Annotated in this window: 57 protein-coding genes and 1 pseudogene (1 of these 58 only partly in view); 35 read left to right on the forward strand and 23 right to left on the reverse strand. The window is 32.5% G+C overall.

The window, feature by feature from the left end; translation table 11 throughout:
- The 6 genes in view from AC2D6V_RS01120 to AC2D6V_RS01145 are tightly spaced (at most 54 nt apart) and all read left to right on the forward strand, a layout consistent with a single transcriptional unit that may run on beyond the window.
- A protein-coding gene (locus tag AC2D6V_RS01120; protein ID WP_484646198.1) for an aldehyde dehydrogenase crosses the window boundary here: on the forward strand, positions 1–1,143 show its 3' portion. The gene continues 297 nt to the left of window position 1, outside the view; 1,143 of the gene's 1,440 nt are visible here — the last part of the coding sequence; its start codon lies beyond the left edge, outside the window; it ends in the stop codon at positions 1,141–1,143.
- 54 nt (positions 1,144–1,197) lie between these two features.
- Entirely contained in the window at positions 1,198–1,638 is a 441-nt protein-coding gene (locus AC2D6V_RS01125; protein WP_484646199.1) for a GNAT family N-acetyltransferase, read from the forward strand.
- Between the two features lies 1 nt (position 1,639).
- Positions 1,640–2,422, forward strand: coding sequence for an SDR family oxidoreductase (locus AC2D6V_RS01130; protein WP_484646200.1), 783 nt, complete (start codon positions 1,640–1,642; stop codon positions 2,420–2,422).
- 35 nt (positions 2,423–2,457) lie between these two features.
- A complete protein-coding gene (locus AC2D6V_RS01135) occupies positions 2,458–2,991 on the forward strand; it encodes a 3-hydroxyanthranilate 3,4-dioxygenase (protein WP_484646201.1) in 534 nt (177 codons plus the stop codon).
- A gap of 37 nt (positions 2,992–3,028) precedes the next feature.
- Positions 3,029–4,111 (forward strand): amidohydrolase family protein, encoded by a 1,083-nt coding sequence (locus AC2D6V_RS01140; protein ID WP_484646202.1) that lies wholly within the window; start codon positions 3,029–3,031, stop codon positions 4,109–4,111.
- Positions 4,111–4,755 (forward strand): O-methyltransferase, encoded by a 645-nt coding sequence (locus AC2D6V_RS01145; protein WP_484646203.1) that lies wholly within the window; start codon positions 4,111–4,113, stop codon positions 4,753–4,755. The genes AC2D6V_RS01140 and AC2D6V_RS01145 overlap by 1 nt, the downstream gene beginning before the upstream one ends.
- 7 nt (positions 4,756–4,762) lie before the next feature.
- Here AC2D6V_RS01145 and AC2D6V_RS01150 read toward each other — a convergent pair whose 3' ends face one another.
- The 6 genes from AC2D6V_RS01150 to AC2D6V_RS01175 form a co-directional block, all read right to left on the reverse strand.
- On the reverse strand, positions 4,763–7,033 hold the full coding sequence (locus tag AC2D6V_RS01150; RefSeq protein WP_484646204.1) for a tetratricopeptide repeat-containing hybrid sensor histidine kinase/response regulator: 2,271 nt from the start codon (positions 7,031–7,033) through the stop codon (positions 4,763–4,765).
- Between the two features lie 127 nt (positions 7,034–7,160).
- On the reverse strand, positions 7,161–7,448 hold the full coding sequence (locus AC2D6V_RS01155) for a Sec-independent protein translocase subunit TatA/TatB (protein ID WP_484646205.1): 288 nt from the start codon (positions 7,446–7,448) through the stop codon (positions 7,161–7,163).
- A 79-nt stretch (positions 7,449–7,527) separates the two neighbouring features.
- Entirely contained in the window at positions 7,528–9,831 is a 2,304-nt protein-coding gene (locus AC2D6V_RS01160; RefSeq protein WP_484646206.1) for a M1 family metallopeptidase, read from the reverse strand.
- Between the two features lie 109 nt (positions 9,832–9,940).
- Positions 9,941–10,441: a DUF6702 family protein gene (locus AC2D6V_RS01165; RefSeq protein WP_484646207.1), complete on the reverse strand. Its 501-nt coding sequence runs from the start codon at positions 10,439–10,441 to the stop codon at positions 9,941–9,943.
- Between the two features lie 61 nt (positions 10,442–10,502).
- Entirely contained in the window at positions 10,503–11,195 is a 693-nt protein-coding gene (locus AC2D6V_RS01170; RefSeq protein WP_484646208.1) for a peptidase associated/transthyretin-like domain-containing protein, read from the reverse strand.
- A gap of 188 nt (positions 11,196–11,383) precedes the next feature.
- Positions 11,384–12,208 carry a carboxypeptidase-like regulatory domain-containing protein gene (locus AC2D6V_RS01175; protein WP_484646209.1) on the reverse strand — a complete coding sequence of 275 codons (825 nt, stop codon included), beginning with the start codon at positions 12,206–12,208 and terminating at the stop codon, positions 11,384–11,386.
- A gap of 85 nt (positions 12,209–12,293) precedes the next feature.
- On the opposite strand from AC2D6V_RS01175, the gene pepE reads away from it, so the two are divergent.
- Positions 12,294–13,001, forward strand: a complete 708-nt coding sequence (gene pepE / locus AC2D6V_RS01180; protein WP_484646210.1) for a dipeptidase PepE — start codon at positions 12,294–12,296, stop codon at positions 12,999–13,001.
- 12 nt (positions 13,002–13,013) lie between these two features.
- Here the strand turns inward: pepE and AC2D6V_RS01185 are convergent, their stop codons facing one another.
- On the reverse strand, positions 13,014–13,439 hold the full coding sequence (locus AC2D6V_RS01185) for a GNAT family N-acetyltransferase (protein ID WP_484646211.1): 426 nt from the start codon (positions 13,437–13,439) through the stop codon (positions 13,014–13,016).
- Between the two features lie 126 nt (positions 13,440–13,565).
- Between AC2D6V_RS01185 and AC2D6V_RS01190 the strand changes: the two genes are divergently transcribed.
- Entirely contained in the window at positions 13,566–14,333 is a 768-nt protein-coding gene (locus AC2D6V_RS01190; RefSeq protein ID WP_484646212.1) for a M48 family metalloprotease, read from the forward strand.
- Between the two features lie 65 nt (positions 14,334–14,398).
- Here the strand turns inward: AC2D6V_RS01190 and AC2D6V_RS01195 are convergent, their stop codons facing one another.
- Entirely contained in the window at positions 14,399–14,788 is a 390-nt protein-coding gene (locus tag AC2D6V_RS01195) for an ankyrin repeat domain-containing protein (RefSeq protein ID WP_484646213.1), read from the reverse strand.
- Between the two features lie 246 nt (positions 14,789–15,034).
- On the opposite strand from AC2D6V_RS01195, the gene gpmI reads away from it, so the two are divergent.
- Both gpmI and AC2D6V_RS01205 read left to right on the forward strand, forming a co-directional pair.
- Positions 15,035–16,552 carry a 2,3-bisphosphoglycerate-independent phosphoglycerate mutase gene (gene gpmI / locus AC2D6V_RS01200; protein ID WP_484646214.1) on the forward strand — a complete coding sequence of 506 codons (1,518 nt, stop codon included), beginning with the start codon at positions 15,035–15,037 and terminating at the stop codon, positions 16,550–16,552.
- A gap of 37 nt (positions 16,553–16,589) precedes the next feature.
- Positions 16,590–16,994 (forward strand): BT0820 family HAD-type phosphatase, encoded by a 405-nt coding sequence (locus AC2D6V_RS01205; RefSeq protein ID WP_484646215.1) that lies wholly within the window; start codon positions 16,590–16,592, stop codon positions 16,992–16,994.
- 6 nt (positions 16,995–17,000) lie between these two features.
- Here the strand turns inward: AC2D6V_RS01205 and AC2D6V_RS01210 are convergent, their stop codons facing one another.
- Positions 17,001–18,266, reverse strand: a complete 1,266-nt coding sequence (locus tag AC2D6V_RS01210) for an acetyl-CoA hydrolase/transferase family protein (protein WP_484646216.1) — start codon at positions 18,264–18,266, stop codon at positions 17,001–17,003.
- Between the two features lie 120 nt (positions 18,267–18,386).
- Here AC2D6V_RS01210 and map point away from each other — a divergent pair, with 120 nt between their 5' ends.
- Genes map through AC2D6V_RS01225 form a run of 3 tightly spaced genes read left to right on the forward strand, consistent with a single transcriptional unit; the run spans position 18,387 to position 20,296 of the window.
- Complete coding sequence (gene map / locus AC2D6V_RS01215) at positions 18,387–19,205, forward strand: type I methionyl aminopeptidase (protein ID WP_484646217.1); 819 nt, start codon at positions 18,387–18,389, stop codon at positions 19,203–19,205.
- Positions 19,206–19,207: 2 nt separating this feature from the next.
- A complete protein-coding gene (locus AC2D6V_RS01220) occupies positions 19,208–19,525 on the forward strand; it encodes a cupin domain-containing protein (RefSeq protein WP_484646218.1) in 318 nt (105 codons plus the stop codon).
- Between the two features lie 6 nt (positions 19,526–19,531).
- The gene (locus tag AC2D6V_RS01225; protein WP_484646219.1) at positions 19,532–20,296 is read left to right on the forward strand and encodes a class I SAM-dependent methyltransferase; all 765 of its coding nucleotides are present in this window, start codon (positions 19,532–19,534) and stop codon (positions 20,294–20,296) included.
- On the opposite strand, the gene AC2D6V_RS01230 is transcribed toward AC2D6V_RS01225, so the two are convergent.
- Both AC2D6V_RS01230 and AC2D6V_RS01235 read right to left on the reverse strand, forming a co-directional pair.
- Positions 20,297–21,295: an FAD:protein FMN transferase gene (locus AC2D6V_RS01230; RefSeq protein WP_484646220.1), complete on the reverse strand. Its 999-nt coding sequence runs from the start codon at positions 21,293–21,295 to the stop codon at positions 20,297–20,299.
- Positions 21,296–21,673: a Na(+)-translocating NADH-quinone reductase subunit F gene (locus AC2D6V_RS01235; RefSeq protein WP_484646221.1), complete on the reverse strand. Its 378-nt coding sequence runs from the start codon at positions 21,671–21,673 to the stop codon at positions 21,296–21,298. It abuts the gene before it with no gap.
- Between the two features lie 78 nt (positions 21,674–21,751).
- Here AC2D6V_RS01235 and AC2D6V_RS01240 point away from each other — a divergent pair.
- The 10 genes and pseudogenes from AC2D6V_RS01240 (at position 21,752) to AC2D6V_RS01285 (ending at position 29,979) form a co-directional block, all read left to right on the forward strand.
- Positions 21,752–23,192 (forward strand): annotated as a pseudogene (locus AC2D6V_RS01240) (SLC13 family permease).
- An 84-nt stretch (positions 23,193–23,276) separates the two neighbouring features.
- Entirely contained in the window at positions 23,277–24,050 is a 774-nt protein-coding gene (locus AC2D6V_RS01245) for a DUF6090 family protein (RefSeq protein WP_484646222.1), read from the forward strand.
- Positions 24,034–24,783 (forward strand): DUF6090 family protein, encoded by a 750-nt coding sequence (locus tag AC2D6V_RS01250; RefSeq protein WP_484646223.1) that lies wholly within the window; start codon positions 24,034–24,036, stop codon positions 24,781–24,783. The genes AC2D6V_RS01245 and AC2D6V_RS01250 overlap by 17 nt, the downstream gene beginning before the upstream one ends.
- Before the next feature lie 5 nt (positions 24,784–24,788).
- The gene (locus AC2D6V_RS01255) at positions 24,789–25,562 is read left to right on the forward strand and encodes a DUF6090 family protein (RefSeq protein ID WP_484646224.1); all 774 of its coding nucleotides are present in this window, start codon (positions 24,789–24,791) and stop codon (positions 25,560–25,562) included.
- Positions 25,555–26,310 (forward strand): DUF6090 family protein, encoded by a 756-nt coding sequence (locus tag AC2D6V_RS01260; RefSeq protein WP_484646225.1) that lies wholly within the window; start codon positions 25,555–25,557, stop codon positions 26,308–26,310. The genes AC2D6V_RS01255 and AC2D6V_RS01260 overlap by 8 nt, the downstream gene beginning before the upstream one ends.
- A 17-nt stretch (positions 26,311–26,327) precedes the next feature.
- Positions 26,328–27,089, forward strand: coding sequence for a DUF6090 family protein (locus AC2D6V_RS01265; protein WP_484646226.1), 762 nt, complete (start codon positions 26,328–26,330; stop codon positions 27,087–27,089).
- Between the two features lie 121 nt (positions 27,090–27,210).
- Positions 27,211–27,978 carry a DUF6090 family protein gene (locus tag AC2D6V_RS01270; RefSeq protein ID WP_484646227.1) on the forward strand — a complete coding sequence of 256 codons (768 nt, stop codon included), beginning with the start codon at positions 27,211–27,213 and terminating at the stop codon, positions 27,976–27,978.
- A gap of 4 nt (positions 27,979–27,982) precedes the next feature.
- The gene (locus AC2D6V_RS01275) at positions 27,983–28,714 is read left to right on the forward strand and encodes a hypothetical protein (RefSeq protein ID WP_484646228.1); all 732 of its coding nucleotides are present in this window, start codon (positions 27,983–27,985) and stop codon (positions 28,712–28,714) included.
- A 4-nt stretch (positions 28,715–28,718) separates the two neighbouring features.
- Complete coding sequence (locus AC2D6V_RS01280) at positions 28,719–29,480, forward strand: DUF6090 family protein (RefSeq protein WP_484646229.1); 762 nt, start codon at positions 28,719–28,721, stop codon at positions 29,478–29,480.
- A 49-nt stretch (positions 29,481–29,529) separates the two neighbouring features.
- Positions 29,530–29,979 (forward strand): Na(+)-translocating NADH-quinone reductase subunit F, encoded by a 450-nt coding sequence (locus AC2D6V_RS01285; RefSeq protein WP_484646230.1) that lies wholly within the window; start codon positions 29,530–29,532, stop codon positions 29,977–29,979.
- Positions 29,980–30,093: 114 nt separating this feature from the next.
- Here AC2D6V_RS01285 and nqrF read toward each other — a convergent pair whose 3' ends face one another.
- The 6 genes from nqrF to AC2D6V_RS01315 are packed head-to-tail and all read right to left on the reverse strand — an operon-like array spanning position 30,094 to position 36,118.
- Positions 30,094–31,401, reverse strand: a complete 1,308-nt coding sequence (gene nqrF, locus AC2D6V_RS01290) for an NADH:ubiquinone reductase (Na(+)-transporting) subunit F (protein ID WP_484647498.1) — start codon at positions 31,399–31,401, stop codon at positions 30,094–30,096.
- A gap of 1 nt (position 31,402) precedes the next feature.
- Complete coding sequence (gene nqrE, locus AC2D6V_RS01295) at positions 31,403–32,125, reverse strand: NADH:ubiquinone reductase (Na(+)-transporting) subunit E (protein ID WP_484646231.1); 723 nt, start codon at positions 32,123–32,125, stop codon at positions 31,403–31,405.
- Between the two features lie 6 nt (positions 32,126–32,131).
- Positions 32,132–32,782, reverse strand: coding sequence for an NADH:ubiquinone reductase (Na(+)-transporting) subunit D (locus tag AC2D6V_RS01300; protein WP_484646232.1), 651 nt, complete (start codon positions 32,780–32,782; stop codon positions 32,132–32,134).
- Positions 32,783–32,784: 2 nt separating this feature from the next.
- On the reverse strand, positions 32,785–33,534 hold the full coding sequence (locus tag AC2D6V_RS01305; RefSeq protein WP_484646233.1) for a Na(+)-translocating NADH-quinone reductase subunit C: 750 nt from the start codon (positions 33,532–33,534) through the stop codon (positions 32,785–32,787).
- A 2-nt stretch (positions 33,535–33,536) separates the two neighbouring features.
- Complete coding sequence (locus tag AC2D6V_RS01310) at positions 33,537–34,763, reverse strand: NADH:ubiquinone reductase (Na(+)-transporting) subunit B (protein WP_484646234.1); 1,227 nt, start codon at positions 34,761–34,763, stop codon at positions 33,537–33,539.
- Complete coding sequence (locus AC2D6V_RS01315) at positions 34,763–36,118, reverse strand: Na(+)-translocating NADH-quinone reductase subunit A (RefSeq protein ID WP_484646235.1); 1,356 nt, start codon at positions 36,116–36,118, stop codon at positions 34,763–34,765. Before AC2D6V_RS01315 ends, AC2D6V_RS01310 begins: the two co-directional genes overlap by 1 nt.
- Before the next feature lie 156 nt (positions 36,119–36,274).
- Here AC2D6V_RS01315 and AC2D6V_RS01320 point away from each other — a divergent pair, with 156 nt between their 5' ends.
- A complete protein-coding gene (locus AC2D6V_RS01320; protein ID WP_484646236.1) occupies positions 36,275–37,525 on the forward strand; it encodes a type IX secretion system plug protein in 1,251 nt (416 codons plus the stop codon).
- A gap of 108 nt (positions 37,526–37,633) precedes the next feature.
- Positions 37,634–38,020 carry a Co2+/Mg2+ efflux protein ApaG gene (gene apaG / locus AC2D6V_RS01325; RefSeq protein WP_484646237.1) on the forward strand — a complete coding sequence of 129 codons (387 nt, stop codon included), beginning with the start codon at positions 37,634–37,636 and terminating at the stop codon, positions 38,018–38,020.
- Positions 38,021–38,027: 7 nt separating this feature from the next.
- On the opposite strand, the gene AC2D6V_RS01330 is transcribed toward apaG, so the two are convergent.
- Both AC2D6V_RS01330 and AC2D6V_RS01335 read right to left on the reverse strand, forming a co-directional pair.
- On the reverse strand, positions 38,028–39,017 hold the full coding sequence (locus AC2D6V_RS01330; protein ID WP_484646238.1) for a DUF6695 family protein: 990 nt from the start codon (positions 39,015–39,017) through the stop codon (positions 38,028–38,030).
- Positions 39,010–39,732, reverse strand: coding sequence for an NRDE family protein (locus tag AC2D6V_RS01335; protein ID WP_484646239.1), 723 nt, complete (start codon positions 39,730–39,732; stop codon positions 39,010–39,012). The genes AC2D6V_RS01330 and AC2D6V_RS01335 overlap by 8 nt, the downstream gene beginning before the upstream one ends.
- 150 nt (positions 39,733–39,882) lie before the next feature.
- Between AC2D6V_RS01335 and pruA the strand changes: the two genes are divergently transcribed.
- From pruA to AC2D6V_RS01365, 6 genes are all read left to right on the forward strand, one after another.
- Positions 39,883–41,511 carry an L-glutamate gamma-semialdehyde dehydrogenase gene (gene pruA, locus AC2D6V_RS01340; RefSeq protein WP_484646240.1) on the forward strand — a complete coding sequence of 543 codons (1,629 nt, stop codon included), beginning with the start codon at positions 39,883–39,885 and terminating at the stop codon, positions 41,509–41,511.
- 166 nt (positions 41,512–41,677) lie between these two features.
- Entirely contained in the window at positions 41,678–42,892 is a 1,215-nt protein-coding gene (locus tag AC2D6V_RS01345) for an acyltransferase family protein (protein WP_484646241.1), read from the forward strand.
- Positions 42,893–43,001: 109 nt separating this feature from the next.
- On the forward strand, positions 43,002–44,705 hold the full coding sequence (locus AC2D6V_RS01350; protein ID WP_484646242.1) for a T9SS type A sorting domain-containing protein: 1,704 nt from the start codon (positions 43,002–43,004) through the stop codon (positions 44,703–44,705).
- A 150-nt stretch (positions 44,706–44,855) separates the two neighbouring features.
- Positions 44,856–47,282, forward strand: coding sequence for a CehA/McbA family metallohydrolase (locus AC2D6V_RS01355; protein ID WP_484646243.1), 2,427 nt, complete (start codon positions 44,856–44,858; stop codon positions 47,280–47,282).
- 15 nt (positions 47,283–47,297) lie between these two features.
- Complete coding sequence (locus AC2D6V_RS01360; protein WP_484646244.1) at positions 47,298–47,642, forward strand: VOC family protein; 345 nt, start codon at positions 47,298–47,300, stop codon at positions 47,640–47,642.
- 69 nt (positions 47,643–47,711) lie between these two features.
- The gene (locus AC2D6V_RS01365) at positions 47,712–48,671 is read left to right on the forward strand and encodes a tetratricopeptide repeat protein (RefSeq protein WP_484646245.1); all 960 of its coding nucleotides are present in this window, start codon (positions 47,712–47,714) and stop codon (positions 48,669–48,671) included.
- Positions 48,672–48,683: 12 nt separating this feature from the next.
- On the opposite strand, the gene rsmG is transcribed toward AC2D6V_RS01365, so the two are convergent.
- Positions 48,684–49,313 carry a 16S rRNA (guanine(527)-N(7))-methyltransferase RsmG gene (rsmG, locus tag AC2D6V_RS01370; protein WP_484646246.1) on the reverse strand — a complete coding sequence of 210 codons (630 nt, stop codon included), beginning with the start codon at positions 49,311–49,313 and terminating at the stop codon, positions 48,684–48,686.
- Between the two features lie 232 nt (positions 49,314–49,545).
- Between rsmG and AC2D6V_RS01375 the strand changes: the two genes are divergently transcribed.
- Both AC2D6V_RS01375 and AC2D6V_RS01380 read left to right on the forward strand, forming a co-directional pair.
- Complete coding sequence (locus AC2D6V_RS01375) at positions 49,546–50,640, forward strand: fatty acid desaturase family protein (RefSeq protein WP_484646247.1); 1,095 nt, start codon at positions 49,546–49,548, stop codon at positions 50,638–50,640.
- 31 nt (positions 50,641–50,671) lie between these two features.
- A complete protein-coding gene (locus tag AC2D6V_RS01380) occupies positions 50,672–51,856 on the forward strand; it encodes a pyridoxal phosphate-dependent aminotransferase (protein ID WP_484646248.1) in 1,185 nt (394 codons plus the stop codon).
- A 474-nt stretch (positions 51,857–52,330) separates the two neighbouring features.
- Here the strand turns inward: AC2D6V_RS01380 and AC2D6V_RS01385 are convergent, their stop codons facing one another.
- Positions 52,331–53,824 carry a TrkH family potassium uptake protein gene (locus AC2D6V_RS01385; protein WP_484646249.1) on the reverse strand — a complete coding sequence of 498 codons (1,494 nt, stop codon included), beginning with the start codon at positions 53,822–53,824 and terminating at the stop codon, positions 52,331–52,333.
- A 3-nt stretch (positions 53,825–53,827) separates the two neighbouring features.
- Positions 53,828–55,177, reverse strand: a complete 1,350-nt coding sequence (gene trkA, locus AC2D6V_RS01390) for a Trk system potassium transporter TrkA (RefSeq protein WP_484646250.1) — start codon at positions 55,175–55,177, stop codon at positions 53,828–53,830.
- Positions 55,178–55,415: 238 nt separating this feature from the next.
- Here trkA and ubiE point away from each other — a divergent pair, with 238 nt between their 5' ends.
- On the forward strand, positions 55,416–56,144 hold the full coding sequence (gene ubiE, locus AC2D6V_RS01395) for a bifunctional demethylmenaquinone methyltransferase/2-methoxy-6-polyprenyl-1,4-benzoquinol methylase UbiE (protein WP_484647499.1): 729 nt from the start codon (positions 55,416–55,418) through the stop codon (positions 56,142–56,144).
- A gap of 1 nt (position 56,145) precedes the next feature.
- The gene (porT, locus tag AC2D6V_RS01400; RefSeq protein WP_484646251.1) at positions 56,146–56,874 is read left to right on the forward strand and encodes a type IX secretion/gliding motility protein PorT/SprT; all 729 of its coding nucleotides are present in this window, start codon (positions 56,146–56,148) and stop codon (positions 56,872–56,874) included.
- A gap of 66 nt (positions 56,875–56,940) precedes the next feature.
- Here the strand turns inward: porT and AC2D6V_RS01405 are convergent, their stop codons facing one another.
- Positions 56,941–57,657: a TrmH family RNA methyltransferase gene (locus AC2D6V_RS01405; RefSeq protein WP_484646252.1), complete on the reverse strand. Its 717-nt coding sequence runs from the start codon at positions 57,655–57,657 to the stop codon at positions 56,941–56,943.
- Positions 57,658–57,671: the final 14 nt, after the last annotated feature.

Below are 57,671 nucleotides of genomic sequence, written 5' to 3' on the forward strand. Positions count from 1 at the left end.
ATAGATATTCCAAGAGCTGCAAGTAATTTTAGATTCTTCGGAAATGCCATTACACAATTTGCTAGCGAAAGCCATGAAAGTGTTGGACAAAACGCCATAAATTACACCTTACGACAACCTATTGGTGTTGTTGGCTGTATTTCACCATGGAATCTCCCTCTTTATTTATTCACATGGAAAATAGCTCCAGCGATAGCCACCGGTAATTGTGTTATTGCCAAACCCAGTGAAGTTACACCTATGACAGCTTATTTACTTGGAGAAATTTGTAACGAGGCTGGATTACCTAAAGGTGTTTTAAATATCGTTCATGGCTTAGGGACAACAACAGGACAAGCCATCATAGAGCATCCAGATATTAAAGCTATTAGTTTTACAGGAGGCACAGCAACCGGCGCGCATATAGCCAAAGTAGCTGCGCCCATGTTTAAAAAATTGTCTTTAGAATTAGGCGGAAAGAACCCTAATATCATTTTTGCAGATTGTGATTATGACGATATGTTGGAAACCACAGTACGTTCATCATTCGATAATCAAGGTCAGATATGTTTATGTGGAAGCCGGATTTTTGTAGAAGCTTCTATTTATGAAAAGTTTAAAAAAGATTTTGTTGAAAAAGTCAAACAGTTAAAAGTTGGACATCCATCAAAAGACACAACCAATATAGGTGCTTTAGTTTCAAAAACACATTTAGAGAAGGTTTTAAATTATATTAATATTGGTCAAAATGAAGGTGGAAAAATACTCTGCGGCGGAAACAAAGTTATAGTAAAAAATTACGAAAAAGGATATTATCTAGAACCTACAATTATTGAGGTTGAAACAGATGAATGCCGAGTGAACCAAGAAGAAATATTTGGACCCGTAGTAACCATTATGCCCTTCGAAACTGAAAATGACGTTCTAGAAATGGCTAATAAGGTGAAATATGGTTTGTCAACAACGCTATGGACAAATGATTTAAAACGTACCATGCGAATGAGCAACAAATTACAATCGGGTATTGTTTGGGTCAATACATGGATGTTACGAGATTTACGCACACCTTTTGGTGGTGTAAAAGCTTCAGGTGTTGGTCGAGAAGGCGGTTTCGAAGCTTTACGGTTTTTTACAGAAGCTAAAAATGTATGTATAAAATATTGACAATTTATTGTCATGCTGAATATGATTCAGTACGTATTTAATAGGTAACGAATAATGATAGAAGTAAAAAAAGGTATATACTTTTCATCAGATTTTAATGATATGAATTTAGAGCTTATTTATAGGTTTATTAAAAATTCATATTGGGGAACATCTAGAACTTTTGAAGAACAAAAAATAGCTTCAGAAAATACAATTAATTTTGGTTTGTTTCATAGCGGTAATCAAATTGCTTATACAAGAGTCATGACAGATAAAGTCTTTTTTGCTTATCTTTTGGATGTTTTTGTCGTTGAAGATTATCAAGGTAAAGGATATTCAAAGTTATTATTAGACCAAATATTAAGCTATCAAGAATTAAAACATATAGACAAATGGATGTTGGCTACTAAAGATGCCCATTCACTTTATACAAAATTTGGGTTCACAGAAGTAAAAAGCCCAGAAAAACTAATGGAAAAATTAAGCCCTCGCGCCAAATTAATATACGAATAACATGGATTTAAAATTAAATAACAAAAACGCACTCGTTTGCGGAAGTACTCAGGGCATTGGAAAGGCAACTGCTATTGCCTTAGCTGCCGAAGGTGTAAACGTAACACTTGTAGCTAGAAATAGAGAAAAACTAAAAGCTGTTCTTGCTGAGTTACCGGACCATAGAAACCACAGCTATATTGTTGCCGACTTTTCTAATCCACGAGAACTCCAAGAACAGGTTATTAAATTTATTGAAAAGGAACATGGTTTTCATATTGTAATCAACAATACTGGTGGACCAAGAAGCGGCGCTATATTAAGTGCAAGTCTAGAAGAATTTGATAACGCTTTTACAATGCATTTAAAATGTAACCACGTTTTAGCTCAAGCAACAATTCCCTTCATGAAAGAAACTGGCTTTGGTAGGATTGTCAATGTAATATCTACATCTGTTAAAGAACCTATCCCTGGTCTAGGTGTAAGCAACACTACAAGAGGGGCCGTGGGAAATTGGAGTAAAACATTAGCTGAAGAAGTAGCAGCTTACGGTATTACTGTTAACAATGTATTACCAGGTTTTACCGAAACGGAACGTCTAGCGGAAATTATAAAAATTAAAGCAAATGGTTCTGACACATCTATAGAAGATATGGCAGAAATCATGAAGAATTACACACCAGTCAAACGATTTGCTAAACCAGAAGAAACTGCTAACGTCATTACTTTTTTAGCAAGTGAAGCAGCAAGTTATGTAAACGGAATTAACGTTCCTGTAGATGGTGGACGTACAAAAAGTTTGTAACTTTAAACAGAATATAATTTTCAAAACATATAGCCATGAGTAATTTAACATCTCCCATAAATTTTAAAGCTTGGATTGAAGAAAACAGACATCTACTAAAACCCCCTGTTGGCAATAAAGTTGTATGGAAAGATGGCGACTTTATTGTAATGGTTGTTGGTGGACCGAATAGCAGAAAGGATTACCATTATAATGAAACGCCCGAGTTTTTCTATCAAGTTGAAGGCGATATCATATTAAAAATAATTGACAAAGGCACACCAAAAGATATTCATATTAAAGAAGGAGATATTTATTTGTTACCTCCTAAAGTACCACATTCGCCTCAACGAGGTGCAAATACCGTAGGTCTCGTTATAGAGTATCCTAGAGAGAAAGGAGTGCAAGATGCATTACTTTGGTTTTGTGAAAATTGTACCACCAAATTATATGAGGAAGATTTTACGCTAGACAATATTGAAACCGATATGCCTAAAATATTCGATAAATATTATAGTGATAGCGATAAACGTAGCTGCCCCAATTGTGGAGAAGTAATGCAGCCACCAAAAAAAGTACAAATAGATTAATATAACTTAAAGATTCCTGACCTCTCAGGATTTCAACATGAAACGCAAACTTAGAATTAATGGTCATTCACATTTATTGCCTTACCCAGAAGAAATTCCGGAGTTTATGCGCGAAAAAGGCATATTTTGGGTAGATAAAGACCGGAAATTCATGCTTCAAAAAGGATGGAAGCGCCCTGTTACAGATTCCAGTTTTTTCTTAGATGAAAAGCTTGAATGGATGGAACGTAATAAAATAGATCATGCGGTTGTATTAAATTTATCGCAACTTTATGGTAATGGTCTGCGCGTTGAAGAGATGAAGAAAGCGTTACGTTTTCAAAACGATTTCAATGCCGGTATTCAGCGAGATTACCCAAGTAAATTTACTTGTGGATTTGTAGTACACCCAGGTTTTATAAGAAGTGCTTGTTGGGAAATTGAACGTTGTGTGGAAACACATGGTTTGCAATTACTTTGCCTCCCAACACATTATATGGACACTATTGGCACTTGGCGCTGTATTTTTGATGAAGAAAATGAACCTATTTTCGAATTAGCCAATAAATATAATCTGGCAGTTGAAGTCCACCCATATGATGGTGAGAAATTTATAAAATTAGAAAATACATCGTGGCGTTTTCATTTAATATGGATGCTAGCACAATGCGGCGATGCTTATCATTTTTTAACTCTGAACGGGTATCAAGAAAAATTTCCAAATATGCGTACTTGTTTTGCGCATGGTGGACAATTAGCCCAGATTAATTTAGGAAGACGTATTCAAGGATTTGATGGCAGACCCGATTTATTTGAGGGCAAGCATCACCCTAGAAAAGCAGTTGGTCATAAAAATATTTTCTTTGACACCTTAGTACATGATACAGGCGGTTTGGAGTTATTGATACGTAACCACGGAGCTAAACAAGTGCTTATGGGACTCGACGACCCATACCCTTTAGGTGAAATGGAGAGTGAACCACAATCATCATATCCTGGAAAATTACTAGATTTGGCAATTGAAAGAAACATTATTAACGAAAAAGAATATGACGATATTTGGGAAAATAATGTCATTCAATGGTTATGTGGTGACAGTGAAACAGCAAAAGAAAAATTATTAAATAGAATTCTAAGCTAGTGCATTTTATCCCAGAAGAATTAGACGATTATGTTGTAATACATTCTGAAGACGAACCAGAGTTATTACAAGAACTTAACAGAGAAACCTATCAAAAAATATTGCAACCTCGCATGCTAAGTGGGCATTATCAAGGACGTGTTTTGAGCATGATTTCTAAACTAATTAATCCTAAAAACATTCTAGAAATTGGTACTTATACCGGTTATTCTGCTTTATGTTTAGCCGAAGGCATGCAACCTTCAGGGGAATTACATACTATAGATATCAATGAAGAGTTGGTTGATTTTCAGCGTAAATATTTTGATAAATCTGGGTATGGAAATCAAATTATTCAACACCTAGGTGATGCTTTAGAGCTTATTCCCAATCTTGAAAAAACTTTTGATTTAGTTTTTATAGATGCTGATAAAGAAAATTACGCGAACTACTTTAATGTTATAATTAAGAGGTTAAACAAAGGAGGTGTTATTTTATCTGACAATGTTTTATGGAGTGGCAAAGTACTCGATACTACCTTTAAAAAAGAAGACACTTCTACACCTGCCTTAATAAAATACAATGCACTTTTAAAACATGATACTCGTGTAGAAACAGTTGTTCTGCCAATTAGAGATGGTTTAACAATTAGTAGAAAACTCTAATTATTGCTTAAGAAGCGATAACGAGTTTTACTTCACAGGACTTCGAATTTTGAATATGCGTGGCTATCATTTGAAAAAACTCATAATTATCAAATGGTTTAGTTATAATATCATCAAAACCTATAGCTGCATAATCCTGTCTAACCTCTTCTATATCGGCAGCTGTTAAAGCAATAATTGGAATTTCTTTATTGAATTCTCGAATGGCTGTTGTAGCATCATCACCATTCATTATTGGCATATTTATATCCATTAATATAAGATCGTAGTGATTCGATTTCATCTTTTCCACTGCATCTACACCATTATTAACTATCTCGCAAGCATAATTTTGTTTGGCTAATAAATTCTTAGTCACAATCTGGTTAATTTTATTGTCTTCTGCAATTAAAACCTTATACTCATTATCCGAATTTATATTTACGCTTTTTGGTTTATTTATATCTACAATTGACTTACTTTCATGGTCTATATCAAAATCAACATTAAAACTAAATTTAGTCCCCTTCCCGACTTCACTTTCAAGTTCTATTTTACTTTCAAATAATTGGATAATATTTTTTGTAATAGAAAGCCCCAAACCAGTTCCTTGATAGTTTGTATTACTTTCATTTCCTAATTGGGAGAAATTATCAAATATGGTTTTGAATTTTTCTTCTGGAATTCCTTTACCGTTATCTTCTACCTCAAAACGTAAGCTAGCTTTTTGCTCGCTTAAGTTTAATAATTTGATTCTCAAATCAATCATACCGCTGTCAGTAAATTTTATACTATTTCCAATTAAATTTATTAAAACTTGAGACAGCCTTACTTTATCAACTTTAATATATTCAGGTACTTCTTCATCTATAGAAACTTTAATCTTATTGTTTGATTCTTGTAATCTGTAATCAAAAGAATCTACTATACGCTGCGCTAAAGATTTAAGATTAACTGAGACATTTTTAAGCTCAATTTTCTGAGCTTCCATTTTATTTACTTGTAAAATATCGTTAACTAAGTTTAAAAGATAATCTCCTGAATATTTAAGTGATTTTAAATATTTTGTATCTCGCTCGCTGAAGTTCTTTTTTTCATTTAACAAAAGAGATGTGATACCTACCACACCATATAGCGGTGTTCTTAATTCGTGTGAGACGTTAGAAATAAATTTTGATTTTAGCTCTGAAGATTTCAAGGCCTTTATGGTAGCTATCTCTAGCTCCATATTACGAACTTTTAACGCATTACCTAGCTTTCTTTTTGATATATAGCTTATAAACAATGTAACAAGTGAAATAAATAGCAAACACAACGTAACTGTTATAATAATGTTTATTCGCTTCATTTTATTCGTCATCTCCAATTGCTGCAACCTTTTGTAGTCTGCAAAATCGGCGCTAAACTTATAGTCTTCTATTAGAAATTTCGACTTAGCAATGATGTCTTGTTTTACTTTCGCTTCATTTATGTACTTATCCCTATAATTATTATGCATCAGTATATTATTATAGGCTAAATCATTTTTTCCAGCTTTATAATTAATATCAGATAATTCTTTATAAGAATTACTTAAAAGAAATAAGGCTTTATCTTGATTATTATTTTCTAACAAAGTAATAGCATTTTGGAATTTTAGTTCGGCATTATCATATAATTCTTGCCTAGTAAAATACAAACCATATATATAATTGAAATAACCTATTGAATAAGAATCTAAAACATTATTTGTGAAATCGTTTTTAGCACGTAATAGAGGAATTAAAGCTTTTTCAAATTTATTATTCTCTAAATACACCTCTGCAAGATTGATTCTTATATTAAATAATATTTTTTGAATTTCTGTTTTTTCATAATCATTACGAACATGATTATTTTTAATAGAAGTATGTTTTAGTGCTTCTTCTAAGTAATGAATCGATTCATCAATAAGCCCTTTACTTTTATAAAGCATCCCCAAACTTAGATAAGACTTTGCAATGAGGTTGTTGTCACTAATTGTTTTTGAAGCCCTTAGCATTGCTTTAAAACAAGATTCTGCTGACTCTCGGTTTTGCATCATCCCATAAATATTTCCTAAATTAAAATTAGCCACGGCACTACCATACGAATCTTCTATGGAATCTGATAATACATTAGATCTACTGAATTCATCAAAAGATTCAGCAATCCTATTATTATTGAAGTGTTTTAAAGCGGAAGCATTTAAATTATCAATTTCATTGATAATTTCTCTATCTCTTTGACCATAAGCCATTGATAATAAGGATAGAAAACAGATTAGTAGGTGTGTTTTCATTTAAGGGCAACATTTGATTTGGGATGATTAAATTATTTCTTTTTACAATAGGAAATAAAAAATAATCGTCAAAAAGCAGTCTATTTCGGACAAATAGATGAATGACTTTGTAAATCGTTGAAGTAACTTAGAATTTCCGTTTAACGGACCCTGTAAAATCCTCGATATCTTCTTTTACTTTGTTAAGCTCTTTTTTAACATCGGAAGTTACACTGGTATCGATACCATTTTTTTCGGCAGTTTTGGTAATCTCATGCTTTATATCATTAGTAGCATCCTTAAGTGTGCGCATGCCTTTTCCTAAGCCTCGGGCTATTTCTGGTAACTTATCGGCTCCAAAAACCATGATAGCAATAAATAGTATAAAAGCTATTTCGCCACCACTAATAAATAAAAATGTTGCTTGTTGTATCACAGAACAAATATAGTAAGATGTTTTCTTAGAATAAAAAAAGCCGATTGCAAAAATCGGCTTTAATACATTATAAAAAAAATTAGCCCTTTACCTTATTCTTAAATTGATCAAAATCACTTTGGCTAATTTCTTTTGGCCAAGAGTTATTTGATGTATCAACATCTGCAGTTTCTAAATTAGGGTCGATAGTAATGCTAACAATTTCTTTTTCCGATGCTATGGCTTTACTAACTTCATTATCATTAAATCTCCAAATTTGCGCTGGATATGTTTCCGTTTTTGAAGTTCCGTCTTCATATGTATACTCAACAATAATTGGCATTACCAAACCACCTGGTTTTTCAAAAGTAATATTATAGAAAAATTTAGGTTGCTTAATATTTTTACGTTCTTCTGGCGTAAAGTTATCCATAACGTATTCATTAACTGGTTTAGCATTTTCTAAAAGCGTTCCGGTTTTCATTTCTTCCTTATAATCTTCACTGCCTTCTTCAACCATATAAACTAAAGGTGGTAATTGACTTACATCTCTTCCTCTTTCTATAGCTAAATCTTTTATAAACTTATTAGGCTCGGAAGTAACATAATATTTTTTCACTTCTTTTAGGCCTATATCTACCCAATCGGTTGTGTAGAACCAACCTCTCCAAAACCAATCTAAATCAAAAGCTGAGGCGTCTTCCATAGTTCTAAAAAAATCTTCAGGAGTTGGGTGTTTAAACATCCAGCGCCTTGAATACTCTTTAAAAGCATAATCGAACAAATCATGGCCCATAACAGTCTCCCTTAAAATATTTAAAGCGGTTGCCGGTTTTCCATAGGCATTATTACCAAACTGATAGGTATTTAAACCTTTAGTCATTATTGGGGCAATATAATCTTGGTTACCACTCATGTAAGGCACAATCATGCGAGCAGGTCCCCTATCAGATGGAAAGTGTTTATCTTGAGGTGATAAAGCTGCTGGATATTTTTTGCCAAAATCTTGTTCTGCGACATACTGTACGAACGTGTTTAAACCTTCGTCCATCCAAGTCCATTGGCGCTCATCACTATTTACAATCATTGGAAAAAAGTTATGTCCCACTTCGTGAATAATAACACCCATCATACCATACTTAACTCGATCGCTATAAGTACCATCTTCCTTTGGACGACCATAATTCCAACATATCATTGGATATTCCATCCCTTGGCTTTTAGCATGTACAGAAATAGCTTTGTGGTATGGGTAATCAAATGTCATTCTTGAATAAGAAACTAAAGTACTTGCTACTGCCTTTGTAGACCAATCTTCCCAAAGCGGATTACCTTCCTTAGGATACATTGATACAGCCATAATATTCTTACCGCCAATTTTAACCGCCATCATATCCCAAATAAACTTTCTAGATGTAGCAAAACCAAAATCTCGAACATTTTCAGCTTTAAGTTTCCATGTTTTAGTTTCATTAGAAAATCCTTTTTCTGCAGCTTCTGCTTCTTCTTGAGTAACAATTAAAACCGGGTTTTCAAAGGATTTCTTAGCTTGTTCAAAACGTTGCATCATTGTTTTAGAAAACACTTCTTTTCGATTAGTAAGCACGCCTGTACCATCTAAAATATGATCGGCCGGAACAGTTATATTTACTTCATAATTACCAAATGGTAAAGCAAATTCGTCACGTCCCCAAAATTGTGAATTTTGCCACCCTTCAACATCGCTATAAACTGCCATTCTAGGAAAAAATTGGGCAATTACATAAGCCCTGTTTCCGTCTTTAGGAAAAAACTCATAACCAGAACGCCCATCTTCAACAACATGATCATTAATGTTATACCACCATTTAACAGAAAATGAAAATTTTTCACCAGATTTTAATGCCTTCGGTAACTCGACACGCATCATAGTTCGATTAATCATGTGCTGTAAAGGCTTCCCATTAGTATCTTTTACTTCTTGAATATTAAAACCTCTTTCTAATGGTTGCTTTAAATATTCAGTAGCAAATTGACTTGGCTGAAATACAGGAGCAACACCACTTCCTTCTATTAAAGGAGACTTGGAATCCTTTGCTCTCTTATTTTGTTCCAACTGAACCCATAAGTATTTTAATATATCGGGGGAATTATTTGTATATGTAATCGTTTCATAACCAGAAAGCCTTGCATTTTTATCGTCTAAAACAATATCCATTTTATAATCTGCTTGTTGCTGATAGTAAGCAACACCAGGAGCACCAGAGGCGGCTCTATACATATTTGGTGTGGAGAACTCGTCGTAAAGTTGTTTAAATTTGTTGGCGTTTTTATGTCCAACTTTAGGCTCTGAATTTTCTTCTTGAGAATGAACACTAAATCCAATAAATAATACAGAAAATAAGTAAAAGGCAATTTTTTTCATTTCAATTTTATATTTTATACAATGTATGATACTTTATATTCGAAAATATTGATTTATTCTCGTTAAAAGCGCTCGAAAATAAGCATTTAAACAGATTAATAAGTTTATTTTAATTAAAATTTAACATGGCTGTTTTATCCTGTGAAATGAGAATAAAACTTTTCTGTTTTGAATTAATGTCTGTTTTAATTATGTTTTTTTGCTCTTCAAATACATCGAACAGAACTTGGTTGGATATTTCAAAGGAATTTATTTCATCAACATCTTCAATTTCTAAATAGCATCTTACAATATCTATATCGTACTCTTTACCAATAAATATCAAGTCTGCATCTTTATTGTTGATTTTAATTTTGATTTTTTCGCTTAGGTATCTTTCTATATACAAATCGACAGTAGTTGGTTCATTTTTATCTGCAAGCGTTATAGATTCATCATAGCGTTCTCTTAGTAATTTTTCAAAGTCATCAATAAAAATTCTCGTAATTAATTGCACGGATTGTTTATCCTCTATGTACTCAATTTGCGTTACACTCATATAATACTTATGGAAAACAGTAAATGCAAAAAGCGGTATGATAAGTAGGAATAAAAATGGCTTTAAATTCATTAGATGATATTTTTTGCTAAAGTAATTATTTAGATTATTCAAAAAGCATTCCAAAAAAATATTAATCTTGTCTCTCTATTTTATTTGCTTGATACTGCCTGTATTTCATTCTTAAAAATATGAGTACTTGAAAATCTGTTTGATTTTCACAATGCTTTATGAAATTCACATCATCTGAGCAGAAATAAAAAAAATCTGCAACTTCATTTTCTTCCAAAGGGTTTGATGCTAAAAAACCCTTTCCTAATCTCGCCTTTATACTTTGCATCAAAACATCCTTCGATTCTATTTCTACTCTATTTTTTAGCATTTTTGTTCTTCCTGAAAGTCCATTTAGAATTGGATTTAAAGGAATACCTCCACTCAAAAACCCCAATAACATTTTTGGTTTAAACTCTCCAGCTTCACTTAGTCGTCTTTCACTTTGCGTCGCAATTTTTCCTTCATACCCTGGAATACCAACATCGTAGAAGTTTATTGGTGCATTACCTTCCACATTTTTAACATCAGATATTAAATCGCCTGTAAGCACTTTGCCTACTAAGACCTCATCAAGCTCATTAATCTGCTCTTCTAGGTTAACTAAGATACTTCTAGTTGTAATTATAAATTTATTGATTGTAACTAAACGCGTTTTGTGTTGAATTGATGAAAATTTTAATGTATCGTTAAGACTAACTGCAATACTAAACTCGCCTTCGTTATTGGTAGTAGCAAAGATCTGCTTTGTTTTATTTATAACGAATGTTTTCAATATTAGATTCACTAACAACACGCCCCTTTATTTCAATGGATTGCGAGAAAACCTCTTGAAAACAAAGTAATAAAAATAAAGTTATAAAATATTTGAGTTTTTGCACGATTTACCTAATGCTCCAAAGAACGCACATGGAATCTTAAATAAAATGTAATTCTAAATTAAAATTTTGTTAAAGTGCCTATTTATTTTTTAGCTAAAAACTCTTGACTTCTAAGGTGTAAAACTTCTAAAAAATCCATTTCCTTACCATAGTTAAGCAAGGTAAAATCAAAATTTTCAGACTCTACAAACCTAATAAATTCTTCTACTCGATGTTCTGGAATATTGAAATTATATATTAAAAATTCAGATCCAAAGTAATATTTAATAGATTCAATAGGAACTTCTGGCACCTTAACATCTTTTTTGTTCTTAACTCCTGATCTGAATAAAGGCAGTAATAGTTGGTCTACTACATTTACTATATTTAATCCATTAACCATCGGTAAATGCTGCCTATCCATAGAAATATTTTCAATTTTAGTTTTATTGTCATTTTGGAATTCAAACTCATCTTTATTTTCTATTCCAAAATACAAGACGTCTAACTTAGGCTTAAATGGTTTTTTATCACCAATATCGGTATCGAGATGCCCTGTTAAACTTCTTGATAGGACAATAACCTCGTCAAGTTGATTAATTTCTTCAATTAAAAAAATTTTCATCGATTTAGAGTTAATAATATCTCCATTCACTTTGAAGTTTATATTTTGATATTGTAATGCACTTACTTCTATTAAATCATTCAACCCAACTAGCAAGTTAAATTCTCCATTTTCATCTGTAATAACTCCATTATTTGATGAAGTGTTAAAAATGGTTATCCCAGAAATGTCATTGCTTTCAACAATTACTTTACCGTTTACATTTATGCGATCGAAGTTTTGAGAAATTACAGTTAAACTAATAAGAAAACAGGACAGAAATAAAAGTTTATGAACCATATCATTTTTTATTAAAAATACCATTTTAATTTCATTTTTAAAATTCAATTCATATAAAATTTTATTAAGTATTATAATTAGTTAGCTTTACAATCCAAATAAAAATTTAATGAAAAATATTATCATTGCAAGCACATCTACACTTCATAGTGGTGATTACTTAGAATATATTTTAGAAGATTTAGCACGTTTTTTTGAAAAGACTCAAAAAATTCTTTTTATACCCTATGCGAGACCTAGTGGAATATCTCATGATGATTACACAAAGAAAGTAAGTTTAGCTTTTTCTAAAATTGGTAAAGAAGTAAGAGGTATGCATTCATTTAAAAACCCAATCAAGGCTATAGAAAAGGCTGAAGCTATTTTCACTGGCGGAGGCAACACTTTTTTATTAATCAATCAGTTATACAAAAACGATTTGATTGCACCTCTAAAAAAGGTAGTTGAAAGTGGTATACCTTATTTAGGTACTAGTGCTGGAAGCAATATATGTGGACTTACAGTGAAAACAACAAATGATATGCCCATAATTTATCCACCAAGTTTTAAAGCACTTTGTTTGGTGCCGTTTAATATTAATCCACACTATTTGGACCCCGATTTAAATAGCGAGCATATGGGAGAAACCAGAGAAACCAGAATCAAAGAATTTCATAATTTTAATACTGAACCAGTTGTTGGACTGCGAGAAGGTAGTTGGTTACAGGTTACAGGAGATTCAATTATCCTTAAAGGCGATTTAACTGCTAGAGTTTTTGAATATGATAAAACTCCCTATGAAGTTAATCCAGAAACACAATTAAATCATTTAAAATAGAAACAAGTAAGGTTATAGCTTCTTTAAAAAATGAAAGCCCAAAATATTAAACCCTTCGTTATAATAAAATTTATGCGAACTGGAATTACCTACATAAGTATTTAGCTCTACAGCCTCGCATCCTTTTTCTTTAACATGCTTGTATATCCAATTAAAGAATTGCTTTCCAATCCCTTTACCTCTATAGTCATCATCTATATAAACATGATCTGGCTCAACACTTTTACCAGAATAATGCCTTGTGCAATACCAAAGACCCGTAACACCAATTATTTTATCTCCATCATAAACTGCGGCACATTCATAATTTTGAGTGGTCATTTCAATAAATCGAATTTTCAGAACTTCAGCCGATATTTTATAATCGTTCAGTTTTTCTACCAACGGAACCACTAGATGTATTTTTTCCTTTTCAATAATTTTAAACTCGTAAGACATGGTTAAATAATTTTGATTTTGTCTATTAGGTTGTGACCTTTAAAAATTAAAGGTGTCAACAATATATGCATAAGCTAATACATAAATTATATTTTTTTGTAATTTTAGTTATTAAATTTTTCAATTATGAGAGGAAGAAACCTTAAAGTAAGATTATTAATTGGAGCAGCAATTGCGCTCTTTTTTGTATTCAAAAGATGTAGTCAGCAAGAAGTGAACCCATATACAGGTAGAACACAGACCATTTCGATGACACCTGATAAAGAAATTGCAATTGGATTACAGAGTGCTCCTCAAATGGCTGAGCAACATGGTGGTTTGCATCCAAATAATCAATACCAAGCATTAGTTGATAACGTTGGAAATAAATTAGTAAACAATAGTATTGCTAGAGAGACTCCTTATAAATACGAATTCCACTTATTAGCGGACCCAAATACTATAAATGCTTTCGCTCTACCAGGAGGTCAAATATTTATAACACACGCCTTATTTTCAAAATTGGAAAACGAAGATCAATTGGCAGGAGTTTTGGGTCACGAAGTAGGACACGTTTTAGGCCGCCATAGTGCTGAACGTATTGCAGAAAGTGAATACTGGCAAGGCCTGACTACAGCTGGCTCTGTCGGTGCTGACATGGGAGGACTAGTTAGTGGTATTGGTCAAAACACCCTTCTCACTAACGGGAGAGATGACGAACTAGAAAGTGATGATTTAGGTGTAAGGTTTATGATAAAAGCTGGTTATAATCCAGAAGAAATGATTGGGGTCATGGAAATTTTAAAAGCTGCGGCTGGCCCCAATAGAGTTCCTGAATTTCAAAGTACCCATCCAGACCCAGAAAATAGAATAGAAAAAATTAGAGAATCTATAGAAAAATATAGTGCCCAATAAAAAAAGCCCTTGAATAAGGGCTTTTTTAGAGTGACTAACTCAAAATAATTATAGTTTAATTATTTTTATTTTTTGGTTATGGCTTGTTTTAAAACAGCATGTGCATCAGTTGCTTTGTGTATTTCTGCATATTTTAAAGCAGTCATTCCTTTATCAGACTTTAATTTTAATTTAGCTCCTTTAGATATTAAAAGCTTTAAAATATCAGTTCTGTTAAATTTTGCAGCGTACATAACTGGTGTCATACCGTTAGATTTTTCATTAACATCAGCACCTAAAGTAATAAGTTTTTTAACTGTTTCTATGTCTCCTTTTGCTATAGAAACACAAAATGGACTTACTTTAAAAACTGCAGCAGTCTCAAATTGAATTGCTGGAGCGTCAATTGAATTGGCGTTAACTGTTACAATTGAGAAACATAACGCGATAGCGGAAATAATGATTGTTTTTTTCATGATGAAAGATTTTAATTTAATTAATGATTCGTTTTTTGATATACTAAAGAGACGATATTTTTTGCAATCTGTTACATAAAAAATAATAAATAACACATTTTTAACTTTTTTCTTATGTTTCTTTAATAGAATCTTAAAATTTTAACATACTCCTAAAATTGAGTCAATTAAGCTATATTTAGAATTGATTTATCCAAGTATCTTAGTTTACTTTTTTATCTTTGAACATCGAAAAATTCAACTTTAATGAATAAAAAAGTCATCCTTATGATACTAGATGGTTGGGGGAAATCACCAGACCCAAAAGTATCAGCTATCGACAATGCGAATACTCCTTTTATAGATTCTTTATATACAAAATACCCAAGTGCATCACTTAGAACAGATGGTCTGCATGTAGGTTTACCCGAAGGCCAAATGGGTAATAGTGAAGTTGGCCATATGAATCTTGGAGCTGGACGTATTGTCTATCAAGATCTTGTTAAAGTAAATTTAGCTGTTGAAAATAAAACTCTCAATAATGAAAAAGTTTTAGTCGACGCTTTCAAATATGCTCAAGAAAATAACAAAGATGTTCATTTTTTAGGGCTATTAAGTGATGGAGGGGTGCATTCTCATATTAATCACCTTTTCGGGTTAATTGATGCAGCTAACGAATTCGGTTTAACAAATACATTTGTGCATGCATTTACAGATGGTCGGGATGTTGGCCCAAAAACAGGAAGCGGTTTTGTTTCTAAATTAGAAGAACATCTTAAAAAAGGCAATACTAAACTGGCCTCTATTACTGGACGCTATTATGCAATGGATAGAGATAAAAGATGGGAACGTGTTAAATTAGCCTATGATGCTATTGTTAATAGTAAAGGTGATTTATCAAACAATGCTACTGCTTCTATTGAGGAAAGTTACAGTGCTGATATTACAGATGAATTCATTAAACCAATAATCATGGTTGATAATAATAACAAACCCATCACCAATGTGAAAGAAGATGATGTTATTATTTTCTTCAATTTTAGAACAGATCGTGGTCGTGAAATTACTGAAGCTTTATCGCAAAAAGATTTTCATGAGCAAAACATGCATAAATTAAATTTACATTATGTAACACTGACCAATTATGATGATAGTTACAATAATGTTAATGTGATATTCAATAAAGATAACCTAACTGAAACTTTAGGTGAGGTTTTAGAAAAAAATAACAAAAAACAAATTCGCATTGCAGAAACAGAGAAATATCCTCACGTGACGTTCTTTTTCTCTGGAGGACAAGAAGAACCTTTTAATGGAGAAACGCGCATTATGAGAAATTCTCCAAAGGTTGCTACCTACGACTTAAAACCAGAAATGAGCGCATACGAACTAAGAGATGCTTTGGTTCCAGAATTACAAAAAGGAGAAGTCGATTTTATCTGTTTAAATTTTGCAAATGGTGATATGGTGGGGCATACAGGTGTTATGGAAGCTGCCATTAAAGCCTGTGAAGCTGTTGATGTTTGTGTAAAGGATGTTATTTCAACTGCTTTAGATAATAATTACACTACTTTGCTTATCGCAGATCATGGAAACTGTGAGACTATGATGAATCCAGATGGTTCGCCACATACGGCGCATACCACCAATCCAGTTCCTGTCATTTTAATTGACAAAGAATTAAAATCTATCGAAGATGGCATCTTAGGTGATATGGCACCAACTATTTTAAAACTTATGGGGATAGAACAACCAGAATCTATGACAAGACACTCATTAGTTTAAAAAATTGTAGCTTTACATCAATTGATGTTTTTTAGGTATGAATTTTAGCGAAACCTTAATAATAGCTGTAGATTTTGATGGCACTATCGTAGATGACGCCTATCCAAAAATTGGTAAGCCGAAACTTTTTGCTTTAGAGACATTAAAAAAACTTCAAGAAGAAGGACATAGACTTATCCTTTGGACTTATAGATCTGGTGAACGGTTGAATGAAGCGGTTAACTACTGCAAAGATCAAGGCATTTCATTTTATGCAGTTAATAAAAGTTTTCCCGAAGAGCAATTCAATAATGAAAATAGCAGAAAAATACATGCCGATTTATTTATAGATGATCGTAATATAGGAGGGTTTCTAGGTTGGGGAAAAATTTATCAAATAATTACAAATACAACTCCAAATGTTCCTGAAAAAAAGAAAGGCTTTTTTAGTTTTTTTAAATGAGCATTTTTAGATTAGCTTAAAATATGCTTTATCTATTCTTTCTCTATGTTCAGGATGTGCTATATTAACAAGTGCCTTAACACGTTCTTTTATTGTTTTTCCATATAAATTCGCGATACCATATTCTGTAATAACATATTGTACATGCGCTCTTGTTGTAACAACGCCCGCTCCAGGTTTTAAACTTGGTACAATTCTACTTATCCCATTTTTAGTTATTGATGGTAATGCTATAATTGCTTTTCCACCTTTACTCAATGATGCTCCTCGAATAAAATCTATTTGACCACCTACGCCAGAATACATTTTAGGTCCAATAGAATCAGCACATACTTGTCCTGTAACATCTATTTCAATGGCAGAATTTATCGCTACCATTTTTTTATTTTGCTTTATAATTGAAACATCATTTACATAATCAGACTCGCGCATTTCAATAAATGGGTTATCATCAACATAATCATACAATCTTTTAGATCCTACCAAAAATGTAGTTAACGCACGCCCTGGACTAATTGTTTTATAATTACCATTTATTACATCGTTTAAGATTAAATCGATTACGCCATCAGAAAACATTTCGGTATGAAGTCCAAGGTTTTTATGATTATTTAGTCGCGATAATACCGCATTTGGAATATTACCAACACCCATTTGCAAAGTACTTCCATCATCAATTAAACTTGCAACATAATCTCCAATTTTACTTTCAACTAGAGATGGCAGCCCTAGTGAAATACTCGGTATTTCATCATTACATTCTACAAATAAATCAATCTCGGTATAATGAATAATACCATCTCCATGAACTCGTGGCATTTTGGGATTAACTTGTGCGATTACAATTTTCGCACTATCAATGGCTGCTAAACTCGCTTCCACCGATACTCCAAGAGAACAATAACCATGCTTGTCAGGCACAGAAACATGTATTAATGCAACATCTATAGGTAAAATATTCCGTTTAAAAAGTAATGGCAATTCACTTAAAAAAACTGGTGTGTAAGATCCGTTACCTGCTGTTAAAGTGTGTCTTACGTTCTTACCAATGAAAAAAGAATTAACATGAAAACTTCCTTTATACTTCACATTAGCATGGGGAGCCTCTCCTTCTATGTGCAAATGACAAACTTCTACATCTCTTAATTCCTCATGACGTTCCGTCATAGCTTTTAATAATCGCTGAGGAACCGCTGCTGCCGCTTGAACATAAACTCTATCCTTCGATTTAATACTTTTTACTGCTTCTTCTGCACTTACTGTTTTGTACATTTTACTATTTTTAATATCACAAAATTAGTATTTATAACCTTCAGAAAAACTGTCCAAAGTCATGTTTGGATAGAAATAAATAAATTATAATTTAAGTATCTTTGCGCATATTTTTAAACAATGATTGTAGTAAAAACAAGGGAAGAAATTGAATTAATGCGCGAAAGTGCTTTAATAGTTTCTAAAACATTAGGAGTCCTAGCAAAAGAAATAAAACCAGGTGTAACGACGCTTCAATTGGATAAAATCGCGGAAGAATATATTAGAGATCATGGAGCTATACCTGGATTCTTAGGTCTTTACGATTTTCCAAATACACTTTGCATGAGTCCTAACACGCAAGTTGTACATGGGTTCCCTACAAATGAACCTTTAAAAGAAGGCGATATTATTTCCATTGATTGTGGTGCTTTAAAAAATGATTTTTACGGCGATCACGCCTATACGTTTGCTGTAGGTGAAATTGATACTGAAACAGAAAAATTACTTCAAGTAACCAAAGAATCTTTATATGTTGGCATTAGAGAATTTAAAGCTAACAACCGTGTTGGAGATGTGGGATATGCCATCCAAAAGTATTGTGAGAACCATGGTTATGGCGTGGTAAGAGAACTTGTTGGTCATGGACTGGGAAGAAAAATGCATGAAGATCCTGAAATGCCAAATTATGGTAAACGTGGTCGCGGGAAAAAATTTATTGAAGGTATGGTAGTCGCTATAGAACCTATGATAAACATGGGAACTCATCGCATAAAACATCATAGAGATGGCTGGACAATTACAACTTTAGACAATAAACCATCTGCACATTTTGAACACGATGTAGCTTTAATAAATGGCAAACCTGAGTTGCTTTCTACTTTTGCATACATTTACGAAGCTTTAGGAATTGTAAGCAATGAAGAAGACGAATTTCGTCAAAAAGCATTAGTACTATAAATATGACTTTATCATTTTCAAAAATATCAAGTAAAGAACTTGTTAAAGGTGTTACAGGAAGATATGCACACACTAAAACCTTTACAGTTGGATATGTAACGATCGAGAAAGGTGCTATAATGCCCTTTCATTCACATATACATGAACAAACTACGCAAGTTGTTTCTGGGCAATTAGAAATGACTATAGATGGGAAAACTGAAATTTTAGAACCTGGAACGATCGCAGTAATTCCTTCAAATGCTTTGCATAGTGCTCGTGCTATAACAAACTGTGAAGTTATTGACACATTTTGCCCTATTCGAGAAGATTATAAATAATCTCTGTTGAAAAATATTTTCAAACTCATACTTAACATTATTCCAAGACCTTTGCTAATTAGGCTAAGTTATCTTGTTCGTCCTATTCTAGCTTTATTCCTAAAAGGTGATGTTTATACAGATCCAATAGATGGTAAAAGTTTTAAAAGCTTTTTACCTTATGGCTATGGCGAGCAACGAAACAATGCTTTATCTCCATCTACCTTAAGCTTAGAACGTCATAGACTTTTGTGGCTATATTTAAAAAATGAAACAGATTTCTTCACCGCAAAATTAAAAGTATTACATTTTGCGCCGGAACAAGCATTTTATAAGCATTTCAGGAAAATGGAAAATCTTGAATACACTACTACCGATTTAAATTCACCTCTAGCAGATGTTAAAGCAGATATTTGCAATCTTCCTTTTAAAGACAATGAATTTGATATTATTCTTTGCAATCATGTATTAGAGCATATTCCAAATGATATAAAAGCTATGGAAGAATTATATAGAGTTTTAAAAGTTAGTGGTATGGGAATATTTCAAATACCACAAGATTTGGGCCGGGAAGTTACTTTTGAAGATGACTCCATTACCGATAAAAAAGAGCGTGCCAAAATTTTTGGTCAATACGATCATGTGCGGATTTATGGCCGTGATTATTTTGAAAAATTAAGAAGTGTTGGTTTTAATGTAAATGAAGTGGATTACACAAAGAAGCTTTCTGAAGCACAAATAACCAAATATTGCTTAGCAAAAGGAGAGATTATTCCTGTAGTATCTAAATAATTACCCTTCTGGAAAACCATTTAATGCAAGGGTCTGTAACTCATTTGTTTCATTTTCAAAAATCAAATAAACCTTAAGCTCTGGATGTGTTTCAAGAAATGATTTAACCTTTTCAATTCCCATCGCTTTAAAGGCAGTAGCATAAGCATCTGCTGTCATACAACTTTCAGCAATTACAGATATGCTCAATAAATTCGTTTTACTTGGATATCCCGTTTTGGTGTCAATTATATGGGAATATCGGCTACCATTTTCATCAATCTTAAATTTTCTATAAGTTCCCGAAGTCGCCATTGCTTCGTTTTTTAAATTAATGGCCTTTAAAATTACCTGCTTTCTATCAAAATTTGGCTCTTCTACCCCAACTTTCCAGAGGCTTCTTTTTTCTAAGTTAATTCCTTTTACCCTTATTTCACCCCCTATTTCAACTAAGTAATTTTCAACGTTTTGAGATTCTAAAAACTCACCAATAACATCAACTCCATAACCTTTTGCGATAGCATTAAAATCTAAAAAAGTTCCTTTAGATTTAGAAATCTCATTATTTTTCTGGGACACTTTATTAAACCCAACAAAGGTCATTAGGCTATCTATTTTTAGACTATCCAGATTCGCAATAACACCTTCTGGACCAAAATCCCAAGCATTAACGACTGCGCCAATTGTAGGGTCGAATGCACCTTTTGTTTCTTCAAAAATTTTCTTGGAAGCATTAAAAACTTTTATGAAGTGCGCATCAACTTCATTAACTTCATTTCTATTTAATTTTGAAATATTTGAGTTAACTTGATACGTGGACATCGATTTATTGATGACGTAAAACAAGCTGTCAAATTGCTTTTGAAAATCAATATTCGAGTTATAAATAACTTTATAAGACGTGCCAAAAACTGCTCCGCTATTGATAGTGTTCTCTATAGAAAGTATTTCAGGCTTCTTCCTTTCATTTTTACATGAAAAAAAAATCAAACAAAAAAAGACTATTAGTATCTTATTCATTTAATTCAAATTAGTTTCTAAAACTTGAATTCCGTTATATTCCAATAGATATTCTTCATTCAAGTATATAGGTAATTTTTCTCCATTGGGATTTCCTATACCAACACCAGCATACAAAACTTTAGCATCTTTATCTCTAGCATGCTTTTTAAAAGATTCCATCCAAACTACATCATAATTATTAGGATTATCTGGTAAAACAACCGCTCTTACAATTACAAAAAAGTATTGTTTATTCTTATCCATACAAACAAACTGAGGGTGTTTTTTAAGTTTACTATTTACCGCAATGAACTCAAAACCTCGTTCTTCTAATTCTTGACCAACATGATTCATAGCTAAATTATGTAATTCTTGATCTGTAAGTGGTTTACTCATACCACAAAATTACTACTAATATCCATTTGATTAAAATTTTGATTACATTTAAAACAGATTTAAATTCACAATCAACCTATGGTGAAAAACCCAATTTCAAAAAGATTAGGCCTCTTTTTAGGTCCGTTATTTTTCATCTTCGTTCAGTTATTACCATTTGATATTCTTTCTAATAATGCAGACACCGTTATTGCAACTGCCTTATGGATGGTAACCTGGTGGATTACTGAAGCCGTGTCGATTTCGGTTACATCTTTACTCCCTTTACTTCTATTTCCGCTATTTAAAATTATGCCAATAGCCGATGTAGGTTCTAATTATGGAAGTCCAATTGTGTTTTTATTTTTTGGCGGATTCGTTTTAGCATTGGCTCTTGAAAAAGTAAATCTTCATAAAAGAATTGCATTGAATATTATTAAAAAAACGGGTACAACACCAAATAAAGTCATTTGTAGGATTTATGATTGCCACTGCTTTTATGAGTATGTGGATAAGTAATACGGCGAGTACCGTCGTAATGTTGCCAATTGCCATGTCCGTAATTAGATTACTCATTGATGACGAAGATGGCTTTACAAAGAAAGATCAAAATTTTGCTTTATGTGTTATGCTGGGTATTGCTTTTTCAGCTAACGCTGGAGGTATAGCTACTGTAATTGGCACTCCTCCTAATTCTGTTTTAATAGGCTTGCTTGAAAATGAATATAACATAGAAGTCTCATTCTTTAAATGGATGCTTATAGGTGTGCCGTTTTCATTTACCTTAATTACTATTATATACTTTGTTTTAGTAAAATTGATGTTTCCAAATAATGGCTTAAAATTTAGTGCTTCTAAAGATATTATCGATGATGAACTCAAGAAACTAGGAAAAACCTCTGGAAAAGAAAAACAAGTCTTAATTACCTTTGCGGTTATTGTGTTTCTTTGGGTGTTTAGAAGCTTAATCAATTCATTAATTCCAGGTTTAGGGTTATCGGATACCATGATAAGCATTTTTGGAGCTTTAGCTTTATTTACAATCCCTTTCAATCTAAAACAAGGTGACTATATATTAAAATGGAACGATACCCAAAAACTTGCTTGGGGTATTTTAATCCTTTTTGGTGGCGGTTTAGCGCTAGCAAAAGGCATGTCTTCAAGTGGCATAGTAGATACTGTAGCCACAGCTATTTCAACCAGTTCGATAAGTATTTTGTTAATGGCTAGCTTACTTATTCTATTGATGCTATTTATGACAGAACTTATGAGCAACGTTGCTTTAACAGCTGTTTTAGCCCCAGTAGTTGCTGGTATAGCTATAGGTTTAGAAATCCCGATGCTTTATTTATTGATTCCAGTAACCATGGCGAGTAGCTGCGCATTTATGCTACCTATGGCAACACCTCCAAACGCTATAGTTTTTGCCAGTGGTTATGTTAAAGTGAATCAAATGGCACGGGTTGGTATTGTTCTTAATTTAATATCTGTCGCCCTTTTAGTTTTAATGTTTCAGTTTTTTGTGCCTTTAGTGTTTTAGTTTGGCAAAATTTGTAAATTTAAACTTAATTATAGCCAACCAAACTACCTTAACTTATTCTAATTACAAGCTCTATGTAAGTATATGATTAAATTCTTTAGAAACATTCGCAAAAAACTGCTGACCGAAAATCGTTTTAACAAATACGCTCTTTATGCCATAGGCGAAATAGTTCTTGTAGTCATAGGTATTTTGATAGCACTTCAAATAAATAATCAAAATGAACTAAGAAAAGAGCAAGGGATTACAAATAAATACTACCAAGGCTTTGTTGAAGACTTAACAGCAGATAGATCAATGTTGGATACCTTAATTTATATTCGTAACAAACAACACGCTTGCGCCGAAGCTTTAATTAAGTCTGTTGAGCGCAAAAAAATTCATCTGGATTCATTTTATAATAACTACTATTACCTATTCCCCTTTTACAAGTTTGCCCCAAGACCTAACACTCTTGAAGAAGTTTTAAACAGTTCACAACTAAGGCTAATTACTAATGAAAATATAAAAACCAAGCTTCTTGAATTACGAAGTTTATATTCAAGAATTAAGGTTGGTGAAGAGCATGTTTATGAAGATCGAACAGTCTATTTATACAATCATAGAACATTAGACCATATTGAATTTAACGGTCTATATGTAAATGCCGAAAACAAATCGTTTTTAAAAAGCAAAGATGTTGAGCAATATAAAAAAGATGCCGAATATTTTTTGAATGATAGGTATTTTAAAAATTTCATGAATCTTTTAAAATTCAATTTAGACTATCAAATCCCCATACTTCTTGAAGCTCGTAAAGAATGTAATTTAATTATAGAGTTAATAAATGCGAAATTAAAAGATGATAAAATTCTTTAGAAACATCCGTAAAAAACTTTTGGCAGAAGGCAACACCAGCAAATATCTAAAATATGCTATTGGTGAAATTATATTAGTAGTCATTGGAATTTTAATTGCGCTTCAGATTAACAATTGGAATGAAGATAGAAAGGATAGGAAATTAGAAAAAGAATTCTTAGTCGCTTTAAAAGAAACTCTAAACCGTGATTTAGAAAGAAACTTGGCAAGTCAAAAAGTGAATCAAAGGGCTTTGAATTCCATACGTTTTTTAACAAAGCATATTGAACAAGATTTACCATACAACGACTCTCTAAAACACCATTTTGGAGCTATGAGTAATTTCCATTTTTGGGACTTAAGTGAAAGTGTCTTCGAATCTTTAAAAGCTAAAGGTTTGGATTTAATATCTAATAACAACCTAAGAGATTCTTTGGCGCTGGCGTATGGCAATCATAACAAATCAATCAATTTTGCAGGTTTTAGATACCACGACTATATGGATCACGCTATGTTTAATATTTTCAATAATCACTTTAAGGAGGCTTGGGGTAATGCCGTAAATAGTCCTAGTGCAACTATTATGGAACCATTAGACTACGAATCGTTAAAATCGAACAAAGAGTTTATGTACTTTTTGAAAACCCTTCCCAACCTGCATTATTATAAACTAACGACACCATTAAAAGATACTCAAATTTTGCTAGAGAGATTGCTTTTTCTAATTGATAAAGAATTAAAAAAACTTGACTGATATAAATGATTAAATTTTTTAGAAACATCCGCAAAAAGTTTTTGGCAGAAGGCAACACCGGCAAATACCTTAAATACGCCACTGGAGAAATTGTATTAGTAGTTATTGGAATTTTAATTGCCCTTCAAATTAATAATTGGAATGAAAATAAAAAAGCAAGAAGAACAGAAGTAAAATTATTAAATGAACTAAAAGCGGACCTCCTAAAAACCAAAGAAGACTTATTAACCGACATTGATAAATCCGTTATAAACCAGAATGTAACGGATTCTATTTATCTAAAAATAATAAGATATAGAGATAAAAATGAAGAATTAGAATTAAAAATATCTACCTCTTACCTTTCTGATAACCCATTACTTTATCCCAAATTAAGTGCCTACAAATCGCTTCAATCCTATGGAATAAATACAATAAACAATGATTCTCTAAGAAAACAGATTACCGAATTTTATGAGTTAAAACTAAATAGGGTTAACTATGTAGAATCTCTCATAATGGATTTAAATGAAACACAATTAAAAACGCACTTTAATCGTAATTCAATACCTAGTAACAACTGTCATAACTGCCTTACTTTAAAAGAACAATTTAAAATATACGACAAAACAAATCAAAACATCTTTATACTAGCAAATCCAAATGATGAATTCGTTCACATGCTAAAAAGTAAGTACGGCATGGTTGCCGAACTTGAAAGACGTTATTTAAATCTAAAAACTACAATTGATACTATTGTAAGACATATTAATGAAGACATTGGCATTATAAATGATTAAATTCTTTAGAAACATCCGTAAAAAACTTTTAGCCGAAGGCAACACCAGCAAATACCTTAAATATGCTATTGGTGAAATTATATTAGTTGTCATTGGAATTTTAATTGCACTTCAGATAAATAATTGGAACGAGGGAAGAAAACTCCTTGACAAAAGAGATAACTTAATATCATCACTCATTGAAGATTTTGAGTATAATACAAAAGAAAACAAAAACATTCTATTGTTATACGAGAAACAATTGAATACTATGGATAATTATTTCCATTTAATTTCTAAAACGAATCAAACAGTTTCCGTTGATTCCCTAAGAAACATGGCCCGATCTTTTTTTACCTTTGACACATTTTTTCCTAATATGACCGCTTATAATGAGGCAGAATCTAGTGGAAATTTAAGCTTGCTAGACAATAAATTATTACTGCAGGAATTCACGAAATTACAGCAAGAAATTGAGACTCTTAAATTGTATAATGAAGCGGGAACCTACACATTCCATAACGGTACAAGTTGGGAATTTAGAAAGAGTGTTGAACCAGGCACAATATATAATAGTATTTACTCGGGTTCAACTGCAAAAGATATTCCATATTCAGACTATCAATCCATTATGCAATCATCCTTGGCGAAGAATGCTTTACAAAACGAGAACATGATGATAGGAAATTGTTATAGTATTTTAAAAAGAATGAATAATAACTCCATAAACATTATTGAAATACTTCACAAAATGAAACAACCCAAATAAAGTTTAAGAACAAACCAATGATAAAATTCTTTCGAAACATCCGTAAAAAGCTTTTAGCCGAAGGCAACACCAGCAAATACCTTAAATATGCTATTGGAGAAATTGTATTAGTTGTTATTGGAATTCTTATAGCACTTCAAATTAATAATTGGAATGAAGACAGACTAGAACAAAGAGAAGAAACTAAATTGCTTGAAAATTTAAAAATCGATTTTAAACAAACAATTGTTGAGTTTAATGAGATGAACTCCAACAGACAAATTATCCTCTCTGCTAATTATGAATTAACCAAACTCAACGCAAATGATGAGTTTTTAAATACAAAGAAAATTGACACTTTAATAGGGTTTACATTTATAGTACCAACCTTTAATGGCAAATCTGGGTCGTTAATGGTTTTATTGAACTCAGGCAAAATAAATATTTTAAAAAACGAGGCGTTAAAAAAACTGCTTTTCTCATGGCCATCAGAGGTAGAAGACATGACTGAAGGCGAGATAGATTCAAAAAAGTTAACCCTTGAATCTTATCTACCAATAGTTAGAAAATATGCAAATGTATCAGAGATTATTCGTACTAGTCCTGTGCTACCAATAAAGCCACAAATTAGACCTAAAGGAATCAGTTCAAATTATAAAGATCTTCTTAATGACAGGGAATTCATTAGCTTACTATATCACTTAGAACTTTTTGCTTTAGATAATATACAAGAAACAGAAAAACTCATAAAAATTTCGGAATCAATTATTAAAATAATAGACTCCGAACTAAAACAATAATTCCAAGTATGATTAAATTCTTTAGATTATCGAAACAAAATTTTGCTTCTGCAAAATCAAATATCCAGTGGGCATTTGGTGGAGATAGCCGTTTGCGGAAAAAATCAACAACTATAAACGCATGATAAAGTTCTTAAGAAAAATACGTTACAACCTTATAAGTACAGGAAAGACATCCAAATACTTTAAATATGCCATTGGCGAAATTATTCTTGTGGTTATTGGTATTCTTATTGCTTTACAAGTTAACAATAGAAATGAAGATCAAAAAGAAAGAAAATCTGAAATAAGATATTTACAAAGGATTAAAGCAGATTTAGCACAAGATTCGCTAAGTATTTATAATGCTATCCAGTCAAATTTATACCGTAAAGAAAGAGCTGAATATTTACTACAATTAAGTAAACATAATACACTTGTAATCGATCAGCCTACTTACTTTATACAGAGTATCGAATATGCAGGTTACACGTATTCGCCAAGGCAGACAGATCACACTTATGAAGAAATCAAATCAGCTGGTGAACTGGCTTTGATTTTAAATGAAGATTTAAGAACTCAAATCTCTTCTTATTATGCAGAGTTGGAAAATAGATCGCAATATAGATTTATCACTCAGCAAATACAACTTAAATATCTTGACTATAGAATTGGAATTCTATCCGATGCACAACAAATACAAATGGGCAGTTTTAATGATAGTATAACTTACAGTAATGATGAAGCAATAAATGTTCTTAATAGAATGCTTTCAAAAGAAAAATTTATAACATTATTGCCATCAGTTATCCAGAGTAAGATAAGAACACATGAAAATTTAAACAGAAGATATAGTAATGTGAAACATATTATTGAATCTATAGAACAAGAATTGAACAAAAGAAACTAACTATATGATTAAATTCTTAAGAAACATCCGTAAAAAGCTTTTAGACGAAGGCAATACCGGTAAATACATAAAATATGCTATAGGTGAAATTATATTAGTTGTCATTGGAATTTTAATTGCGCTTCAAATCAACAATTGGAATGAAAACCAAAAATCCAAAAAAATAGAGAATGAATATCTTGTAAAATTGTACGATGATATATCATTGATGCAAAAAATGTATAATGACGAAATAAAGAATTACCCAAAAACTATTAATTCGGCTGAAAAAGGATTAAAATATTTGGAAAGTAAGGGAGAAAGAATCGATTTGAAACTGGACTTTACCAATACCTTAATAACCCATCAAACCTTAAAATCCTATCCAGAAATAAATACTACTTTCAATGAAATGATAAATTTAGGTGTTCTAGCAAGAATTAAAAATGAAGAATTAAAGTCTAACATTTCTTCAGTTTACAATTTAATCAAGGAGGCTAATAACGATATAAAATATTTCAGAGACGAGCTTGGAAGAGCAAGTGAATCCATTTACAAAGAGGTTATTTTTTCATATGACAATAAAGAATTAATTGTTTCATACAATATTGAAGATTTATATTCAGAAAAACCTTTTGTAAATGCCGTTGTTGAAATTATTGATGCGCGTCAGGATTATTATCACACTATTAAGCAAATAAACCCATTACTTAACGAAACAACTAAAATTCTCCTTAGAGAGCTAAGCATTAAATAAACAAATGATTAAATTCTTTAGAAACATTCGTAAAAAGCTTTTAAATGAAGGCAGCACAAGCAAATACTTTAAATACGCCATTGGTGAAATAATACTTGTGGTTATTGGGATTTTAATTGCGCTTCAAATTAATAATTGGAATCAAACACGTCTAGATAAAAACTTAGAAAAAACTATGCTCAAAGAGATTAAGAGTGCTTTGGTACAAGATTTAGAAAATGTTGAGATGATTAAGGCAAGAATATCAAGAAAGGCAGAAGGCATCCAAGAACTGCTCTCAATGATTGCTTCTAAAAAACCATACCCAGATTCTACATTGTTAAAGACATATAATAAAATGTCTCTAGGTTACACCGTTAACCTTAACAAAGGAGCTTTTGAGGGGTTAAAATCAATTGGACTTGATAAAATTTCTAACGATTCCTTAAGAAAAGAATTAATCTTGATTTATGAATTAGACTTTCCCACTACTGAGTATTTCTTTAAGAAGGATGATGAAGACACGAGAAATAAAGATTATAAATTACAACTTCATAATAAACTTTGGAAACGCATTCAAATACAAATGCCAAACAAAAATTACAAAATTGTAAGTAGTCCAATAAATTCGACAGAATTTTTAAATCAGGAAGAATTATTAGATCGAATAAAAATTGCTCAAGATAATTTGAACTACACTAACTTTAGAATTCCAGGTTTAGAGATGATTATTAAAGGCGGGATAAATATTATAGACAAAGAATTAGGCAAGCGATTACAAAATTAGTAATTCTTATTTATACGATACTTTTGTATCTTTAGGATAAAAAGTAGTTATGAAGACTTCTCTTCGGTTAGAATCAGCTATAAATGGACTGTACATAGCATTTCACAATAACACCTTAAACCCAGAGTGCTGTAAACAATGCGCCGTGGGTAATATTTTGAATAATACCGATAGTTGGAAACATTTATCTAATCATCATGGTAGTTTACAACTTAATTATGTGGGTAGCGTACATCAAACACTAGGAAGAAAATTTAATGGCTATGCGCCTTTAGAGTTATTACAAATAGAAGCTGCTTTTTTAAAAGCCTGTGGTTATAAATTACCTATTCATCATAAAAACAAAAAGCCGAAAAATCCAATGGACAAAGACAATTTATTTAAAGGTTTATGTGAAGTTATTGCATTTTTATGTCAATTAGATGGTGTTGAAAATGTGATGGATTATACGAAATTATTTGAAGTTGAAAATGACAAACCAAAATATACCTTAGTATAAAAGCTAACTTTGAAAGCAAAAAAAACCAACTCAATTGAGTTGGTTTTTTTTTGTTTATTATAGACCCTTCGACTGCGCTCAGGGTAACATTAATTTTAAATTTCGCTTTGCAACCTAGCCTCCAAAGTCATCAAATCTAATGTGCTCATCTGGGATACCAAAATCTTCTCCCATTTTTTGAACGGCTTTGTTCATTAATGGAGGTCCACAGAAATATAATTCGATATCCTCTGGTGACTCATGATGATTTAAATAATTATCAATCACACAGTTATGAATAAATCCAACAAATCCATCTCCATCTGCATCTATATTTTCTTTTACTTTCCAGTTATCTTCTGGCATTGGTTCAGATAATGCTAAGTGGAATTTAAAGTTAGGAAAATCTCTTTCCAATGCTTCAAAATGCTCTAGATAAAATAATTCACGTTTAGAACGACCACCGTACCAATAAGACACTTTACGTCCTGTTTTTAAGGTTCTGAATAAGTGGTATAAATGCGAACGCATTGGCGCCATACCAGCACCTCCACCAACATACAACATTTCAGATTCAGACTCATTTATAAAGAATTCTCCATAAGGGCCAGAAATAATTACTTTATCTCCTGGTTTCTGATTGAATATATATGATGATGCTACTCCAGGATTAACATCCATCCATCCATTTTTAGCGCGATCCCATGGTGGTGTAGCTATACGAACATTTAACATAATTTCACGCCCTTCAGCTGGGTAAGAAGCCATAGAGTAGGCTCTTTCAACCGTTTCTTGATTCTTCATTACTAAAGGCCAAAGATTAAACTTATCCCATTCTGCTTGAAACTTATCTGGTGTTTCATGCTCTTCAGGATGTGCCGTTATATCCATATCGGCAAATTTAATTTCGCATTCTGGAATTTCAATTTGAATATATCCTCCTGCTTTATAACCCATGTCCTCAGGAATTTCAACAACAAACTCCTTAATAAATGATGCTACATTATAATTACGAACTACAGTTGCTTCCCATTTTTTAATTCCAAATACTTCTTCTGGAATGGTAATGTTCATGTCTTGTTTTACTTTTACCTGACATGATAACCGTGCGCCTTCCTTTAATTCTTTTCTGCTAAAATGAGGTGTTTCTGTTGGTAAAGCTTCTCCGCCTCCTTCTAATACATGACATTCACATTGAATACATGTTCCACCACCACCACATGCAGATGGTAAGAATATTTTTTGAGCACCTAAAGTAGATAATAAGCTATCTCCAGAAGCTACTTCAATTTCTCTTTCACCATTGATAGTAATTTTTACTGGACCAGATGGTGATAACTTTTGTTTTACAAATAATAGCAATGCTACTAACAACAGCGTAATAATTAAAAAAGCTGTTACTGTTGCTATGACTGTTCCTAATGTACCTGCGGCTAATATCATATTACTCATTTACTTTTATGTTGTTAGCTAACACTTTTTTTTCGTCTATATCTTGTTTAGGCCCTTCAATTTGAGCAGTTTTTTCTTCTTTAGCACCTTCGTCATCTCCACCAGTTAACATTCCTCCAAAGCTCATAAAACCAATTGCCATTAGTCCTGTTATAATAAAAGTAATTCCTAAGCCTCTTAAAGCTGGTGGCACATTTGAATATCTTATTTTTTCGCGAATAGCCGCAATTGCTAAAATGGCTAAAAACCATCCAATCCCAGACCCAATACCATAAGTAGTTGCCAATCCTAATGTCGGTATTTCACGAGATTGCATAAATAATGAACCTCCTAAAATAGCACAGTTTACCGCAATAAGTGGTAAGAAAATACCTAATGAATTATATAATGATGGTGAGAACTTCTCAACAACGATTTCTACTAATTGTACCATGGTAGCAATAGTTGCTATAAACATGATAAATGATAAAAAGCTTAAATCGTAAGAGGCATATTCTTCACCTAACCAAGATAAAGCACCTGGTTGTAAAAGATACTGATCTAACAACCAGTTTAAAGGTACTGTAATAGCCAATACAAATATTACTGCAGCACCTAAACCAACAGCTGTACTAACCTTTTTTGAAACTGCAAGATAAGAGCACATTCCAAGAAATGTGGCAAATACCATGTTGTCTATAAATATTGATTTGAAAAATAATTCTATATGTTCCATATTATATTAGTCTTCTATTAATGCTTTATTTTTACTACGTTGTATCCAAATTATTATTCCTACAACTATTAATGCCATTGGTGATAATAACATAAATCCGTTATTCTCGTAACCATACTTATATAATCCTGATAATTCACCTGGTATAGGATTACCTAATACAGGAAAGCCTAATAATGTACCAGAACCTAGTAGCTCTCTAAAAAAGCCTACAATAATTAAAATAACACCATAACCTAAAGAATTCCCTATACCATCAAGAAATGAACGCCAAGGCCCGTTTGCTAAAGCGAACGCTTCAAAACGTCCCATAATAATACAGTTTGTAATTATTAAACCAACAAAAACCGATAATGTTTTACTCAATTCGTATGCAAAAGCTTTTAAAACTAAATCCACAATAATTACAAGTGTTGCAACAACTATAAGTTGCACTATGATTCTAATTTTTGATGGAATGATATTTCTCATTAAGGAAATAACCACATTACCTACACCTAATACAAATAATACTGAAATTGCCATTACAATTGAAGCTTCTAATTCTGCTGTAATTGCCAATGCTGAACAAATACCTAAAACTTGTATCGTAATTGGGTTGTTATCGGCTAGAGGATCTAAGATTAAGCTGGTATCTTTTTTAGAAAGTAAACCCATAATTAGTTAGTTTTTAAAGTTTTAAAATAAGGTAGATATAATTTTAAATCGCTTTTAATCATTGCCGAAACACCGTCACCTGTAATGGTTGCGCCAGCAATAGCATCTACTTCATTGTCATTTTTATCTATGTTTTTAGGATCTGCATTTCCTTTAGCTACATTAATTCCTTTAAAAACACCATTTGCCATTAAACTTTCACCTATAAAATCGTCCATAAAAAAACGTTGTTTAATGTTTGCTCCTAAACCTGGAGTTTCACCTTTATGGTCGAAATAAGCTCCTTGAACAACCATGTTTTCATCTAAAGCCACATAAGCCCATATTGCATCCCAAAGTCCTTTTCCTCTTATTGGAGCAATGTAAAATGTTTTACCTTCTTTTTCACCAACAAATAATGGTAAACGACGACTATAATCGTCTTCTTTTGCCAAAGCTTTTTCCTTTTTTACATCGATTAAATATGCCGTAGAATCTTCAATTGCTTTTCCGTTTTGAATAACAAGTTGCGTCTTAATATATTCTTTAAATAGTTTTGGCGCGTTTTCAGTAGATACGAAATTGGCACTTGTACCTTCATTTTCATTAATCCCCATTGCATACAAAATATTTTGTTGCTTTTCTAAACGCTCATTTTCGCTAATTCTTGGTTTTAAGGATGAAGCCATAAATGCCAATAATGCGCCAACAACAAATACCATTCCTATGGCAAATAATATAGTGTACGAATTTTTATCTGTTCTCTTTTCCATCGTTAGGCTGTTTTTGCTTTTAGACGTTTCATTCTTTGTTTCACATTACCTTGTACTACGTAATGATCTATGGTAGGTGCAAACACATTCATCAATAAAATTGCTAACATAACACCTTCTGGATATGCTGGATTAAATACGCGTATAAGAATAGAAATGAATCCTATTAAAAACCCATAAATCCATTTCCCCTTATTGGTTTGTGATCCTGTAACCGGATCGGTTGCCATAAACACAGTACCAAAGGCAAAACCACCAATTAATAAGTGATGCCACCATGTTGTACTCATTAATCCGTAGAATTTACTACTTTCAGTAATCCAACCAGAATCGACGACACCGTTAAAAATTAATCCCATAGCAACTGCACCAAGTGCAGAAGACAACATAATTCTCCAACTTCCTATTTTAGAAAAGATTAAGAATAAGCCTCCTAATATGATTAATAAGGTAGATGTTTCGCCAACTGAGCCAGGAATAAACCCTAAGAACATATCTGCAACAGAATGCGTCACCTCTTTCCCTTGAGCTAAAACACCTAATATAGTTTCGCCTGAAATAGCATCTAAATTTTCTCCAGCAGCAATTAGTTGATCTCTTTCTACAGCACCTTCTACCCAAACCTTATCTCCAGACATCCAAGTTGGATATGCAAAGAATAAAAAGGCTCTTATAGTTAAGGCTGGATTTAGAATATTCATTCCAGTTCCACCAAAAACTTCTTTACCTATTACTACCCCAAATATAACTGCTACTGCTAACATCCAAAGCGGTATATCAACTGGAACAATAAGCGGTACAAGCATTCCGGTTACTAAATAACCTTCTTCTACTTCGTGTCCTTTAATGATAGCGAATATAAATTCAATTCCCAAGCCAACGCCATAAGAAACTATTACTAATGGTAATATTTTCCAGAAACCAATAGAAAAGTTAGCCATTGTCCAAAACTCCGAACTCAAAAAACTTCCTGTTACCGCTTGAATATCTCCTACTGCTAAATTATGTTGATATCCAGCATTAAACATTCCAAACAATAAACAAGGCACCATAGCCATAATTACGGTATTCATGGTACGCTTTAAATCGTCGGCTGCTTTTATATGAGTCCCACCATGTGTGGTTTCATTAGGCAAGTATAAGAATGTATGAATAGCGTTAAACGCAGGCGCCATTTTGGTGCCTTTATACTTCATCTTTAATTTATGTAAATTACTTTTTAAACCCATTACCCTATCTCTTTTAGCATTAAGTCCAACCCTTCTCTTATAATTTTTTGATGTGGTTGCTTAGACACACAAACAAATTCTGTTAAAGCAAAATCTTCAGGTGCTACTTCATACATTCCTAAAGCTTCCATTTCATCTAAATCCTTATACATGCAAGCCTTTAAAATTTGCATTGGGTAGATATCTAGAGGAAAAACCTCTTCATACGTACCCGTAGTTACAAATGCTCTATGCTCGCCATTAGTATTTGTATTTAAATCGTATTGCTTTTTAGGGCTTAACCAAGAAAATGTTAAAGCTCTAGACGTAGATATTTTATTAAAAACAGGCTTGTTCCATCCAAATAACTCATAATCATCTCCTTCTGGAATAACAGAAATCACATTGCTGTAGTAATCTAAATTACCATCTGGCTTAATTTGTTTTCCGCTTAAAACATTTCCTGATATGATACGAGCATTGGCATCTTGAGCAATTCCTTTATCGTAAATAATGGTTGCAACTTCACTGCCAATCTTAGTAGTGAAATATCTTGGTTTTTCTACCGAAGAACCAACTAATGCAACAACACGTTCAGCGTTAAATTTACCGGTTAATAAAAGTTCACCAATAATAACTAAATCTTGTGCATTCACAGTCCAAGCTACTTCTCCTTTATTAATGGGGTCAACTTTATTAATTAGCGTACCCACATTTCCTGAAGGATGTGGTCCAGAAACTTTATGATTAGTAACTCCAGTTAAACCAACTAATGGTGAGCTAGAATTTTTACCAACAGCCATATGTACAGAACCTTCGGTTAACTTACCCAGGGCTACCGCTGCAGCTTGCAATTCTGATTCTTTACCTTTTAAAGTAAAATCTAAATCTGCCGCCAATGGTGCACTTGCATATCCGGAAATAAATATCGCTTTTGGCGACTTTTCTGGATTGGCGATAACATCATATGGGCGTTGCTTTATAAATGGCCAACATCCAGAAGCGAGCAAATGTGCTTTAACTTCATCTGCATTTGCAGCATCTAAATTAAATTTACCGAAATCTTGATAAACTTGTGTTTTATCTGCTTCAATTTTAATAGCATCGATGCGTCTTTTTGGTCCTCTTAACACTTCAATCACTTTTCCAGAAACAGGTGATGCAAATTTTATTGCTTCTTTCGATTTATCGAAAAACAATGTCTCCCCTGCCTTAACAACAGCGCCTTCTTTTGCAACAAGTTTTGGAATAGTACCGTGAAAATCTTCTGGTCTAATGGTGCAGTAGTTACTGATAATACCTTGCTCTACGGTTTTTTCAGCTTCACCTTTAAGTTTAATGTCCAGACCTTTTTTAATACGAATGTCGTTTGACATATTTATTTTATTGAAATTAGTTGTCTAAAAATCGGTGCAAAAATACGAATTAAATAAACAGTTTTCACAATAAATGACTCAGAAATTTATTAGCATTTAAAGAAGTTTCGTTTTAGGCATTATATTTGTTTTATATTTACGAAAAACATGATTTTAATGCCATTTAAGTCTTTTTTATTACTGCTTTTAATCTTAATTCCAGTATGTACTTTTTCACAAGTTGAAGAAATAAATCCACCAGATTATATTAAAACTATAAAGTTCAAAGGAGACACTCCAGAGAGCCAGTTACCTGTATTAAAACTAGGTGAATATCTGGTTCTAGAATTTGATGCTTTAAATGGGGATGAAGAAGATTATTATTATAAAATTAAACATTATAATTTCGATTGGACGCCATCTGTGTTAGTGCAATCTGAATTTTTAAATGGTTTTGATAATCAACGTATTAGAAATTATGAAAATTCATTAAACACCTATCAAATTTACTCAAACTATAAGCTTAGTATTCCCAATCAATATACAAGAGGCCTAAAGGTTTCTGGAAATTATATGCTTGAGATCTACAATAGCTATGACGAACTTGTTTTTTCTAGAAAATTCATGATTTATGAAGACAAAACAAATGTTGGTGTTAGCTTAAAGAGAGCTAGAGACATTCAATATATTGAAGGAAAACAGCGTGTCGAAGTTGTTATTTCATCAAGCAACATGCAACTAAATAATCCAAATCAAACAGTTAAAACACTTATTGTTCAAAACAATAATTTAAATACTGCCATTTCTGGATTAAAACCTCAGTACACTATTGGAAATCAACTTATTTACAGATACGATTCAGAATCTAGTTTTTGGGGTGGTAACGAGTATTTATTTTTTGAAAATAAAGATGTACGAGCGGCTAATACTGGCATTCAAGGTATAGACCTAAAAGATATTTACCATAATTATTTGTTTACCAATTTTGAAAGAGCGTCTCGTACTTACACATATAATCCAGATATTAACGGGAATTTTGTTGTTCTTAATATAGATGCCGAAAATACAAGTATTGAAGCCGATTATGTTTGGATGCACTTTTCACTTTTACCACAGGATAGTTTTAAAGATAAAGAGATCCATGTGTACGGTAATTTTAACAATTATGCTATAGATGAAAGCACCAAAATGTTTTATGACGACCATGATAATATCTACAAATCTTCAATACTCTTAAAACAAGGGTTCTACAATTACAAATACATAATTGTGAATAAGAATGGAGAGTTTGAGGAAGGCGCTATAAGCGGAAACTTTTATCAAACAGAAAACAATTACAAAGTACTAGTTTATTACAGAGACTTGGGTGGCCGATACGATAAAATAATTGGGCTTGGTGAAGGAAGCTCTATTAATATTTCTAATTAAAGCTGTATTTCAACCGATTTTTCTATCAAATACGTTAAAATTTATCGTTAACCACTTAATATTTACTATTTTAGACCCCGTAACCAAATCCCATATTTATCATTAACAATGGTACAACAAGTAACAAGAGGTATAAAAATTTCGGTTATTACGAATTACGAAGGCTCGTTTTATAAAAATTATAAAATACAGTATGCCTTTGAGTATACGATAACCATAGAAAACCAGAGCAAAGATTCTGTGCAGTTAAATGCGCGTCATTGGGAAATTTTAGATGCTTTAAATAATGTTGAAGTTGTTTCTGGAGAAGGTGTTATTGGCAAGAAACCTGTATTAAAACCAGGCGAATCTCACACTTATACATCTGGTTGCTTACTCACATCCCCCTTTGGTGCTATGCAAGGGCACTACAGCATGGTTAATTTTACAACTACTAGAAAGTTTAAAGTAATTATTCCAACATTTAAGTTGAGTGCTCCATTTGCTATAAATTAATAAGGCTTTATTTTCTATCAAACCTAAAAATCTTACCGTGTTGTTTCACATGAAAGAATTTACAGTTTGAATAATGTACGAATTCAAATTCTAAATCATAATCAAACGAGTCGTCATCTGCAACGAACTTATCGTGCACATCTATATTTCCGTATGGAGAAATGCGCTTAAAATGATACTCGACATCATGTCCTGTTTGATGTAACTCAAACCAGGCACCTGCCGCAATTCCAGATAACCATTGTGCTTTTTCGTGCAACCCATCAACAGGTTTTGGCTTCTGAGTTCCAACCAAATTAACTTCATGGTCTTTCAACTTATCTAAAAAACATCGAACATTTTCACTTTTTTGCGAGCCTTTAAATTTAGAAATGACACCTGTTTCTGTTACTTCATAAACATGGTTTTCCGTATCTGCTAGTAGCACATTACCAACCGTGCTTGGTGTAAACCATTTAGAATCTTTAAGTCGTTTGCTAATGGTTGCATCTGTTACCGAAGCAATCAAAGTATCGGTCACAAAACGTGCACAATTACAAGCATTTTTTATAAACGCTGCATACCTTATAAAATGCTTTTTTTGCATTTGGGTAATATGCGTTCGAGCCTTTATATAATCAACAGCACTACAAACCGAAGCGACCAATTTACCATCACCATGTGTTAATTTTGGATGTGTTCCTAAGAATTCTAAAATCTCACTTAAATTTTCTATTGTATCGTTTTTAATTTTGGCTTTTAATGGGAAACCTAGTTCATTATCTGTGTCCTTTCCTCTTACTCTACCATTAGGTTCAGATGTAATATACCGTCCAAAATCATGATATTCCAATTCACCAGTGTCCTTATTTATTAATACCAAAGCAGCATGTCCAGCTCGTAAATAATTCTTTTTACCAATACCAATAAATCTTAAAAATGGCGAAAACCACTCTTCTGAAACCATAACAATGGTATCAGGATACGCCAATGTTAAAATAATCCCGGTGTTATTCATTGACTACTTGTGGAAGTTTGAATGTTTTTGTAGTAACAATTTTATCTTGAAGATTTTCATATTGCATTACGCAATTCTCTCCAGTTTTTTGAATTTGTGTGATGCTCGTTGTTTTTACAAATCCTCGATTCATAATAACACCATAATCTTCATTATCAGTTCCTGCTGTTTTATGAAAGTTTAAAACACTATCAGCATTAATTTGGTAATCGGAATTAAAATTTTCAAACCATTTTTGTCGTTCTTTTTTCATGCTATCAGGATACAAGGTAGTCGATGACCAGATTTTTGGCTCTAAAGGCAATTCCGTAAAATGCTTATTCACACCATCCCAAACTAGCTCATAAAATTTCAAATCATCATTCCAATCTATTATTACCATGGTAAAAGGTTCAATGTCTATTAAATTATAAGCTTGAACTGTCTCCACTAATTTATCTGAAATCATAAAATCATTAGCCACAATACCACGACTCATTCTATAATTTTGTTTGCGTTCATGAAAAACGAATGCACCATTTAAAACACAAACAACACGATTTTTTTCACTTATACCAATCCACGTACCACCTTTTTTGTCTTTTGGGAATAACAATTTAGTATTACCAAGGGTATAAAAAGCTGGAATTAAAGACACTCTATTTGGCGCTTCATCACGATTTGAAGTTAAAATAAAATTGGTTTTCCCTATAGGAATAATAGTCACTGTACACATAAACGAATAGTCATTAAACAGATTGGCAACTTACAAAAAATAAATAAAAATTAACGCCATTTTAAGAAGGCTTGCTCTTATTTAATCATTTAATAATTCGTAAATTTGCACCTCATTTACTGAAAATTCAATAATAAAAAATAACAAATCATGGGAAAAGGCTTTTTTAATGTACCAATTGCAGTTAACGAACCCGTTAAAAGCTATGCTCCTGGGTCTCCAGAACGAGCGGCTGTTTTAGATGCTTATAAAACAATGTTTAATAGTAAAATTGATATTCCTTTATATATAAATGGTGATGATGTAAAAACTGGAAACACCAGAACCATGTCTCCTCCACACGATCACCAACATATTGTGGGGACTTATCATTTAGCTGAACAAAACCATGTTGAAGATGCTATCAGCACCGCTTTAGAAGCTAGGAAAACTTGGTCTCAAATGCCTTGGGAGCAACGCGCAGGTATCTTTTTAAAAGCTGCCGAATTGATTGCGGGCCCATATAGAGCTAAAATAAATGCGGCTACCATGATTGCGCAATCAAAAACTATTCACCAAGCTGAAATTGATGCTGCTTGTGAGTTTATAGATTTCTTGCGATTTAATGTTCAGTTTATGACGGATATTTATATGGAGCAACCCGAAAGCACAAGTGATGCATGGAATAGAATTGAGTACCGACCATTAGAAGGTTTCACTTATGCTGTCACACCATTTAACTTTACTGCTATTGCTGGAAACTTACCTGCATGTATGGCTTTAATGGGCAATGTTGTAATTTGGAAACCTAGTGACAGCCAAATATATTCTGCTAAAGTTATTATGGATGTATTTGAAGAAGCTGGTGTGCCTCCAGGTGTTATCAATGTGGTATTTGGAGACCCAGTTATGATTACTAATACTGTTATGGCTAGTCCAGATTTTTCAGGATTACACTTTACAGGTTCTACATTTATCTTTAAAGAGCTATGGAAACAAATAGGAAACAATATTCATAACTATAAAACCTACCCAAGAATTGTAGGTGAAACTGGTGGTAAAGATTTTATCGTTGCTCACAAATCGGCCAATGCCAAACAAGTTGCCACCGCTATTGTTCGTGGCGCGTTCGAATTTCAAGGTCAAAAGTGTAGTGCTGCTTCAAGAGCTTATGTTCCACAAAGTCTTTGGGCTGATGTGAAAAAATACGTGATTGAAGATGTAAACTCATTTAAAATGGGTTCTCCAGAGGACATGAGCAATTTTATTACTGCAGTAATTCATGAAGGGTCTTTTGATAAATTAGCAAAATATATTGATGGTGCAAAAGCAGATGCACATGCAGACATATTAGTTGGTGGTGGTTACGATAAAAGTAAAGGTTATTTTATAGAACCTACAGTTATTGTAGCTAAAGACCCAAAATATACAACTATGTGTACCGAGTTATTTGGCCCTGTGATGACTATTTATGTTTATGAAGATGACGCTTACACAGAAACTTTAAAGCTTATTGACGAAACGAGTGAATATGCGTTAACAGGTGCTATTTTATCCAAAGATAGATACGCAGTAACACAGGCTACTGAAGCCTTACAAAACGCAGCTGGAAACTTTTATATAAACGACAAACCAACTGGCGCTGTAGTTGGACAACAACCATTTGGAGGTGCAAGAGCTTCTGGAACTAATGACAAAGCTGGTAGCGCTCAAAACTTATTACGTTGGGTATCACCTAGAATGATTAAGGAAACTTTTGTGACACCAACGGATTATCGCTATCCGTTTTTAGGGGAATGACACTTTAAAAAAATAAAACTAAAGAGACTGTTTTTATAAAACAGTCTCTTTTTTTGTTTATACATCTGTATTTTCCAATTTGTAAAATTTTTCCTAATTTCGTTCGGTTTCTTATATATTAAATTAAAGAAATATTTAAATAGTTTTTTTAAAATCAACCAACCATATGAAAACGAAACCTCACAAAACTGAAAGAATTCACTCATTAGATTCTTTGCGTGCAATAATGATGTTATTAGGATTGGTTATTCATTCCGCCATTACCTATGGAGTTATTAATTACGGAAATGCTTGGTCATTGAAAGATCCAGGAGCAACGCATCTATCTAACGATTTCATTGTTAACATTATTCACGCTTTTAGGATGCAGATATTTTTTGTAGTCGCTGGTTTTTTTGGTGCTATGTTGTTTTATGAAAGAAAACCGCTTAAAATGATTAAAAACAGAATATCTAGAATTGTTTTTCCATTTATAGTTTTTGTCATTTTACTTTGGCCCACTATTGTTTTTGCTTTCGGATATACAGAGTCATTATTTAGAGGAAGTCTTAACCCATTATCTGATGCTACAACAAGTTTCTCAAGTTTAGGAATCTTAATTCCTCAAGTTACTTTTCATCTATGGTTCCTTTATTATTTAGCCATTATCACCTTTGTTTCAGCAGGTCTTGGATTGTTATTTAAAAAGCTCCCAAGCGTATCCAATATGGTGTCGAGTGTATTTAGTTGGACACTAGAAAAACCTATTCTACGTATTATAATTTTTGCTTGTTTAACAGCGCTCTTATATTCAATAATGGGCACTTGGTCAGTAGCTACATCAACATCATTTGTACCGGACTTTAACACCTTTATTTATTATTTTTTCTTTTACATGATAGGTTGGGTATTATTTAAATCGAAACACCTTTTAGATAGCATGATGAGATATGATTGGATTTCTACCATCCTAGGATTTGCTTTATTTGTGTACTTCTTCTTTATGAGTGACACATTTAGTTATGAGGTTAAAATTATTTTAAAATCTTTTATGGTATGGTTTTTTATTTTCGGAATCACAGGACTATTTATTCGATATGGAAGCCGACACTCTTCGAGAATGCGGTACATTTCAGATTCCTCATATTGGGTATATCTCATTCACCTTTCGTTGACTGCTATAATCCCAAGTTTTATTGTTGACTGGGCAATCCCAAGTACATTGAAATTCTTGATTGTTTTAATTAGCACAGGAATCATCTGTTTTGTGAGTTACCATTATCTAGTTAGAGGAACGCTTATTGGAAAGTTCTTAAATGGACGAAAATATAGCAAAAAATTAGCTGATATAAAGAAAACTGAAGAATTATCAAGAATAAAACCTGTTACAAATATTGTGTAATATTAAACTGAATAATGCCTAACGATTAAGTAATTGAACCCTTATTTCATTATTGGTTTTATAAATACCTAATTAAAAATCATATATTTATAAAACCAATCTCTCACGTATGAAAACAAGCTACTTTTTATTATTTCTTTTTTGTCCTTTATTGTTTTTTGCTCAAGTAACTACACTCACAGGAATTACCGCTCCTGAATTATCAGCTTATGGCGAAGTTTCAAATTACACAGGTCAGGCTGAATATAAAATTTTTAAAAGTGCCGATAATATATTAGATAGACCTATTATAGTTGTTGACGGTTTCGACCCGGGAGATGGACGAAATATAGATGGAATTTATCAATTATTGAATTACACAGACTCGAACGGTGAGCAAAATTTAGCAGACTTAGTTATTTCTCAGGGTTATGATGTTGTTATATTAAATTTTCCAATTTATACTAGATCTGTCGATATGGTAGAAATTGATGGCGGTGCAGATTTTATAGAGAGAAATGCGATGCTATTGGTAGACCTAATAAACATTATAAACACCAATAAAACTGTGTATGCTGACGACTTAGTAATTATTGGGCCGAGTATGGGTGGGTTAATTTCTCGTTATGCGTTAAATTATATGGAAAATGAAGCTATAGACCATGAAACAAGGTTGTGGTTATCATTTGATTCTCCTCATTATGGTGCAAATGTTCCCATTGGATTCCAACATCAATTTAATTATTTGGCAAACGGTTTAGATGATAACAATATTATTGAATTGCAACCTGTAGTTAATGGAATGCTTAAATCGGCAGCAGCAAGACAAATGTTAGTAGATCATTTTGAAGCACATTTGCAGAATGGCAGCATAGCAGATTTTGATTCTGCAAAATTATTACCAGAGGCACATCCATGGAGAACTATTTTTCAAAACGGTATTAATAGTTTAACAACTTCTGGATTTCCAGAAAACTCACGAAATGTATCTATAATTAACGGAAGTGGTATTGGCACGCCTTATTATGATAAGATGGACAATCCAATTTCTCCGGGATTTTCTGTAATAAATAATACGTTTAATGTTCCAAGTGCACCATTACCAACAACTGCCGAAATTGAAATAAATTTTACCCCCTACTTTAACAATGGTTCACAATTGATTAGCAGATTAAAAGTTGTTGCTACACTAATAATAATCCCGATTACAGTTGCAGATGTATCTGCTAATTCTCAATCCCATACTTTTAGTGATGGTTTAGATGCTGCTCCAGGAGGTTTGTTTGATATTGCTGGTTTAACCGACGGGCTTGACACTTCGGGTTTAATTGGTGATTTTTTGGCGGCTTTAACAACAAATAACTTTAATTTTATACCATCTGTGAGCGCTATGGCATTAGAAAATGATGGAGAAATTGATTGGTTTCACACAATAGATTTAGGTAGTCCAACCAGTAAAACAGTTCAAAACAGCACACCTTTTGTAAATTGGTATATGCCAGACGACAATGAACCTCACGTACAATTAACAGAAGCCAATGTTGCCTTTGCTTTATCTGAAATTTACCAATCAACGCTTCATAATAATGACGTTGCAACATTCAATTTTAAAATTGAAAAGAATCCAGTGGTCAACGAAATAACTATATTGAGTCATTCTAACTACAGCCAATCTAAGGTTAACATTATTGATATAACAGGAAAAATAGTGTTTCAAAAAAATATGACATTGAATAAAAAGACATCAATACCCATAAATATGACCTCTGGTATGTATCTGCTAAATATTCAAACTGATAATCAATTATTTCAAACTAAAGTTATTGTTAGATAGTAAAATCTGTAAATAAAATACTTGAAAAGAACTACCTACTTAAAAAGAAAAGCTTTATTGTATTTAAATGATAATTTTTTATTGAACTAGATTTATAATTCTTTATATCTTAGAAGAATTCATAATTTGATTTAATCAATAAAAATTATAATGAAAAAACATCTCTTATTTTGCTTCTTGCTTTCTTTCAGTATAACTGCGATTCATGCACAATGGTCAAATAGATATCCCAAAGTTGATGGTTTCGGTCATCATGTGTATTTAGAAGGTTACGAACTACCAATTTTAAATTCGGGACCAACAAATCCAGCTCCTTCTCCTAATAAAAGTGATGTTGTGTTTGCGGCCAAAGGATGGCTATGGCTAATGAAAAATGGTTCTTCTAAAGCTGAAAGAATAACTTTTTCTCCAGATATGGATTCGAAACCAAATTGGTCACCAGATGGCAATCAAATAGTATTTGTTAGAGATAATAGTGTCGATACTAAAATTGTTTTGCTTGATTTGATTTCGAACAAAGAAATTACATTAATAGACTCTCAAGCCTTAGATTTAGACCCAATATTCTCTCAAGATGGTAAATACGTTTACTACGCATCTGCAAAAAATGGCTCCATAGATATTTGGCGTTTAAATTTAACTACTCAAGAAAATTCCGTTATTACACATGAGGAGAATTTAGAACGACTTCCTATCCCTATAAACTCAAAAGAAGGATTAATATATCTGAAAAAAATGGGGTTTTCTTATGACTCTATTGAATTATTAAACTTAGATGAAGAAATTTCCAAACCATTAATAGAAGAAAATTTTACATCTCAAGCAGCCTTTTCTCTTTCATCAGATAACCGAACTCTGGTTTATACTTGGCCAAATGGAGACAATTACGAGCTTCGACTCCTAGATATATTAATTCCTAAGAGTAAATTATTACTCACTAAAAGCAATAATTTACCATTATCTCCGAAATTCAGTTATGATGGAAAGTGGATTTATTATTACGAAGTTAACAATAATGAAAGATCTGAATTAAAACGAATTAGTATCAATGGAGGAATGCCTGAATTGCTAGAAATAAAAACTTGGGATTGGAAATCAAAAGTTGGAAAATTGAAAATTATAAGCAATGTAGATAATTTAAAAACACCTGTAAGAATAAGTATTACCGACGCTTCTGGACATCCTATCATTCCCGAAACAGGGGTGGTTCATTCAGACGGTCAAAATGGTATTGTGTTCTTTTATTCTCCAGGGGAAGTAGAAGTACAAGCACCTTTAGGAGAAATAACCATTACAGCTGTTCATGGTTTTTCAACTATAAAGACAACGCAAAAAACACTTTTAACTGAGGATAATCAAACAACCGATATAAATTTAACCAAAATTTGGGATCCTAATTCTCATGGTTGGTTTTCTGGAGATAATCACTTTCATATTAATTATGGAGGCACCAATCAATTGGACCCCGAGGATATTGTATTAGATCTAAAAGGTGAAGATGTGGATGTTGCGTTTCCCTTATTAGCAAATCTCGGTCAAAGATTTCTTCAACAGAATTTATGGAATTGGAAACGTGAGGAACTACCTCTTATTCAATTAGGTCAAGAAGTACGTTCACACTTCCTTGGGCATTTAGGGCTATTGGGAACAAAAGACCTTTATTGGCCTTGGGTTTGGGGTCCACGATATGATATTTATGGTCGCGATGATAGATTGAATGCAGAACCATTAAGATTCGCTAGAAGTCAAAATGGCTTAGGAGGCTATGTTCATCCAGTGAGTATTAGAGACCCCTTTAGTGATACAGGTTCAAAGCGTATTCCTATTGGGCTAGTGGCAGATTGCGTTTTAGGAGAATCTGATATTATAGAAATAGGATGCTTATGGTCGGACGAAATAGGGACGGCAAACCTTTGGCATAAAATATTAAATATTGGTGTTCCATTAACTATTTCTGCTGGTAGCGATGTAATGAACGACTTATATAGAACCATGGCTATTGGAGCAACAAGAGTATATGTTAAACCAGAAACAATTTTAACCATTGATAGCTACTTAAAAGCATTAAAGAATGGAAAAAGTTTTGTTACTAATGGACCGTTGATTGAATTTCAAGTTGATGAAAAAACGCCAGGTCATGTGATAAAAACAGATAGTAACAAAGTAAAATGGTCACTAAATGTTCATTGCCCCGTTGGTTACGAAAAGATTGAAATTTTTGTAAATGGAAAAGTAGTTTGGAATAAAAAAGGCAGTGATAAAGCAGGAAGCAAAGGATATAATGGTTCAATAGAAGTACCTCATGGAGGTTGGGTTACTGCAAGAATTTCAGGAGGTATCATAGAATGGCCCTTAATGGATAGTTACCCTTTCGCAGAAACAAGCCCAATTTGGTTTAACAATATTGGAAGTATAGATTCCGAAGCAGCCAATGAGGCAGCTCAAGATTTATTAAAATTACTAGATGTTTCTGAAAACCGCTTAAAGGATGGATATAAAGAAATTCCTATCCCTAAACTATTGGCTCACTTTGAAGAAGCTAGACAGCATTTAATAAGTATTATTAAAAATAATTAAAAAGATTATCTAATAATGAACAGTCATATTAACTATATAGAATTATATGCAAACCATATTGAGAGTATAAAAGACTTTTATACAACTTGCTTTGAATGGGAATTCACAGATTACGGTCCCGATTATGTTGCATTTTCAAATAGCGGTCTTGCAGGAGGTTTTGAAAAAACTGATAGAAAAATAGTTAATGGCGTATTAGTCGTATTATTCTATAAAGACCTCAAGAAAATCCAACAGAAGATAATTGAATCTGGTGGTACAATATCAAAAGCAATTTTTTCATTTCCTGGCGGAAGAAGATTTCATTTTATGGATCCAGATGGCAACGAATTAGCAGTTTGGTCGGATGTATTGGAATAGAAATTAAGCTAAACATTTTTCATATTAAAAAGCGGTATATTTTTTGCTATCTTTATTTTAAAATTCTAAATGAAGAAAATTACAATCCTCATATTTGTTCTTTCTCCTATTCTTTTTTTTGGGCAAGCGAAAAAGATTTATAGACAGGCTTTAAGAACTACTATTCTAAAAGATAAAATAGATTTGCTTAATAAAGTAATAGATCTTGAGCCCAATAATCTTGACGCTTATTTCCATCGCGGATTAGCTAAAAATGATTCGGGTGATTATCATGGAGCAATTGTTGATTACTCCAAGATAATTATTCAAGAACCCGATGCAGATACTTATTTTAACAGAGGTAATTCTAGATATAATCTTGAAGATTTTACAGGTGCCAAGTCTGATTACGCTAGAGCAGTTGACTTAGATAAAAACTTCGTTGATGCGAGATACAGTCTAGCATGTACAAAGTATGATTTAGGAGATTATGCAGAAGCTATTAAAGATTTTAACGCGGTACTTAAAGTAATTCCAGATTTGCAAATTGCATACACATTAAGAGCCTCTGCTCATACTGCTTTAGAGGATTATAAAAATGCACTTAAAGATTATTCTACTGCTATTTTAGTAGCTCCAAACGCTGACGCCTTTCTTAACAGAGGTTTGTTTTATTTAGATATTAATTATTTTCAAAAAGCAAATGCCGATTTTAATATTGTAATTCGGTTGGATAAAGAAAATGCGTTTGGCTATTTTTATCGTGGAAGTACATATTTATTTCTTGGAAAATATAATGATGCCGTTATAGATTTTAACAACGCGCTCAAATTCGATTCATTAGATTTTGATGCCATATTAGGATTGTCGATTGCTCATTATAAATTGGGTGATTTAGATAAAGCTAAATCCTATTATCAAAAGTCAAAAACTATTCTTAGCAATCAATCAAGTCTTAAAAAACCTATCGAACAATTTGCTACCTCCTATTGGTATTTAAAACAGCTAATGTTCTTTAAAAGTGTTTTTTATGATTTGGATAAGTTGTGATTGTGCTAAAATTTAACCTCTATATTTTATAGGCAGATACACTACTTTTTTTGTTTCAAAAAAGTCTTCAGTATAGAAATCACTTAAATTGTAGATAGTTGCTTTTTTATAATCTTGAAGTTCCTCGCTTAAATCCCCTCCTTTTAAATATAAAATACCATTCTTAAGTTCATTGTTTTGCTTTTTTGCAATTTTGCCTTTTGTCCAATGTACAAAAGTAGGCATTGCAGCAACCGCTCGGCTAATAATAAAATCGTAAGTTTCATTAATTGCTTCTACTCTACTATGTGTTGTTTTTACATTAGTTAAACCTAAGCCCTCAACTACTTCGTTTACCACTTTTAGTTTTTTTGCAATACTATCTACTAAATGAAAAGAACATTCTGGAAATAAGATAGCCAATGGAATCCCTGGGAATCCACCACCAGTCCCTACATCAAGAATGCTGCTACCATCTTTAAAAGAAATAAGCTTTGCAATACCTAAAGAATGTAAAACATGACGTAAATACAATTCGTCAATATCCTTACGAGAGACTACATTAATCTTTAAATTCCAATCTTGATATAATGATTCTAACCGCTCAAATTTATCTATTTGATCTTCAGTAAGATTAGGGAAATACTTTAAAACGAGTTTCATCTGTTATGCTATTTTCTTAAATCTGACAGATGCAATTCACATATAAAACACCTCTATTGTCATAGAAAGTTTTAGTTATGTTCATTTCATTCATGTTAAATTTTAAACAAAAATATACTTTTTATATGCATATTTTTACAAAAAAACATTATTACTTCAATTGCTTTATACCTATCTTTGCCGCAGGTATGATCAACAATTTGTTATTATTAATCATATTAAAATTAATAGCATGACTAAACAGACATTATCCTTTTCGAGGAAAGACTCTGCAAAATTTTTTAAGACTCTTAATAAGCGAGTTAACGACTACTTTAAAGAAAACAACCTTAAACGTACTGGAAACTGGAAGTTATACAGCAAAGCAATTTTCATGTTTGCTCTGCTTGTTGTACCTGTAGTGTTCGTTTTAAGTATTAACCTACCAGGTTGGGCACAAATTTTATGCATGGTAATTACAGGCATAGGAATGGCAGGTGTAGGCATGAATGTTATGCATGATGCTAATCATGGCTCTTTTTCAAGCAAGAAATGGGTTAATAAATTAATGGGAAGCAGTATTTATATTTTAGCTGGAAATGACTACAATTGGAAAGTACAGCACAATGTATTACATCATACATATACTAATATTCAAGGGCATGACGAAGATATAGATGCAGGTAGAATTATTCGTTTTTCCAAACACACAAAATGGCAGAGGTTTCATAAATATCAAAAATACTATGCTTTCTTTTTATACGGTTTATTAACAGCAAATTGGGCCGTCACTACGGACTTTGTTCAAACATACCATTATCTTAAAAGAAAACTAGCATATGGTAAATTCCCAAATCCTGCAACACAGTGGACTAAATTAATTATTGGAAAAATAGTATACTATTCTATTTGGGTGGTTTTACCGATTGCACTTGGTTTTGCTTGGTGGCAAGTTTTAATAGGCTTCTTAGTTATGCATTATACAGCTGGAATCATATTAAGCGTTATTTTTCAATTAGCTCATGTTATGCCGAATACTGAAATGCCATTACCAGATGAAGATGGTAACATGAAAAACACTTGGGCTATTCACCAGTTGCTTACAACATCTAATTTTTCTCCAAAAAGCTGGTTGGCTGGTTTCTACACTGGTGGATTAAACAGACAAGTAGAGCATCACTTATTTTCGCATATAAGCCATATACACTATGGTAAAATCGCTAAAATTGTTAAACATACCGCAAACGAGTTTAGCTTACCATATAATGAGTACAATTCATTTTGGCAAGCCGTAGCTGAACATTATAATCAATTAAAACAATTGGGGCAAAAACCTAGTTTAGCCTAAACTTGCACTTACCCATAAACAAAATACATAAATGCAACTATTATCTGATAGAATTTTAAACATGGCTACTTCTGCAACGTTGGCAATGGCAGCCAAAGCTAGAGAACTTAGAGGCGAAGGGAAGGATATTATTGGGTTGAGTCTTGGAGAGCCAGACTTTAACACGCCCGATTTTATTAAAGAGGCCGCTATTCAAGCGGTTAATGACAATTATAATTCATACACTCCAGTTGACGGTTACGGTGAATTAAAAGAAGCCATAATCACTAAGTTTAAACGCGATAATAATTTAAGCTATTCACCATCTCAAATTGTTGTTTCCACTGGTGCAAAGCAGTGCTTAGCAAATATAGCTGGTGTGATGCTTAATGAAGGTGATGAAGTTCTGTTACCATGCCCATATTGGGTAAGTTATGCTGATATTGTAAAATTATATGATGGGGTTCCCGTAGAAGTAAAAACGTCGATTGATACGGATTTTAAAATGACTGCGAAACAACTTGAAGCAGCTATTACTCCAAAAACTAAAATGATTTGGTTTAGCTCACCTTGTAACCCAAGTGGCTCTGTTTATAGTGAATCTGAATTACGTGCACTTGCAGATGTATTAGTTAAACATCCTAATATATATGTAGTTTCAGATGAAATTTACGAGCATATAAACTATGGCCAAGGGCATGCAAGTATAGCTGGGTTTGAAGACATGTATAATAACACAATAACTGTTAACGGTGTTTCAAAAGCTTTTGCAATGACTGGATGGCGTATTGGATATATTGGTGCTCCTGAAAAAATTGCTCGAGCTTGTAATAAAATGCAAGGACAAATGACTAGTGGTGCAAATTGTATTGCGCAACGTGCCGTTATTACTGCTTTAAATGAACCGCCTTCTCGCGTACAATATATGATTGACGAATTTAAAGAACGTCGTGATTTAATATTGGGACTAGTTAATGATATTGTAGGTTTCAAGGCTAATACACCAGATGGTGCTTTTTATGTATTCCCAGATGTGTCGTATTACTTTGGTAAAACACTACGCGGTAAAACAATAAATAACGCTACTGATTTTTCTTTATACTTATTAGAAGAAGCCCTTGTGGCAACTGTTACTGGCGAAGCTTTTGGAAACCCTGATTGTATACGAATTTCGTACGCAGCTTCGCAAGAACAAATTATTGAAGCCATTAAACGCATTAAAGAAGTTGTAAGCTAATAAACTCAACAATTGCAAATATTTAAAAAGCGGCTATTTTAGCGGCTTTTTTATTTATTACTATTGAATTAGTTGAAAATAAGTAAGATTAGCGTAAGAAATAAAGATAATTTTAAAGTTGTTTCAGTGATACTCGGTGAGCTAAAATAATGACTCTTTACACGTTGTCTAATTCCAAATACTGAACTACTGTTCTGCTTCATATAATTCTGCTTCACAATGTTCTTATAAGAAGAATTTAAAAAGTTTGAAGGTTTGATAATCAAGTCTTCTTTTTGACTAGGCAATGGTTCGACATTTTCTGATGATAAAACTAATTCCATGATATAAATATTTTAATTGGTTATACTATTATGACGCCTAACAAGATAAAATGTTACAACAAACCATTTTGTAACTGTCTAAAAATCAAAACAAAAATCCAAAAACACCTATAAATAGTAAAGGAATTTTAAAAAGTAAAAAAAAGAATAATTACCTATTTCTCCAGAAGAATGGCGTAAATAAAACCAGAACTGTAAACAATTCTAAACGACCAATAAGCATTAAAAAAGAAGACCACCATTTTGCTAAAGGTGGCAATGTTGCATAATTATTTACTGGCCCAAAATCGCCCAATGCAGGTCCAACATTTCCTAAACTTGAGGCTGACAATCCAATTGCAGATACAAAATCTAATTCAAACATTGAAAATACCAAAGCGCCAATAATAAAAGAGAGCATATATAAAATAAAAAATGCTAAAACATTAAATACAATATCACCAGAAATGGACTTTGTATTATAGCGTACAGGCAAAATAGCATTCGGATGTAAAGAACGTTTAAACTCTAAAAAACCATTCTTTATTAATATTAAATGTCTAACCACTTTAACACCACCCGATGTACTTCCTGCAGAACCACCTAGAAACATTAAACCGAAAAAGAAAACCATTAGAAATGGCGTCCACATGGTATAATCGGCTGTTATAAAACCTGTTGTTGTAACAATGGCTAGCACTTGAAAAAGCCCATGTCTAAAAGCACTTTCGCCTTCTCCCCAAACCATAGGATGATCCACCGAAGACGCAGAAACATCTGCTCTAAAATAAATAATTAAAGCCGCTATTATAGTAAAAATGGCAATAAACTTAAAGTAAAGTTTAAACTCTTCATCTCCAATTATTTTTTGAACTTTCCCTTTAAAAGCAAAATAGCTTAAAACAAAATTTGTTCCAGCTAAAAACATAAACACTATAATAATATACTGTATTATTGGTTGTCCATTCCAGTGCGCGATGCTTTCATTTTTTGTAGAAAATCCTCCAGTAGACAAAGTACAAAGTGCGTGATTTATAGCATCGAAAAAAGACATGCCTGCCACTTGAAGTAAAACCGTTTCTGCTGCGGTATACCCAAAGTAAATAAGCCAAAGACGTTTAGCCGTATCTGTTATTCTAGGATGCAATTTATCTGCGCTAGGACCTGGTGCTTCAGCAGCAAACAACTGCATACCACCAATACCCAACAAAGGCAATATAGCTATAGCTAGCACAATAATACCCATTCCTCCTATCCAATGTGTTAAACTACGCCAGAACAGAATACCTTTAGGAACAACTTCAATATCATTTAAAATTGATGCGCCAGTTGTAGTATAACCAGACATTGTTTCGAAAAAGGCATTTGTGAAACTTGGAATACTTTGTGTAAAAACATAAGGTAAGGTTCCCGATAATGCCATAATTATCCAACCAAAAGCAACAACAATGTAGCCTTCCCGCTTATTCATTTCTTTAACATGCTTTCTAGTAAATACCATTGATAAAACACCAACGAACAAGGTTATAAGAGATGCAGATAATAATTGCTGTGTCACTCCATCTTTATAAATGAAGCTTACTAAAGTAGACAATAGCATGAACGCTCCATTAAACAAAACAAGTAATCCTAAAAAATGAAAGATTATTTTATAATTAAGTTTCATGCACTAAAGGAATAATTTTTCAACGCCCTTTATAGAACGAAGAAGACTACATACTACTACACGATCGCCTTCTTGAATTTTAAAATCACCAAGAGCTATTAATCCAATCCCATCTCTAATGACTCCTCCAATAATAGCAGATCTTGGAAAATCAATATTTTTTATGACTTTGTTACAAATAGCAGACGTCGCCTTAACTTCAAACTCCAACAACTCAGCATTCATATTGCTAAGTTTGGTCATAGCCACTACCTCGCCTTTTCGTATATATCTAAAAATATTATTTGCTGCTAATAGTTTTTTATTAATAAGGGTGTCTATACCTATTGAATGTGATAATTCGAAATAATCCATATTTTCCACTAGTGCAATGGATTTTTTAACACCTTTTGACTTGGCAACCAAACAAGACATGATATTAGTTTCAGAATTGTCACCAACTGCAATAAATGCATCCATATCACTAATACTTTCTTCATCTAAAATATCAACATCACGTCCATCACTATTTATCACAAGCACATTTGGTAAATTATCTGCAATTTCAAAAGCACGCTCTTTACTTTGCTCTAAAAGTTTCACTTTAAAACCTTTATCACTCAGATCTCTTGCAGTTTTATAACCAATTTCAGTGCCTCCAAGAATCATGACATTTTTAATTTCCCTATTTATTTTCCCGGTAAGTTTACATAATTCTTCTCCACCACCTTCCGAAGTAATAAAAACCACATTATCTCCTTTTTTAAAAATCGTATCTCCACGTGGTATCAAAGTGAACTGTGTTCCTGCTCTTTGGATGGCTATAGGAACAAAATGTAATTCTGGAAATATTTCTGCGGCCTCTTTTACGGTTCTGCCAACGAATTGAGCTTCTTTAGACAATGTTAATCCCGCCATAGTTAAAGCGCCTTCTTCGAACTCATAATTATCATTAAATGAAGATTGCTTTAAAGACAACTCAATTTCTGAAGCTGCCAATGCTTCTGGTGAAATTAATTCATCAATCCCGAATTTTGTGAAACCAACTTCATCCTTATGATTGATAAACTCGGTATTTGAAATTCTGGCTATCGTGCGCTTAGCTCCTAGTTGTTTGGCTAATACACAAACCGTAATATTTATGGTTTCTGACGAAGTAACCCCAATAACTAAATCGCTAGATGCAACACGCGATTCTTTTAAAATGGCAATTGAAGTAGCATCGCCTTTTATAACTTTGATATCTAAATGATTATCGGCATAAGCTAGACAGTCCTTATCTGTATCTATTAAAGTAATCTCTTGAGACTCGAAAGACAGTAATTTTGCCAAATGAAACCCTACTTCACCAGCTCCAGCAATAATTATTTTCATTATTTAATTATCATAAAAAAGAGTAGCAAATATACTATAAAATACACACTGCGACATTAATTTGATACAATATAATATTTGCACACATGTTCTTTAATCCTTTAATAAAAGTTTATATTTTCCTCTAAAGTGTTGATTTTATATTTTTGATTCGGATAACAAATTCAATATATTTTGGCTTTACTTGATATGATAAAGTAAAAATATATTGAGTATGTTTGCATCAAAATTTACAGATTTGTCAAAAGTAAAACCCTATAAAAATAGCGACTTAGGTAAAAAAGAACAGGTCACTAAAATGTTCGATACTATATCGGGAGACTACGATGGTTTAAACCGGGTTATTTCATTCGGTATTGATATTAAATGGCGAAAAAAAGTGGTTAAACTAGTTAAAGCTAATAACCCTAAAACTGTCTTAGATATTGCTACTGGAACTGGTGATTTGGCCATTAACCTTGCAGAAACTAATGCCGAAAAAATTATTGGTTTAGATATTAGTAACGGTATGTTAGAGATTGGAAAGCAAAAAATTAAAAAGAAAAACTTAGAATCTAAAATAGAGATGGTTTTGGGTGATTCTGAAAACATGCCTTTTGAAGATAATACCTTTGATGCGATAACTGTAGCCTTTGGAATTAGAAACTTTGAAACTTTAGAAAAAGGTTTGAAAGAGATTCTACGCGTATTGAAGCCAGACGGAACTTTTGTTATTTTAGAAACTTCAATGCCAGATAAAACACCTTTTAAACAAGGGTATAATTTTTACACAAAAAACATATTACCTTTAATAGGGCGTATGTTCTCAAAAGACCGAAGTGCTTATAAGTATTTATGTGAATCAGCGTCAGTTTTTCCATATGGTGAGGCTTTAAACAATATTTTACACAAAATTGGGTTTATAAATGTTAAAGATTTTCCGCAAACCTTTGGAGTTGCGACAATCTATACATCATCTAAACAATAATATGAGGAAGGTTTTCATTTTAATATCATTATTTTTTGTAATTCAACAAGCTAATGCACAATTATTTACGAAGAAGAAAGTGACGTATGATGCGAACCAAGGCAAGCGTACTACAGATAATGATTTATTAAGATGGGGTTATTTTCTTGGTATAAACAATTATGATTTCAACTTTGACTACAATAACGACTTGCGTGATGTTTATGTGAAACGCAGCCCAGGATTTAGTGTTGGATTAATTGGAAATTTACGAGTTAATGAGTTTATTGATGTACGCCTTGAACCAGGATTAATTATTACTACTAGAGAGTTACATTACAGTCCGAGTTATTTCCAAGGTGTTGGTTTTTCTGAATCCGATTTGATACGCGAAGTAAAGTCGACATATATTCATATTCCTTTATTGCTTAAATTTTCTACGAAACGTATTAATAATTTTAAACCCTTTATTGTTGGTGGTTTTTCTACAGCTTTAAATTTATCGAGTAATGAGAACAACCCAAATGACAATAATAATGGACAGTTTAGAACCACAAAAAACAACCTGTTCTACGAATTAGGGTTTGGAATAGATTTCTACTTTTATAATTTTAAATTCTCGCCTTCTATTCGGGGTGTTTTTGGCATAAATGATGAATTAGTAAGAGACGAAGACCCAAATAGTCCTTGGACTAGTAATATTGCTAGTATGAAAACGAGAGGCGTTTTTGTAAACCTAACGTTTCAGTAGAAAAACTTACTTATTAAAAATAAAGCGATATTAACTGTTTACTGCCACTGGCAACTGGGACACAAATTACCTTCTAAATTCACTCAATAAAATAGCAGTTGCTGAAGCCACGTTTAAGCTTTCGGTTTCTTGAATGTCTCCAAATTGAGGAATGGAAACTTTTTTAGTAATTAAACTTTCAATAGCACTTGAAATGCCATGAGCTTCGTTTCCCATTACTAAAATTCCATTGCTTGGCAATTCTGAAGTATATACATTTTCACCCTGCATATATGCACCATAAACAGGTAAATTTGATTTTTTAAAAAAATACTCGAGTTCAACATAGCTAATGTTAACTCGGGCAATAGATCCCATTGTGGCTTGAATTACTTTTGGGTTATAACAATCTACTGTTTCCTTACTGCAAACCAAATCTTTTACACCAAACCAATCGCAAAGCCTTATTATAGTTCCCAAATTCCCTGGATCTCGAACAGCATCAAGCGCCACAATTAATCCGTTTTCTTCAATCGATTTTGACTGAGGAATTTTAAAAACTGCCAAAGCTTTATTTGGTGTGGTAAAAAAACTCATTCGTTTTAATTCGCTTTCTGTAATTAAAATTCCTCCTTTGGCATCAAAATTGAGTGATTCTGTCGTATATAAACTGTGTAATTCTAAGTCTGAATGTAATAATTCGGATATCGTTTTAACACCCTCAACAACAAAAAGTCCTTGTTGCTGTCTAAATTTTTTTTGCTTTAGACTACCTATTAATTTTATTTGACTTTTTGAAAGCATTAGAACATAATTTT

The sequence above is a fragment of the Algibacter sp. YIN40 genome (assembly GCF_057219435.1).

Excerpts from the sequence above, each read along its gene's own strand:
- AC2D6V_RS01125 (WP_484646199.1), top strand. The coding sequence starts at position 1,198 with ATGATAGAAGTAAAAAAAGGTATATACTTTTCATCAGATTTTAATGAT.
- AC2D6V_RS01130 (WP_484646200.1), top strand. The coding sequence starts at position 1,640 with ATGGATTTAAAATTAAATAACAAAAACGCACTCGTTTGCGGAAGTACT.
- AC2D6V_RS01135 (WP_484646201.1), top strand. The coding sequence starts at position 2,458 with ATGAGTAATTTAACATCTCCCATAAATTTTAAAGCTTGGATTGAAGAA.
- AC2D6V_RS01140 (WP_484646202.1), top strand. The coding sequence starts at position 3,029 with ATGAAACGCAAACTTAGAATTAATGGTCATTCACATTTATTGCCTTAC.
- AC2D6V_RS01150 (WP_484646204.1), bottom strand. The coding sequence starts at position 7,033 with ATGAAAACACACCTACTAATCTGTTTTCTATCCTTATTATCAATGGCT.
- AC2D6V_RS01160 (WP_484646206.1), bottom strand. The coding sequence starts at position 9,831 with ATGAAAAAAATTGCCTTTTACTTATTTTCTGTATTATTTATTGGATTT.
- AC2D6V_RS01165 (WP_484646207.1), bottom strand. The coding sequence starts at position 10,441 with ATGAATTTAAAGCCATTTTTATTCCTACTTATCATACCGCTTTTTGCA.
- AC2D6V_RS01175 (WP_484646209.1), bottom strand. The coding sequence starts at position 12,208 with ATGGTATTTTTAATAAAAAATGATATGGTTCATAAACTTTTATTTCTG.
- pepE (WP_484646210.1), top strand. The coding sequence starts at position 12,294 with ATGAAAAATATTATCATTGCAAGCACATCTACACTTCATAGTGGTGAT.
- AC2D6V_RS01185 (WP_484646211.1), bottom strand. The coding sequence starts at position 13,439 with ATGTCTTACGAGTTTAAAATTATTGAAAAGGAAAAAATACATCTAGTG.
- AC2D6V_RS01190 (WP_484646212.1), top strand. The coding sequence starts at position 13,566 with ATGAGAGGAAGAAACCTTAAAGTAAGATTATTAATTGGAGCAGCAATT.
- AC2D6V_RS01195 (WP_484646213.1), bottom strand. The coding sequence starts at position 14,788 with ATGAAAAAAACAATCATTATTTCCGCTATCGCGTTATGTTTCTCAATT.
- gpmI (WP_484646214.1), top strand. The coding sequence starts at position 15,035 with ATGAATAAAAAAGTCATCCTTATGATACTAGATGGTTGGGGGAAATCA.
- AC2D6V_RS01205 (WP_484646215.1), top strand. The coding sequence starts at position 16,590 with ATGAATTTTAGCGAAACCTTAATAATAGCTGTAGATTTTGATGGCACT.
- AC2D6V_RS01210 (WP_484646216.1), bottom strand. The coding sequence starts at position 18,266 with ATGTACAAAACAGTAAGTGCAGAAGAAGCAGTAAAAAGTATTAAATCG.
- map (WP_484646217.1), top strand. The coding sequence starts at position 18,387 with ATGATTGTAGTAAAAACAAGGGAAGAAATTGAATTAATGCGCGAAAGT.
- AC2D6V_RS01220 (WP_484646218.1), top strand. The coding sequence starts at position 19,208 with ATGACTTTATCATTTTCAAAAATATCAAGTAAAGAACTTGTTAAAGGT.
- AC2D6V_RS01230 (WP_484646220.1), bottom strand. The coding sequence starts at position 21,295 with ATGAATAAGATACTAATAGTCTTTTTTTGTTTGATTTTTTTTTCATGT.
- AC2D6V_RS01235 (WP_484646221.1), bottom strand. The coding sequence starts at position 21,673 with ATGAGTAAACCACTTACAGATCAAGAATTACATAATTTAGCTATGAAT.
- AC2D6V_RS01245 (WP_484646222.1), top strand. The coding sequence starts at position 23,277 with ATGATTAAATTCTTTAGAAACATTCGCAAAAAACTGCTGACCGAAAAT.
- AC2D6V_RS01250 (WP_484646223.1), top strand. The coding sequence starts at position 24,034 with ATGATAAAATTCTTTAGAAACATCCGTAAAAAACTTTTGGCAGAAGGC.
- AC2D6V_RS01255 (WP_484646224.1), top strand. The coding sequence starts at position 24,789 with ATGATTAAATTTTTTAGAAACATCCGCAAAAAGTTTTTGGCAGAAGGC.
- AC2D6V_RS01260 (WP_484646225.1), top strand. The coding sequence starts at position 25,555 with ATGATTAAATTCTTTAGAAACATCCGTAAAAAACTTTTAGCCGAAGGC.
- AC2D6V_RS01265 (WP_484646226.1), top strand. The coding sequence starts at position 26,328 with ATGATAAAATTCTTTCGAAACATCCGTAAAAAGCTTTTAGCCGAAGGC.
- AC2D6V_RS01270 (WP_484646227.1), top strand. The coding sequence starts at position 27,211 with ATGATAAAGTTCTTAAGAAAAATACGTTACAACCTTATAAGTACAGGA.
- AC2D6V_RS01275 (WP_484646228.1), top strand. The coding sequence starts at position 27,983 with ATGATTAAATTCTTAAGAAACATCCGTAAAAAGCTTTTAGACGAAGGC.
- AC2D6V_RS01280 (WP_484646229.1), top strand. The coding sequence starts at position 28,719 with ATGATTAAATTCTTTAGAAACATTCGTAAAAAGCTTTTAAATGAAGGC.
- AC2D6V_RS01285 (WP_484646230.1), top strand. The coding sequence starts at position 29,530 with ATGAAGACTTCTCTTCGGTTAGAATCAGCTATAAATGGACTGTACATA.
- nqrF (WP_484647498.1), bottom strand. The coding sequence starts at position 31,401 with ATGATATTAGCCGCAGGTACATTAGGAACAGTCATAGCAACAGTAACA.
- nqrE (WP_484646231.1), bottom strand. The coding sequence starts at position 32,125 with ATGGAACATATAGAATTATTTTTCAAATCAATATTTATAGACAACATG.
- AC2D6V_RS01300 (WP_484646232.1), bottom strand. The coding sequence starts at position 32,782 with ATGGGTTTACTTTCTAAAAAAGATACCAGCTTAATCTTAGATCCTCTA.
- AC2D6V_RS01305 (WP_484646233.1), bottom strand. The coding sequence starts at position 33,534 with ATGGAAAAGAGAACAGATAAAAATTCGTACACTATATTATTTGCCATA.
- AC2D6V_RS01310 (WP_484646234.1), bottom strand. The coding sequence starts at position 34,763 with ATGGGTTTAAAAAGTAATTTACATAAATTAAAGATGAAGTATAAAGGC.
- AC2D6V_RS01315 (WP_484646235.1), bottom strand. The coding sequence starts at position 36,118 with ATGTCAAACGACATTCGTATTAAAAAAGGTCTGGACATTAAACTTAAA.
- AC2D6V_RS01320 (WP_484646236.1), top strand. The coding sequence starts at position 36,275 with ATGCCATTTAAGTCTTTTTTATTACTGCTTTTAATCTTAATTCCAGTA.
- apaG (WP_484646237.1), top strand. The coding sequence starts at position 37,634 with ATGGTACAACAAGTAACAAGAGGTATAAAAATTTCGGTTATTACGAAT.
- AC2D6V_RS01330 (WP_484646238.1), bottom strand. The coding sequence starts at position 39,017 with ATGAATAACACCGGGATTATTTTAACATTGGCGTATCCTGATACCATT.
- AC2D6V_RS01335 (WP_484646239.1), bottom strand. The coding sequence starts at position 39,732 with ATGTGTACAGTGACTATTATTCCTATAGGGAAAACCAATTTTATTTTA.
- pruA (WP_484646240.1), top strand. The coding sequence starts at position 39,883 with ATGGGAAAAGGCTTTTTTAATGTACCAATTGCAGTTAACGAACCCGTT.
- AC2D6V_RS01345 (WP_484646241.1), top strand. The coding sequence starts at position 41,678 with ATGAAAACGAAACCTCACAAAACTGAAAGAATTCACTCATTAGATTCT.
- AC2D6V_RS01350 (WP_484646242.1), top strand. The coding sequence starts at position 43,002 with ATGAAAACAAGCTACTTTTTATTATTTCTTTTTTGTCCTTTATTGTTT.
- AC2D6V_RS01355 (WP_484646243.1), top strand. The coding sequence starts at position 44,856 with ATGAAAAAACATCTCTTATTTTGCTTCTTGCTTTCTTTCAGTATAACT.
- AC2D6V_RS01360 (WP_484646244.1), top strand. The coding sequence starts at position 47,298 with ATGAACAGTCATATTAACTATATAGAATTATATGCAAACCATATTGAG.
- AC2D6V_RS01365 (WP_484646245.1), top strand. The coding sequence starts at position 47,712 with ATGAAGAAAATTACAATCCTCATATTTGTTCTTTCTCCTATTCTTTTT.
- rsmG (WP_484646246.1), bottom strand. The coding sequence starts at position 49,313 with ATGAAACTCGTTTTAAAGTATTTCCCTAATCTTACTGAAGATCAAATA.
- AC2D6V_RS01375 (WP_484646247.1), top strand. The coding sequence starts at position 49,546 with ATGACTAAACAGACATTATCCTTTTCGAGGAAAGACTCTGCAAAATTT.
- AC2D6V_RS01380 (WP_484646248.1), top strand. The coding sequence starts at position 50,672 with ATGCAACTATTATCTGATAGAATTTTAAACATGGCTACTTCTGCAACG.
- AC2D6V_RS01385 (WP_484646249.1), bottom strand. The coding sequence starts at position 53,824 with ATGAAACTTAATTATAAAATAATCTTTCATTTTTTAGGATTACTTGTT.
- trkA (WP_484646250.1), bottom strand. The coding sequence starts at position 55,177 with ATGAAAATAATTATTGCTGGAGCTGGTGAAGTAGGGTTTCATTTGGCA.
- porT (WP_484646251.1), top strand. The coding sequence starts at position 56,146 with ATGAGGAAGGTTTTCATTTTAATATCATTATTTTTTGTAATTCAACAA.
- AC2D6V_RS01405 (WP_484646252.1), bottom strand. The coding sequence starts at position 57,657 with ATGCTTTCAAAAAGTCAAATAAAATTAATAGGTAGTCTAAAGCAAAAA.